Genomic DNA, 57,671 nt, shown 5'->3' with positions numbered 1-57,671 from the left:
GCTGTTCGGCGAGGAATGAATCACTATCGCCCTGGTCAATCAGGGTTGGGATCGCGTCTGATTCACTGCTGGCCTGCATTAACGCGCAGCTGTCCCAGGCCTGCCAGGTCGTTTCATCCGTTCCCAGATAAGCGGTAAACGCTTTTTTACCCCAAGGAACCTGGGTCGGATTGACGATAGGCGCGAACGCCGAAACGCTGACAAAGCGCCCCGGATTTTTCAGCGCCATGACTAACGCGCCGTGGCCGCCCATGGAATGCCCGCTGATGGCGCAGCGATCGCTGACCTTAAACTCGCGGGCGATAAGCTGCGGCAGCTCGTCGCGAAGATAATCGTACATGCGGAAATGCGTGGACCACGGCGCCTGAGTGGCGTTGAGGTAGAAGCCGGCGCCCTTGCCCAGATCGTAAGCGCTGTCGTCGGCTACGCTATCGCCGCGCGGACTGGTATCCGGCATCACCAGCGCAATGCCCAGCTCGGCGGCAACCCGCTGTGCGCCCGCCTTAGTCGTAAAGTTTTCATCGTTGCAGGTCAGGCCTGACAGCCAGTAAAGAACCGGCGGCGGTGAATCTGTGGTGGAGGGCGGTAAAAAGATACTGAACGTCATTGTGCAGTTCAGCGTCCCGGAGTCGTGCCGCCAGCGTTGCTGCCGACCTTCAAAACAGCGGTGCTCTTCGAGCAGTTCCATGCAGGGCTCCTTAAGTATTTACGGGTAATTTTCCATAATACAGATATTTCATGCGCCCGTGAGCAACTTTCACTTTCTCCTTTTTGGAACATATTGCATCATTAATGCAACTTTTAACCAACATGCTGACGTTTTCATCGCGTCAGAAATCGCGCCATGAGACGGCAATTGAGTTGGTTTTGGCAAGGTGAGCAAGGCGTTGCGTGACGTATCGTAGCGCGCTGGTCTGACGGCGTGGAACGAGAGGTGACGCCAATTTCAACAATTATCGATACGGCTACTGGATTCTGTGCGTCACCTCACGCACAATGAATACAAACTTTGCCCTCAGAAGAGCAAAGAGCGCCACACCTGCAGGAGAACAAAAATGTCATCACTGAGTAAAGAAGCCATACTCGTTCATGAAGCGCTGGTCGCTCGTGGGCTGGAGACGCCGCTGCGTCCGCCAGTACAAGAAATTGATAATGAAACTCGCAAGCGTCTGATCGCCGGACACATGACCGAGATTATGCAGCTGTTAAACCTTGATCTAAGTGATGACAGCCTGATGGAGACTCCGCATCGCATCGCTAAAATGTTCGTTGATGAGATCTTCTCCGGCCTGGACTACGCCAGATTCCCGAAAATCACCGTCATCGAAAACAAGATGCAGGTCGATGAAATGGTAACCGTGCGTGATATCACCCTGACCAGCACCTGCGAACACCATTTCGTCACAATTGATGGGAAAGCGACGGTCGCCTATATCCCGAAAGATTCGGTGATTGGCCTGTCGAAAATCAATCGTATCGTGCAGTTCTTCTCCCAGCGCCCGCAGGTGCAGGAGCGACTGACTCAGCAGATCCTCACCGCTCTGCAAACGCTGCTGGGGACCAACAACGTCGCGGTCTCCATTGATGCGGTGCACTACTGCGTAAAAGCGCGCGGCATTCGCGATGCAACCAGCGCCACCACCACCACATCGCTGGGTGGCCTGTTCAAATCCAGCCAGAATACTCGCCAGGAGTTCCTGCGCGCCGTACGTCATCACAACTAAAACGGAGCGGGGTACATGGAGAGAAATGTCACGCTGGACTTTGTTCGCGGCGTCGCCATCCTCGGTATCCTGCTACTGAATATCAGCGCCTTCGGTTTACCGAAGGCCGCCTACCTCAATCCGGCGTGGTCCGGGAGTATCTCCGCAAGCGACGCCTGGACCTGGGCGCTTCTCGATCTGCTGGCGCAGGTCAAATTTCTGACCCTGTTCGCCCTGTTATTTGGCGCCGGACTTCAGCTTCTGCTGCCGCGCGGTAAGCGCTGGATCCAGTCACGCCTGACGCTGCTGGCGCTGCTTGGCTTTATTCACGGGCTGTTTTTCTGGGACGGCGATATTTTGCTGGCCTACGCGCTGGTAGGGCTGGTGGGTTGGCGAATGGTGCGCGACGCGCACAATGTCAAATCGCTGTTTAACACCGGCGCGGTACTTTACGCCATTGGCGTGGCGGTACTGCTATTGCTGGGATTGATTTCCGGTAATACGCCCAATCGTTCATGGGTGCCGGACGCGGCAAATTTGCAGTACGAGCAGTACTGGAAACTGAAGGGCGGCCTGGAGGCGGTGAGCAATCGTGCGGATCTGCTCTCGGATAACCTGCTGGCGCTCGGCGCGCAGTACGGCTGGCAGCTGGCCGGGATGATGCTGATGGGCGCGGCGCTGATGCGCTGCGGCTGGCTCAAAGGACAGTTCAGTCTTCGTCATTACCGGCGTACCGGGGCGCTGCTAATCGCGGCAGGCATGGCGGTCAATTTACCCTCTATAGCTGCTCAATGGCATGTTGGCTGGGACCCGCGCTGGTGCGCCTTTTTGTTGCAGGCGCCGCGCGAGCTGAGCGCGCCGCTGCAGACCATCGGCTACGCGGCCCTGGCCTGGGGGTTCTGGCCGCAGCTGGCCAGGTTTCGCCTGGTGGGAGCTATTGCCTGCGTGGGGCGCATGGCGCTGACCAACTATTTATTGCAGACGCTGATTTGCACCACTCTGTTTTACCGATTGGGGCTGTTTATGAAGTATGACCGCTTACAGCTGCTAGCCTTTGTACCGCCCGTCTGGATAGTCAATCTCCTCTTCTCGTGGCTTTGGCTACGTCATTTCCGTCAGGGGCCCGTTGAGTGGATCTGGCGGCAACTAACCCTGCGTGCGTCAGGGACATCATTAAAAGATACATCCAGATAACGATCTGGATCACAATCGTTAACAAAATGGATGTAACCGTTTCCATCCCTGTGACATGACTCACGTAGCGTGCGGCGCGTCGCTGCCAGAATAGCCTCCTTGCTGAACACAGGAGGTGGGTGTGACGTACTGTAATTCTCTTAAGGTCGGTGAGTATGATCACCATTCGTGATGTTGCCCGCCAGGCGGGGGTTTCCGTCGCGACGGTTTCGCGCGTGCTGAATAACAGCGCGCTGGTGAGTCCGGATACGCGTGAAGCGGTAATGAAGGCGGTAACGCTGCTGGGCTATCGGCCTAATGCTAATGCTCAGGCGCTGGCGACGCAGGTCAGCGATACCATCGGCGTGGTGGTGATGGACGTGTCGGACGCCTTTTTTGGCGCGTTGGTTAAAGCGGTTGATACCGTCGCCCAGCAGCATCAGAAATATGTGCTGATCGGTAATAGCTATCATGAAGCGGAAAAAGAGCGCAATGCCATTGAAGTGCTGATTCGCCAGCGCTGTTCGGCGCTGATCGTCCACTCCAAGGCCCTGAGCGACGCCGAGCTGGGGGACTTTATGGAGCATATGCCGGGAATGGTACTTATCAACCGCATTGTGCCGGGATATGCCCACCGCTGCGTAGGGCTGGATAACGTTAGCGGCGCGCTGATGGCGACCCGCATGCTGCTTAATCATGGTCACCAGCGTATCGGCTATCTCTCTTCCAATCATGGCATCGAAGATGATGATCTACGGCGGGAAGGGTGGAGCAGAGCGTTACATGAACAAGGCATCAACGCTCCCGACAGTTGGGTCGGCTCCGGATCGCCGGATATGCAGGGCGGCGAGGCGGCGATGGTAGAACTCCTGGGACGTAATCTCGGTCTGACCGCGGTCTTCGCCTATAACGACAGCATGGCGGCCGGGGCGTTAACAACCCTCAAAGATAACGGCATTGCCGTGCCGCAGCATCTCTCGCTGATCGGTTTCGATGATATCCCTATTTCCCGTTACACCGATCCGCAATTGACGACGGTGCGCTACCCGATTATGTCGATGGCGAAACTGGCGACAGAGCTGGCGCTACAAGGGGCTGCCGGAAGACTGGATCGTGAGGCCAGCCACTGCTTTATGCCGACGCTGGTGCGTCGACATTCGGTGGCGCAAAGGCAAATTGTGGGGCCGATCACTAACTAATTATCTGTCTGATGTAACCGCTTTCAATATGTGAGTGATTTCACAGTTTGTTAACATTAAGCTGACTATGATTGCTGCGTTTACGCGTCTGAACATACTATGTCACGGTGATTAATCACTTTTACAGCAGTAATCGGCGGTTAAACGATAAAAAAACGTTTTTCAGGAGCGTTACCCTCAACGGAAGACAGAATTACAGTCGTGAATATCGCTGTGCAGTAACATTAATGTAACGAGCGTCAGCGGTTTTCACACCAAAGACCCTGCATAATAAAACCGGAGATTCCATGAATAAGAAGGTGTTAACCCTGTCTGCTGTAATGGCTGGTATGTTATTTGGCGCCGCGGCTCATGCGGCGGATACGCGTATCGGCGTGACAATTTATAAATATGACGACAACTTTATGTCGGTGGTGCGTAAGGCAATTGAAAAAGATGGCAAATCAGCGCCGGATGTTCAGCTGCTGATGAATGACTCGCAGAACGACCAGTCCAAACAGAACGATCAGATTGACGTTCTGCTGGCAAAAGGCGTGAAGGCGCTGGCGATCAACCTCGTTGACCCGGCAGCGGCGGGGACGGTAATTGATAAAGCGCGTGGTCAGAACGTGCCGGTGGTATTTTTTAACAAAGAACCTTCTCGCAAAGCGCTGGATAGCTACGATAAAGCCTTTTACGTGGGCACCGATTCGAAAGAGTCCGGGGTTATTCAGGGCGACCTGATTGCTAAACACTGGAAAGCGAACCCGAACTGGGACCTGAACAAAGACGGCCAGATTCAGTTTGTACTGCTGAAAGGCGAGCCGGGCCATCCGGATGCCGAAGCACGTACCACTTACGTGATTAAAGAGCTGAACGATAAAGGTTTCAAAACCCAGCAGCTGGCGTTAGATACCGCTATGTGGGATACCGCTCAGGCGAAAGATAAAATGGATGCCTGGCTGTCGGGTCCGAATGCTAACAAAATTGAAGTTGTTATCGCTAACAACGATGCAATGGCGATGGGCGCGGTGGAAGCGCTGAAGGCCCACAATAAGAGCAGTATTCCTGTATTTGGCGTCGATGCGCTGCCTGAAGCCTTAGCGTTGGTTAAATCAGGCGCGATGGCCGGAACCGTGTTGAACGATGCCAACAACCAGGCCAAGGCGACATTCGATCTGGCGAAAAATCTCGCCGATGGTAAAGAACCGGCTGCCGGCACTAACTGGAAAATTGACAATAAGATTGTCCGCGTACCGTACGTTGGCGTTGATAAAGACAATCTTAGCGAATTTATCGGTAAGTAATAGCTTAACAAGCTGCGGGCGTACGCGCTGTACGCCCGATTATTCCTGATACAGAACCCGTCCCGTTCGTCGTTAATTCGTCGACTGGGATATGCACGCACGCAGCCAGGTATAACTATGGTCAGCAATAATAGCGAACGGTCAGGCGAATATTTGTTGGAAATGAGCAATATCAACAAATCATTTCCTGGCGTCAAGGCTCTCGATAATGTGAACCTCAAGGTTCGTCCCCACTCTATTCATGCATTAATGGGGGAGAACGGCGCGGGCAAATCAACATTATTAAAATGCCTTTTTGGGATCTATCAAAAAGATTCCGGCAGTATTCTTTTTCAGGGACAAGAGATCGATTTCCATTCGGCTAAAGAAGCTCTGGAAAACGGTATTTCAATGGTTCATCAGGAATTAAACCTGGTATTACAACGTTCGGTGATGGACAACATGTGGCTGGGGCGTTATCCCACCAAAGGCGTGTTTGTCGATCAGGACAAAATGTATCGTGATACCAAAGCTATTTTCGATGAGCTGGATATTGATATCGACCCGCGCGCTCGCGTCGGCACGCTGTCGGTATCGCAAATGCAGATGATTGAAATTGCAAAGGCGTTTTCCTATAACGCCAAAATTGTGATTATGGATGAGCCGACTTCTTCGTTGACCGAAAAAGAGGTAAATCATCTGTTTAAAATTATCCGTAAGCTTAAAGAACGCGGCTGCGGTATTGTTTATATTTCCCACAAAATGGAAGAGATTTTCCAGCTGTGCGATGAAATTACCATTCTGCGCGACGGCCAGTGGATCGCCACCCAGCCGCTGGAAGGGCTGGATATGGATAAGATTATCGCCATGATGGTGGGCCGCTCCCTCAACCAGCGCTTCCCGAGCCGGGAAAATCAACCGGGTGAGGTGATTCTGGAAGTACGTAACTTAACCTCGCTGCGTCAGCCGTCAATCCGTGATGTTTCTTTCGACCTGCACAAAGGCGAAATTTTGGGTATTGCCGGGCTGGTAGGCGCGAAACGTACCGATATCGTTGAGACGCTATTCGGTATTCGCGAGAAGTCCGCCGGCACTATCAAGCTGCATGGTAAAAAGATTAATAACCACAATGCCAATGAAGCCATCAACCATGGCTTTGCGCTGGTGACCGAAGAGCGCCGTTCAACGGGGATCTATGCGTATCTGGATATCGGTTTTAACTCACTGATCTCGAACATTAAGAAATACAAAAATAAGGTCGGCTTGCTGGATAATTCGCGCATGAAAAGCGATACCCAATGGGTCATTGATTCGATGCGCGTGAAAACTCCAGGGCAGCATACGCAAATTGGTTCGTTGTCCGGCGGTAACCAACAAAAAGTGATTATCGGGCGCTGGCTATTAACCCAGCCGGAAATACTGATGCTCGATGAACCCACGCGCGGAATTGACGTTGGGGCGAAGTTCGAAATTTACCAGCTGATCGCCGAACTGGCAAAAAAAGACAAAGGGATCATTATTATTTCCTCCGAAATGCCGGAGCTGCTGGGTATTACTGACCGTATTCTGGTAATGAGCAATGGTCTGGTTGCCGGAATTGTTGAGACTAAAACCACCACGCAAAACGAAATTCTCCGTCTTGCGTCGTTGCACCTTTAAGATCAGGGGCTCCTCATGAGTGCGCTAAATAAAAAGAGTTTTCTCACCTATTTGAAAGAGGGTGGGATTTACGTGGTTCTTTTAGTATTACTGGCAATTATTATTTTCCAGGATCCGACTTTCTTAAGTTTGTTGAACTTAAGTAACATTCTGACCCAGTCTTCGGTGCGTATTATTATCGCTCTCGGCGTGGCCGGGCTTATTGTCACTCAGGGGACCGACCTTTCCGCCGGACGTCAGGTGGGCCTGGCGGCGGTTATCGCCGCGACGATGCTGCAGGCGGTGGACAACGCCAACAAGGTGTTCCCGGAAATGGCCACGATGCCGATTCCGCTGGTTATTCTGCTGGTTTGTGCGATCGGCGCGGTGATTGGTCTTATCAACGGTATTATCATCGCCTACCTGAACGTGACGCCGTTTATCACTACCCTCGGCACGATGATTATCGTTTATGGTATCAACTCGCTGTATTACGACTTTGTTGGCGCGTCGCCGATTTCCGGCTTCGATAGCCACTTCTCGCAGTTTGCGCAGGGGTTTGTAGCGCTGGGCTCATTCCGCCTGTCGTATATCACTTTTTATGCGCTGATTGCCGTTTTCTTCGTGTGGATCCTGTGGAACAAGACCCGCTTTGGTAAAAACATTTTTGCGATCGGCGGTAACCCGGAAGCGGCGAAGGTCTCCGGCGTCAACGTCGCCCTGAACCTGCTGATGATTTATGCGCTCTCCGGCGTGTTCTACGCCTTCGGTGGGCTGCTGGAAGCGGGGCGTATCGGTTCAGCGACCAACAACCTCGGGTTTATGTATGAGCTGGATGCAATTGCCGCGTGCGTGGTTGGCGGGGTATCGTTCAGCGGCGGCGTCGGCACCGTGTTCGGCGTGGTGACCGGGGTGATTATCTTTACCGTCATCAACTACGGTCTGACCTATATCGGCGTAAACCCGTACTGGCAGTACATTATCAAAGGGGCGATTATCATCTTCGCCGTGGCGCTGGATTCGCTGAAGTACGCGCGTAAGAAGTAGTTTTGTGAAAAAAAGCCCGGCGCCACGCGATGTGCGCCGGGCTTTGGTTTATCTGTCTGACCTCAAAAGATAAACGTCATACACCGCTCCGCCAGCGAATTATCGCTATCAGATTGTACCCAATGCCGTTTTCTTAATTTCCTGATTTATTCTGCAGCTCCAGCAGCTGCTGCGGCGTGACCGCCGGATAGGACTGCGCGCCGTCCGGGACTTCCTGCTGCGCAGGGATAGGGATCAGCGGGCCTAAAAAGCGCGGTTCACGTTTAAAAATATAGAGATCCGCCAGCGCGCCGAAGCGAGCGCCGAACTCGCGCAGGCGTACGCTCCACATATCCTTCGGTGACGGTACCGCGTAACACTGCGCCTGAATGCCCATATGCAGGGCGATAAACAGCGCCCGCTCGCAGTGGAAGCGCTGGGTAATAATAATAAAGTCGTTAGTATCAAATACCTTACGGGTCCGTACAATCGAATCAAGCGTACGGAAACCCGCATAGTCCAGCACGATATCCGCCGGATCGACGCCAGCCTTAATTAAATCACGACGCATGGTCATCGGTTCGTTATAGCTTTGCTGAGCATTGTCGCCGCTGAGCAGCAGGTAGTTCACCTTGCCGCTGTTATAGGCGTTCAGCGCGCCCTGAATCCGATAACGATAATATTGATTGATAACGCCGGTCCGATAGTACTTCGCGGTACCAAGCACTACGCCGACCTGACGGTAGGGCAGGTCCTGCAGCTCGTCGTAGATATAAGGAGAGGTTTTCCAGCTCATCCAGCGGTCGAGGCCCAGCACGGTTAACAGCAGTAAGCCGAACAGGACTAACAGGCTGTATAACAAACGCTTTAACATTAACCAGGCTCAACAGTGGGTGAGGAAGGCTTCAGGCTACTTTACCCGTCGGGCAAGCGCAAGAAACCGTCGTTTAATTGCGGGGATTTTCAACAGCGCGGGCCGTTTGGCCCGCAAAATGTGACTAACCTAGCAGTACGCGGTCGATATTATGGCAGCCCAGCGCCTTGAGCGTCGCCGCGGTGGCGTCCCACTGAATAAGCGTCGCATCGGCCTTCTCGGCAAGAATAGCGCGCTGAATATCCGGATAATCGTAGCCGTTGAGGCTTAGCAGATTCAGCGCGCCCTGCAGCGGTGGTAGCGTTGGATTAAAGGCGGCGTTTTCAGCATAGCTACCGGTGAAAATGGTACCGTCTTTCAGCTCCAGCGCAACGCCTGACGGTGAGTTGCTGTAAGGCATATGGCAACGGTTAGCAGCCTGAATCGCCGCCTGAGACAGGGCGTCGCCGCTGAGCGGAAAACCGTGATCCTGCTCGTCCATCAGCAGCGTTTTAATTTCCAGATCTTTCGGGCCGAAAGCGTCCGGCAGATAGTGCTGCAGGGAATGCGCCTCGCGACCGGGGAGGTGGATGCGCAGCGCCAGCCCGCTGTTGAGTTCGTTCATAAACTGACGGCAGTGGCCGCAGGGGGTGTAGTTAACCGTAATCGCTCGCAGGGATTTTTCACCGCGCAGCCAGGCGTGGCTGATGGCGCTTTGTTCGGCATGCACGGTTTGCTGCATGGTCGCGCCGAGGAATTCCATATTGCCGCCGAAGTACCAGGTACCGCTGATGCCGCGAGCAATCGCGCCGACGTTGAAGTGGGAAAGATCGGCCCGCGCGCAGGCCGCTGCCAGCGGCAGCAAAGCAAAAGCCAGTGCGTCTTCATCCAGCCCCGTCACGCTTTGCAGCACCGCGACCCGATCTGCATTGAGCAGGGCCGGGAAGTGCGGGTCGGCCAGCATCGGAGCGATGGCTGTTTGCAGGTCAGCCGCCAGTTGGGGGAGAACAGCTTCAAAACGTGGGTGCATGGCGTTGCCTCATAACAATGTAATGGAAATCTAGTGTACGGGTAGAGATAACCCTTATATGTGATAAATATCTCACTGTTGATGCAACTTATTATTGTTGCATTAAAAAATGTGATTTAAATCACTTTATCCAACCATTGCCAGAATCAGCGGAAATAAAAACGGCGCGACCAGCGAGGTAATAATCCCGCAAAGAACTAACGCCAGCGAGCTGAAGGCGCCTTCCTGATAGTCGAGCTCAGCGCAGCGGGCGGTTCCCAGAGCGTGCGATGCGGTACCCATCGATAGTCCGCGCGAGGCTTTAGTATGTATACGCATCAGATTCAGCAAAGTATGGCCGAAGACCGCCCCGAGAATACCGACGAAAATAACGCAGACCGCGCTGATTGCCGGAATACCGCCAATACTGCTGCTTACCGCCATCGCTATCGGCGTAGTGACCGATTTTGGCAATATGGAGGCGGCGATCTGCGGGGTCGCTCCCATCAGTAAGGCTACGGTAGTGCCGGTCACCATGGCTACCACGCTGCCAATAAAGCAGATGGTGATAATTGATTTCCAGCGGGCGCGGATCTGGTGCAGCTGCTCATACAAAGGAAACGCTAACGCCACTACCGCAGGCTGCAGCAGATCGTTGAGAATTTTACTGCCGAGGAAATAGCGCTCGTAGGAGATACCGGTCATCAGCAGAAAAGGAATGAGCACCACCATCGCCACCAGCAGCGGGTTGAGCAGGGGAAATTTAAACCGTGCCGCAAGCCGGCGGGCAAGGAAAAAGACGGCAAGGGTTAACGGCAGCGACCACCAGATTTCATGGATCATTTTTCACTTCCTTTTTGCCCAACCACTTTGCGCTCACCGTGAACCAGATGTGAGCTCCAGCTGACCACTAAAAAGACTACCAGCGTGCTTATCGCGCAGGACACCACTACCGGGCCAAACTGCGCGCGCAGTAAATCCCAATACTGCATGACGCCCACGCCGATAGGGACAAACAGCAGCGCCATATAGCGAATCAGGATGCTGCATCCGGGGTTAACCCACTGTGGAGGCATGATCTGCAGCGCCAGCAGAAAGAACAAAATCAGCATGCCGATAATGCTGCCGGGAATAGCAATGGGCAGAAGCGAAGAGATAAAAATGCCCGCATATAAGCAGGCGTAGATCAGCACGAAAGCGCGCAGATACTGCCAGACAATAATCAGTGATTTATTCATGGTAATAACCCTTGATGAACCACATTCATCATACAATTAAAGCCAAAAATGTGCTACCGATCACATCATGAATTCTGCGCATACCTGCGATAGAGACCGGGAACGGCAAATCGTCCGGCAATCAGACCGACGATTGCAGGGACAGGCAGTGGAGAAACCGGCTCAGCGCCAGCGACGGCACTTCGCTTTTTCGCCAGAACACCCCAACGCTACCTTTTTGTTCTATACGCGGCAAATTAAGTATCGCCAGCTGGCGCTGGGCCGCGTAGCGCTGCGCCAGGCGCAATGAGAGAATCGAAACCATATCGCTGCTCTGCAGCAGGTTACTGGTTACGTTCATCGATGCCGACTCGATGGTGTTCTCCGGCAGCATCACGCCGTTATCGACCAGCGCGTTGTCGATGCTCAAACGAATCGGCGTGCCGGTGGGCCAGACAATCCAGCGCCAGGGGGCGAGATCGGCCCAGCTTAATTGCGATCTTTGCGCCAGCGGGTGATCGGTGCGGGCGACAAAGCACACCGGTTCGGTGTAAAGAACCCGATAGCTCAGCGGCAGCTCCAGCGCCCGGCCGCCGACTCGGCCAACAACGACATCAACCACTCCGGCAAGGAGGTCGTTGAGCAGCGGCGTCATCACTTTCTCTTCGATATTAAGGTGCAGGGTGGGCATCTCATTGAGCAGATCGAGGATCGCCTGCGAGACGCAGTCGGTCGCTACCGGCGAACAGCCGATCATCAGGCTTCCCACCTGTCCACCCTGTTTGAAGCGCTCAATTTCATACTGCGAACGCGACATATCGTTGATTAGCCGCTGGGCGTGCTGAAGCAGCAGTTTGCCACCTTCAGTGGGGCGCAGGCCTTTGCTGTGGCGTTCGAACAAAATCATGCCGACTTCGTCTTCGAACTGGCTTAGCCATTTGGAAAGCGCGGGCTGAGTGATATTCATCATTTTAGCAACCTGCGTGAGATTGCCTTGCTCCCCCAGCGCGACCAGCATTTGTAAATGATGCAGCTTCAGTTTCTGCGTCCAGTCTGCCATTAGGTATAACCTCCAGGTTATGTCAGCGCCCGAAATACCATTGTACATTTCATTGCCAGAGTTACAAAATCGCAACATAAAAGAAATAAATACAACATCTACCCCTACCTGCTCTGAGGCATAACTATGACTCAACGACTTGAACTACAAAAGCTACTCAATGCCGCACCAGTTGGTGCCCGTCAATGGCGCGTGATTATCTGCTGTTTCCTGGTGGTCATGCTCGATGGTTTCGATACAGCGGCAATCGGTTTTATCGCCCCGGATATTCGTAACCACTGGCAGTTAACCGCCGGTGACCTCGCACCGCTATTTGGCGCAGGATTGCTGGGCTTAACCGCCGGGGCGCTGCTCTGCGGGCCGCTCTCCGACCGCTTTGGCCGTAAACGGGTGATTGAGTTCTGCGTCGCCCTGTTTGGCCTGTTCAGCCTGCTTTCGGCGTTTGCGCCCGATCTGCAAATGTTGGTGTTCCTGCGCTTTCTGACCGGCCTCGGCCTCGGAGGCGCGATGCCTAACACCATTACGATGACTTCGGAATATCTGCCTGCCCGGCGGCGCGGAGCTCTGGTGACCCTGATGTTCTGTGGATTCACCCTCGGCTCGGCGTTAGGCGGCGTGGTCAGCGCACAGCTGGTGCCGCTGATTGGCTGGCCCGGTATTCTGGTGCTGGGCGGCGTGTTACCGCTGATGCTGGCGGTGGCGCTGATACCGCTGCTTCCCGAATCTCCGCGCTGGCAGATCCGTCGTCAGCTCCCGCAAGAGGTGATTGCCAAAAACGTTGGCGCGATAACCGGCGAAACCTATACCGATACCCATTTCTGGCTTGATGAGCCAGCCGCAACCGGGAAAGGCAGCATCCGTCAGCTGTTTGTCGGGCGTCAGCTGCCCATCACCTTGATGTTATGGGTCGTGTTCTTTATGAGCCTGCTGATTATCTATCTCCTCTCCAGCTGGATGCCGACGCTGCTTAACCACCGTGGGATTGATTTACAGCATGCTTCGTGGGTGACCGCAGCCTTCCAGATTGGCGGTACCTTTGGCGCGCTGCTGCTCGGCGTATTGATGGACCGTTTCAACCCTTTCCGGGTGCTGGCGCTGAGCTACGCCCTGGGTTCGGTCTGTATCGTCATGATTGGCCTGAGTGAGAACGGTCTGTGGCTGATGGCGCTGGCGATTTTCGGCACCGGGATTGGCATCAGCGGTTCGCAGGTTGGGCTTAATGCCTTAACCGCCACCCTGTATCCCACGCAAAGCCGTGCGACCGGTGTGAGCTGGTCAAATGCGGTCGGCCGCTGCGGAGCCATCGTCGGCTCGCTCTCCGGCGGCGTGATGATGGCGATGAATTTCTCTTTTGACACCCTGTTTTTTGTTATCGCAGTACCGGCCGTCGTTAGCGCCGTGATGCTTGTCCTGCTGACGCTTGCCGTCCGCAACCCAACATCTGTACCTGCCGCTTTGCCTTCTGCGGGCATCGTGAATAAATAAGGAGAACGCTCATGTCCCAATCTTCCAAGGAAATCAACAAAGATCGTCAGAATTACTATCAGCATATTTCCGGGCAGAACCTGACGCCGCTTTGGGAATCGCTGCACCATCTGGTACCGAAAACGCCGAACCCTACCTGCGCTCCGGCCTACTGGAATTATCAGGAGATTCGTCCGCTGCTGCTGAAAAGCGGTGAGCTGATTGGCGCGAAAGAGGCTATACGCCGCGTGCTGGTGCTGGAGAACCCAGCGCTGCGCGGACAGTCATCGATTACTTCCTCGCTGTATGCCGGATTACAGCTGATCATGCCAGGCGAAGTGGCGCCAAGCCACCGCCATAACCAGTCTGCGCTGCGCTTTGTGGTTGAAGGTGAAGGGGCGTTTACCGCCGTTGACGGCGAACGCACGCAAATGCGGGCCGGTGACTTTATTCTGACGCCGCAGTGGCGCTGGCACGACCACGGCAACCAGGGCAATGAGCCGGTTGTCTGGGTGGATGGCCTCGATCTGCCGCTGGTGAACTATCTGGGCTGCGGCTTCGCTGAAGATTATCCGGAAGATCAGCAGCCGGTAACCCGCAAAGAGGGGGATTATCTGCCGCGCTACGCCGCCAATATGCTGCCGCTGCGTCATCAGGTCGGTAACTCTTCGCCCATCTTTAACTATCGCTATGACCGTAGCCGCGAAGCGTTACACGAGTTGACGCGTCTGGGCGATGCCGACGAGTGGGATGGCTACAAAATGCGCTATGTCAACCCGGTTACCGGCGGCTATCCGATGCCGTCGATGGGCGCCTTCCTGCAGCTGTTGCCGAAAGGGTTTACCTCACGCGCGGCGAAAACCACCGACAGCACTATCTATCACGTGGTTGAAGGTAGCGGCCAGGTGACTATCGGCGAACAAACCTTCTCCTTCCAGGCAAAAGATATCTTCGTCGTGCCGACCTGGCACGCCGTCTCTTTTAACTCTGCCGAAGATACCGTGTTATTCAGCTTTTCGGACCGTCCGGTGCAGGAAGCACTCGGTCTGTTCCGCGAAGCGCGTTATTAAAAGTTAAGAATAAGGAATTGAATCATGACTCAGTATGTTTTTGCGCCCCAGGCCCCGATTAGCGTTCCGGTTGTTGGCAGCGATGAGCAGTTCCCGGTGCGTCGCGTTTACTGCGTCGGTCGCAACTACGCCGCCCACGCTCGTGAAATGGGCTTTGACCCGGATCGTGAACCGCCGTTCTTCTTCTGCAAGCCTGCCGATGCGGTGGTACCCGTCTCCGCGGGAGAGACGCTGGATCTACCGTATCCGACGCAAACCGATAACTATCACTATGAAATTGAGCTGGTGGTAGCGATTGGTAAACGGGGAAGCGATATTCCTCTGGAGCAGGCCCATGAATATATCTGGGGCTATGCCACCGGTCTGGATATGACCCGCCGCGATCGCCAGATGGAGATGCGCCAGATGGGCCGTCCGTGGGAAATCGGTAAAGCTTTTGACCTCTCTGCGCCGATTGCGCCGCTGCACAAAGCGGATACCGCGGACGTGAACCAGGCTGGAATCTGGCTGCAGGTGAATGGAGAAGATCATCAGCGCAGCGATATCCGCCATCTGATCTGGTCGGTTAACGAAACTATCAGCTATCTTTCCGGCTTCTTTGAGCTGCAGCCCGGTGACCTGATTTTTACCGGTACTCCAGAAGGCGTCGGCGCGGTGGTAAAAGGCGATGTCATCACCGGCAACGTAGATGGACTGACGCCAATCGCCGTACGCGTGGTGTGAGGTGAATGATGAAGCTGTACAGTTTTTTCAATAGCTCAGCGTCCTACCGCGTGCGGATTGCGCTGGCGCTGAAGGGCATCGACTACCAGAGCGTGGGCGTCAATATCCGCATCGGTCAACAGAACGAGCTGGAATACCGGAGGCTGAATCCGGTTGGCCTGGTCCCGACGTTGATTACCGATGACGGTGAATCTCTCGGTCAGTCGTTGGCGATTGCCGACTGGCTGGACCGGCATTATCCACAGCCGCTGCTGCTTCCCCACGAAGACAGCGCGCGGATGCGGGTACTGGAGATCGTTTACGCCATCGCCTGCGATATTCATCCAATAAATAACATGCGCGTTTTACGCTTCCTTGGCGACGAGCTGAAGGTAAGCGAAGAGGATAAAAAGCGCTGGTATGCGCACTGGATCCAGCAGGGTTTTAGCGCCGTTGAGCAGCTACTGCGACACGCTAAATCCGGCGACTTTTGCGTAGGCGACGCGCCGACCCTGGCGGACTGCTGTCTGGTACCGCAGTGGGCCAACGCTTTAAGGATGGGCTGCGATCTCAGCCACTATCCACGCTGTCAGGCGGTCTATGACGCCTGCACCCGGCTCCCGGCGTTTATCGCCGCTGCGCCGGAAAACCAACAAGATAAGATACCGGCTTAGGAGGCAACATGGCAAAAGTGATGCGAGCAATAATTGTCGGCGGTGGTATTGGCGGGGCAGCAACGGCGCTTTCTCTGGCGCGCCAGGGCATTAAAGTAATGCTGTTGGAAAAGGCGCACGAAATCGGCGAAATTGGCGCCGGGATCCAGCTTGGCCCTAACGCGTTCTCGGCGCTGGACAGCCTCGGCGTCGGCGAAGTCGCCCGCCAGCGCGCGGTCTTTACCGATCATATCACCATGATGGATGCGGTGAATGGCGAAGAGGTGGTCAGTATTGAAACCGGCCAGGCCTTCCGCGACCATTTTGGCGGCCCCTATGCCGTTATCCACCGAGTGGACATTCATGGCACCGTCTGGGAAGCGGCGCTGACCCACCCGGCCGTGGAGTATCGCACTTCGACGCAGGTGGTGGATATCCGCCAGACTGCCGATGACGTGACGGTTTTTGATGATAAAGGCAACAGCTGGACGGCGGATATTCTGATCGGCTGCGACGGCGGTAAGTCTGTGGTGCGCCAGAGCCTGCTGGGCGATTCGCCGCGGGTAACCGGTCATGTGGTCTATCGCGCGGTAGTCGATGCCGCCGATATGCCGGAAGATTTACGCATTAATGCGCCGGTGCTGTGGGCCGGGCCGCACTGCCACCTGGTGCATTATCCGCTGCGCGGCGGTAAGCAGTACAACCTGGTGGTGACCTTCCATAGCCGGGAGAAAGAAGAGTGGGGCGTGCGCGACGGTAGTAAAGAAGAGGTGCTCTCCTACTTTAAAGGCATCCACCCGCGTCCACGGCAGATGCTGGATAAACCTACCTCCTGGCGTCGCTGGTCTACCGCCGATCGCGAGCCGGTAGAAAAATGGGGCAACGATCGCATCACGCTGGTCGGCGACGCTGCCCATCCGGTGGCGCAGTATATGGCTCAGGGAGCCTGTATGGCGCTGGAAGATGCGGTGACGCTGGGTAAAGCGCTGGCGCAGTGCGACGGCGATGCGGCTCGCGCCTTTGCGCTGTATGAATCGGTACGTATTCCGCGAACCGCGCGTATCGTCTGGTCAACGCGTGAAATGGGCCGGGTTTATCACGCAGCCGGGGTTGAGCGTCAGGTGCGTAACCTGTTGTGGAAGGGCAAAAGCCAGAGTGAATTTTATCGCGCCATGGAGTGGCTGTACGGCTGGAAAGAGGATAACTGCCTGGAACCACGTTAAGCGGTTGTGCATTTCCCGGGGGCTACTGGCCCGCAGACAGAGCTGACCTTGTAGCCCGGCTAAGCGTAGCGTAAACCGGGAAGCAGAAGCGCCGCCGGGGAAACCGATATTGACCCCTTTCAACCCGTATCCAGAGGCGCTACCATAGCGCCTCTTTTTTTCGGGCAATGATAAACAATATGCGTGTACTACTGGCGCCGATGGAAGGCGTGCTCGATTCGCTGGTGCGCGAGCTGCTCACCGAAGTGAATGATTACGATCTCTGCATCACCGAATTTTTGCGCGTGGTGGATCAGCTTCTGCCGGTAAAATCGTTCTACAGACTGTGCCCGGAACTGCATAACCATAGCCTGACGCCGTCCGGTACCCGCGTGCGCGTGCAGCTGCTGGGGCAGTATCCGCAGTGGCTGGCGGAAAATGCCGCCCGCGCGGTTGAGCTGGGCTCCTGGGGAGTCGATCTTAACTGCGGCTGCCCGTCAAAGCTGGTGAACGGCAGCGGCGGCGGGGCAACGCTGCTCAAAGATCCGGAGCTTATCTATCGCGGCGCGAAAGCGATGCGCGAGGCGGTACCGGATCATCTGCCGGTGACGGTAAAAGTACGTCTTGGTTGGGACAGCGGCGAGCGGCGGTTTGAAATTGCCGACGCGGTCCAGCAGGCGGGGGCCAGCGAACTGGTGGTTCACGGCCGGACGAAAGAGGACGGCTACAAAGCTGAACGTATCGACTGGCAGGCGATAGGGGAAATCCGTCGGCGCCTGACCATTCCGGTGGTGGCCAACGGTGAAATCTGGGATTGGCAAAGCGCCCAGGCCTGCATGGCGGCGACCGGCTGCGACTCGGTGATGATTGGCCGCGGCGCGCTGAACGTGCCTAACTTAAGCCGGGTGATAAAATATAACGAACCGCGTATGCCCTGGCCACAGGTTGTCGAACTGCTGCAAAAATATACCCGTCTGGAAAAGCAGGGCGATACCGGCCTTTATCACGTCGCGCGTATAAAGCAGTGGCTGAGCTACTTGCGTAAAGAATACCTTGAAGCCTCAGACCTCTTCAGCGCGGTACGCACTTTGCAGGACTCGGCGAGCATTGCGCGCACGATTAACGACTGGCGCAGCTAAACTATCTGACCTGCATCACATTTTTCTGTTTGTCCCATTGAGTTCATCCGGCAGACAGTGGAATACTCGCTATCGATTGTTACTGCTCCGGCAGGCAAAACCTGATTTCCTGGCATCCGTCGGGGTCAGGTTTTTTTGTTTTTGGGGTTCATATGCAAATCGCCAAAGTCCTTAATAATAATGTAGTGGTGGTTTTAGATGAGCAGCAGCGCGAACAGGTGGTCATGGGCCGAGGACTTGCCTTTCAAAAGCGCGTTGGTGACTCTCTTGATGAAAGTAAAATTGAAAAGGTCTTCGCCCTGCAGAGCGATGAGCTGGTTGGCCGTTTAGGTGAATTACTCAGTCAGATACCATTAGAAGTGATGACCACCTGCGATCGGATTATCGAGCTGGCCCGCGGTCGTCTCGGAAAGTTACAGGACAGTTTGTACATTACCCTGACCGATCACTGCCACTTTGCTATTGAACGGCAAAAGAAGGGGGTCGCGATTCGTAATGTGCTGCTGTGGGAAATCAAGCGGCTGTATCCGAAGGAATTTGAATTAGGACAGGAAGCGCGGGCTATTATCGCTAAACGGCTCGGGGTTGAACTGGCTGAAGATGAAGCGGGTTTTATTGCCCTCCATCTGGTGACGGCGCAGCTCAACAGCGAAATGCCGGAAGTGATGCACGTTACCCGGGTGATGCAGGAAATTCTGCAGCTGGTGAAGTATCAGCTGACGCTTAATTACGACGAAGAGTCGTTGAGCTATCAGCGCTTTGTCACTCATCTTAAGTTTTTCGCCCAGCGTATGCTGACGCGCACGGTTGTTGAAGATGATGATGTGACGCTGCACAGCGCGGTAAAGGATAACTATCCCAAAGCGTGGAAATGTGCAGAAACCGTTGCCCGGCACCTGCAAAAGAGTTACCAGCGGCCGCTGACGACGGAAGAAATTATGTTTCTTGCCATTCATATTGAACGGGTGAGAAAAGAGGGGCGCTAAACGCTTATTGGGCCTGGCTTTTAGCAACTTCATAAAAACTGGATTGTTACTGCATGATGCAGGCAAAACCTGAGCGCAACGCCAACCCGGCGTTGTTCTCGGGTTTTTTTATTTTTAATACTCAGTTAACGATGCCTGCGGGCAGCGGAAGTAAGGAAAACAGCATGGAATATAAAGCACTCGCGCAGGATATTCTCAGCCGGGTAGGCGGCAAAGAGAATATTGTGAGTCTGGTTCACTGCGCAACCCGGCTGCGTTTTAAACTCAAAGACGGCAAGAAAGCTGATGCCGAAGGTCTGAAAGCCAACCCCGGCGTCATTATGGTGGTGGAAAGCGGCGGCCAGTTTCAGGTCGTTATCGGTAACCACGTCCATGACGTCTGGCAGGCCGTGTGCAGCGAGGCTGGCCTGACCGATGAGAGTGAACCGGTTGCGGTCAAAGGTGAAAAAGTCTCGATCATCGGCCAGCTTATCGACATCGTTTCCGGTATTTTCACGCCGTTTATCGGCGTACTGGCGGCATCGGGGATCCTCAAAGGGGTGCTGGCGCTGGCGGTAGTTTGCGGCTGGCTAACCACGCAGCAGGCGACCTATAAAATATGGTTTGCCGCCAGCGATGCGCTGTTTTTCTTTTTCCCGCTGTTTCTCGGCTATACCGCCGGGAAGAAATTTGGCGGTAACGCCTTTATTACGATGGTTATCGGCGGCGCGTTAACTCATCCGCTGATGATTCAATCTTTTGAAGCCGGCATGGCTCCTGACGCCGCCACCGAGTATTTCCTCGGTATTCCAGTGACCTTTATCAACTACAGCTCGTCGGTTATCCCGATTATCCTCGCCTCGTGGGTGAGCTGCTGGATTGAGCGACGCAGCAACGCGATCCTGCCATCGTCGATGAAGAACTTCTTTACCCCGGCGATTTGCCTGGCCGTCGTCGTACCGCTAACGTTCCTGATTATCGGACCCGTTGCGACCTGGCTCAGCCAGCAGCTGGCTAATGGTTACCAGCTTATCTATCAGGTTGCGCCGTGGCTTGCCGGAGCGGCAATGGGGGCGCTGTGGCAGGTTTGCGTTATCTTCGGCCTGCATTGGGGATTGATACCACTGATGATCAACAATCTCGCGATGCTGGGTCATGATTCGATGCTGCCGATGCTGCTGCCCGCGGTGATGGGCCAGGTTGGCGCCGCGCTGGGGATTTTCCTGCGCACTCGCGATGCGCGGCAAAAAGTACTGGCGGGATCTGCGGTATCCGCAGGGATCTTTGGGGTGACGGAACCCGCTATTTATGGTCTGAACCTGCCTTTACGCCGTCCCTTTATCTTCGGCTGCGTCGCCGGCGCGATTGGCGGTGCGATTGTCGGCTTTAGCGACAGCCACGTTTATTCTTTTGGTTTCGGTAACATTTTTACCCTGGCGCAGATGATCCCGCCGGCGGGTATTGATGCGACGGTGTGGGGCGGTGCGGCAGGCATGTTTGCTTCATTAATCATCGCCTGCGTACTGACTTTAGTCGTCGGGATGCCGCAGAGCGCCGCAGAGCAAGCTGCCGTAGTGGTCGCTCCGGCATCGGAAAATGACATCCTTGCGCCGATGACCGGCAGCGTTCTGGCTCTGGATCAGGTTCCTGACAGCACTTTCGCCAGCGGCTTGCTTGGCCAGGGCGTGGCGATAATTCCCTCCGTGGGCAAGGTTATCGCGCCATTCTCAGGCGAAGTCTCCTCTATTTTTCAGACTAAACATGCCATTGGTCTGCTGAGCGATAGCGGTATTGAGCTGCTCATTCACGTGGGCATCGACACCGTTAAGCTCGATGGCGTGCCGTTCACCGCCTACGTCAAAGAGGGCGACAAAATCAAAGCGGGCGACCTGCTGCTGGAGTTTGATCGCCAGGCTATTCTGGACGCCGGCTACGACCTGGCGACGCCTATTATTATCAGCAACAGCGACGATTATCGTGCTCTGGATATTGTCTCCGCCAGCGCGGTAGAGGCCGGTCAGCCGCTGTTGTCCGTAAGTCATTAATCACAGGAGAGAGATGAATGAAGACATTCCCGCAGGCATTTTTATGGGGCGGCGCGACCGCGGCAAATCAGGTTGAAGGCGCTTATCTGGAAGAGGGGAAAGGATTAACCACTTCTGACGTCCAGCCGCGCGGTGTATTTGGCGATGTGGTAGAGCGTGTGCCTGGCGATAGCGGCATCAAAGATGTCGCCATCGATTTTTATCACCGTTATCCGGAGGATATCAGCCTCTTTGCTGAAATGGGCTTTAATTGCCTGCGCGTCTCCATTGCCTGGGCGCGTATTTACCCTAACGGCGATGAGGCTCAGCCAAACGAAGCCGGACTGGCCTTTTACGATAAGCTGTTTGATGAAATGGCGAAGCACAATATCACTCCGCTGGTGACCCTGTCGCACTATGAGATGCCGTGGGCGCTGGTGAAAAACTACGGCGGCTGGGGTAACCGTAAAGTTATCGGATTCTTCGAACGCTACGCTCGTACGGTATTTCAGCGTTATCAGGCGAAGGTTAAATTGTGGCTGACCTTTAACGAAATCAATATGTCCCTGCACGCGCCGTTGACCGGCGTCGGTCTGCCGGCTGACAGCAGCAAAGAGGAAGTTTACCAGGCAATTCACCATCAGCTGGTGGCGAGCGCGCTGGCGACTAAGGCCTGTCATGACATCGTACCGGAAGGCAAAATTGGCAACATGCTGCTCGGCGGCCTGATGTATCCGCTTAGCTGCAAACCGGCCGATATTTTTGAAACCCTGCAGCAGAATCGCAGCTGGCAGTTCTTCGGTGACGTTCAGTGCCGCGGCGCTTATCCGGGCTATATGCTGCGCTATTTCCGCGACAACGGTATCACCGTTGAGATCACCGATGCCGATCGCGAAGCCCTGAAAGAGACCGTCGACTTTATCTCCTTTAGCTACTATATGACCGGCTGCGTAACCGCCGACGAAGAGTTGAACAAGAAAATGCGCGGCAACATTCTTAGCATGGTGCCAAACCCGCACCTGGAAAGCTCGGAGTGGGGCTGGCAGATCGACCCGCTGGGCCTGCGCACGCTGCTGAACGTGCTCTGGGATCGCTACCAGAAGCCGCTGTTTATCGTTGAAAACGGGCTGGGAGCGAAGGATAAAGTCGAAGCCGACGGCAGCATCAATGATGATTACCGTATCAGCTACATCAACGACCATCTGGTGCAGGCGCGTGAGGCGATTGAGGATGGCGTTGAGCTGATGGGCTACACCAGCTGGGGGCCAATCGATCTGGTGAGCGCTTCAAAAGCGGAGATGGCCAAGCGCTATGGCTTTATCTATGTCGATCGCGATGATGAAGGTAATGGCACTCTGGCGCGCAGCCGTAAGAAAAGCTTCTGGTGGTATAAAGAGGTGATTGCCACTAACGGCGGCAGCTTAAAAGATTAATGGCCGACGGCTTTCCCGGGGCAGGTAAAGCGCCTGCCGCCCCCTGACCACGGTAGCTGGCCCGGAAAACCACCGGGCCATTTTGCCTGTTACGCCGGTTTGCGCGCGCGCAGCAGAAAAATCATTGGCCGTTCTTTTTCTTCATCCAGCGCCGGTTGGGCGCTAATCTGCTCCGCCGTCGGCCCCCATTCATCCAGATGTTCAATGACGAACCCGGCGGCGATAAGCTGGTTAATCCAGCTGGAAAGCTTACGATGCTGTTTTTTTACCCCGTCGGCAAACCAGTTGCTGATGCGCTCGCCCTCCTGCTGGTAATGACTTACCGGCCAGCTCTTCTGCCCGCTCTCATCTTCCTGCCAGCCCTGACGCGGCGGGGCGGTGTAGATGGGGTGCTCGGCGGAAAACAGCAGCGTACCGCCGGGCGTCAGCGCCTGATAAACGGTGGCTAGCAGCGGTGCGATATCGGGCAGATAGTGCAGCGCCAGCGAGCTATAAACCAGCTCGTAGCTATTCGCGGGCAGGGTAAGGGTCTGCAGATCCGCGCAGCGATAGCGGATGCCTTCGCCCTCCGTCATTTCGCGGGCGCGCTCAAGCATTCGGCTGGAAATATCCAGCCCATCCACCTGCGCGGCGCCCTGGTCGCGAGCCCAGCGGCAAAACCAGCCGTAGCCGCAGCCGAGATCGACGACGCGTAGACCGGATAATGGCGGAAGCATTTGCTGTATGGTTGGCCACTCAGGGGCGCCGTCCAGCCCTTTTACCGAACGATCGAGAGTAGCGTATCCGGCAAAAAAAGCGGGATCGTCATAGATGTTCTGACTCATTTTCACTCCGTGAATATACCCTTCATACAACTCGAATTATTTGGGGTATGGTTTATTTGTAGTCTGCTAATAGTTTCGGCACACGCTTTACTAAAAAGCACTTATTCAATTAATTTATTATACCTGCCCTTACTTAGTTACCTGACTGATTTCATGAACCTGAATTTGAGCAAATGCGTGCTGGCTGGATTACCGTTGGCTATAGCACTGTCTGGCTGTGCGCCATCGCATGATATTGGCAACTCGCCTCAGCAGCAGACTCCGGCATCCCATGTCGCCATGGAACTGCCTGCCGCCGTGAAAAACGGCTGGCCGCAGAGCAGCTGGTGGCAGGACTACCACGATCCCCAGCTCAATCGCCTGGTTCAGCGTGCATTAGCCAATGCGCCGGATATGCAGATCGCCGAACAGCGCATCAAGCTGGCGGAAGCGCAGGCGCGGATGTCGCAATCCAGCCTGGGGCCTAATCTTGATTTTTCTGCCGATATTGAACGGCAAAAAATGTCTTCCGAAGGGGTTATGGGGCCTTTTGCCACGGATACCGACGGCAATACCGGACCGTGGTACACCAACGGCACCTTCGGGCTGACCGCCGGTTGGGATCTGGATCTGTGGGGCAAAAACCGTGCGCTGTTGAAAGCGCGTATCGGTGAGGTTAAGGCTCATGTCGCCGAGAAGGCCCAGACCAGGGAACTGCTGGCCAGCAGCGTTGCCCGCCTTTACTGGCAGTGGCAAACCGAAGCGGCCATAAAAAATGTGCTGACTCAGGTGAAGAATGAGCAGAATAATATCGTGACCGTGGATACTGCGCTGTATCAACGCGGGATCACCAACTCGGCCGAAGGGGCGGAGAACGATATTAACGTCAGTAAAACCGATCAGCAGCTCGCTGACGTTGCCGGCAATATGAAAGAGATTGAAGCGCGGCTGATGGCGCTGACCAACAGTCAGAGTCAGACGCTTAATTTACGTCCGGCTGATTTACCCGCCGTCAGCGCACAAATGCCCTGCGAGCTCGGCTATGAACTGCTCGCGCGACGCCCGGATTTGCAGGTAGCGCACTGGTATATTGAGGCTTCTTTAAGCGAAATCGATGCCGCAAAAGCCGCATTTTATCCTGATATCAACCTGATGGCTTTCCTGCAACAGGATGCCCTGCATCTGAGCGATCTTTTCCGCCATTCTGCTCAGCAGATGGGCGTTACCGCGGGTCTGACGCTGCCCATATTCGATAGCGGTCGCCTGAATGCGAACCTGGATATCGCCAGCGCGCAAAACGGCCTGTCGGTGGCGAAATACAACAAAGCAGTGGTCGATGCGGTGAATCAGGTGGCAAAAACCGCCAGTCAGGTTGAGACGCTGATGGCCAAAAATCAGCAGCAGCAGACGGTGGAAAAAGATGCCGAGCGGATGGTCGCTCTGGCGCAGGCGCGAAGAAACGCCGGGCTCATCTCCGGTGCTCGCGTCAGCCTGGCGAAGCTGCCGGCGTTGCAGGAGCGGATCGCCGCGCTGCGCCTGCACGGCCAGTGGCTTGATGCCAGCATCCAGTTAACTTCCGCGCTGGGCGGCGGGTATCATCAGGCGGCGAAGTAGCTCTGTTTCTCCGGCTCGCGCTACGCTTAGCCGGGCTACAGATTACGTGGTCTGTAGAGTTTGTAGCCCGGATAAGGCGTTTACGCCGCCATCCGGGAACTCTCGTCACTCTTTCTTCTTCGCCTCGCGGCGCTTAAGCCACCAGTGCGCCGCAACCACCAGCGCTACCGCCAGAATCAGCCAGATCCAATGTTTCAGATGCGCATCCAGATTGTGCAGCCACGGGCCGATCGCTTCGCCGCCGAGATAACCGAGAGTGGTAAAGATCAACGCCCAGACCAGCGCACCGAGGATATTCAGCGGCAGGAAAACCTTCGGTGGAAGACGGCTGGCGCCAATCAGCAATGGCCCAATCACCCGAAAGCCGTACATAAAACGGGTGCCGATAACAAACAGATAGGGTCGGCGCTGAATCATGCGCTGCGCCTTCTCAATTCGCTTTTTATGGCGCGAAAACCGCCGCAGAATGCGCCCGCCAAAGCGTCTGCCGAGTAAATAAAGCAGCTGATCGCCGATCATTCCCCCGAGAGCGACCGAAATAACCACCAGCCAGAACTTCAATAATCCCTGATGCGCCGCCACGCCGCCAAGCAGAGTGATGGTTTCACCTTCCGCCATGCTGCCGATGACCAGCGCCGCGTAGCCGTACTGGGAAATCAGGTTATTGATATCCATATAAAGATAAACTCCTTACCACGTCATTCCTTTAATCATACACCCTGTTGATGAAAATGCGGGGAAGGGCATTTTTATCGTTGCGCACAAAATAATCGATAAGGTGAATTATACTTGGATTAGTGCTGTACCACGCCGTGACAAGGGGGACGCTATGAACCATGTCTGGGGACTCTTCTCTCATCCAAATCAAGAGATGAGCGTTATTAAAAACGAAAACGAGACCGTTTCGCATCACTATACGCATCATGTGCTGGTGATGGCGGCGGTGCCGGTAATTTGCGCTTTTATTGGCACCACGCAGCTGGGCTGGAACTTCGGCGATGGCACGGTGATAAAACTGTCGCTGATGACCGGTCTGGCGCTGGCGGTACTGTTTTATGCCGTGATGCTTGCCGGGGTAGCGGTGATGGGGCGGGTTATCTGGTGGATGGCACGCAGCTATCCGCAGCGGCCTTCGCTTAAACGCTGTATGGTTTTTGCCGGTTATGTCGCTACGCCGATTTTCCTGAGCGGGATTGTGGCGCTTTATCCGCTGGTGTGGCTGTGCGCGCTGGTGGGAACCATCGCGCTGCTTTATACCGGCTATCTGTTGTATCTTGGTATTCCAACCTTTCTTGGGATCAATAAGGAAGAGGGGCTGAGCTTTGCCAGTTCGACCCTGGCGATAGGCGTTCTGGTGCTGGAAGTGCTGCTCGCTATCACCGTGATCCTCTGGGGCTACGGATATCGGCTCTTCTGATTAACTCATTGCCGGCATAAATAGGTTTTTATGTCGGCAATGCAGCATTTGTTCACGATTCTTATTAGCCAGCTCGCGTTCTGACAGGTTATGATGATTTTTGCCAGCGGCGTTACCACCCCAACGCCGCGGCGTACGTTCATAACGTGCAAAAATACTTTTCAGAATGCTCATGATGACCAAATTTCGAGTTTCTTTGCTCAGCCTGACTTTGCTGCTGGCTGTGCCTTTTGCGCCCCAGGCGATGGCTAAAACCTCCGCGGCGGTGGCCGCATCTCAGCCGGATATTGCTTCCGGCAGCGCGATGATCGTCGATCTTGCCAGCAAAAAAATTATTTATGCCAGCCAGCCGGATCTGGTTCGTCCGATGGCGTCGATCACCAAGGTGATGACCGCGATGGTGGTGCTCGATGCCCATCTACCGCTTGACGAAATGCTGACCGTGGATATCAGCCAGACGCCTGAAATGAAAGGGATTTATTCACGCGTCCGCCTGAACAGCCAAATCAGCCGCCGCAATATGCTGCTGCTGGCGCTGATGTCGTCAGAAAACCGCGCCGCCGCCAGCCTGGCGCACCATTATCCGGGAGGCTACAACGCCTTTATTCGCGCGATGAACGCCAAAGCGCAGGCGCTGGGCATGACCCGTACCCGCTACGTTGAACCAACGGGCCTGTCGATTCACAACGTCTCCACCGCGCGCGATCTGACTAAACTGCTGATCGCCAGCGAGCAGTATCCGCTGATCGGTCAGTTGAGCACCACCAAAGAGGATATGGCGACCTTTGCCCATCCGGCCTATACGCTGCCGTTCCGTAATACCAACCATCTGGTGTATCGCGATAACTGGAATATTCAGCTGACTAAAACCGGTTTTACTAACGCGGCGGGCCACTGTCTGATCATGCGCACGGTGATTAATCAGCGCCCGGTGGCGCTGGTGGTGATGGATGCGTTTGGCAAATATACCCATTTTGCCGACGCCAGTCGTCTGAGAACGTGGATTGAAACCGGGAAGGTGATGCCGGTTCCGGCTTCCGCGCTTAGCTATAAGAAGCAGCGTGAAGCGCAGATGGCCGATGCGATGCTGAAAGGCGGCGCGCAGACCGCGCAGAATGATTAACCTGACTTCCCCCGGATTGCGGCGCGAGCGCCTTATCCGGGCTACAGAACGGCGCTGAACCGTAGCCCGGCTGAGCGCAGCGTGAGCCGGGGTTTTCCGGAGGCGGAGCCAGTGCACCTGTCCGGGCTACCGTTTACCCGCGGCGCTGAACGGTTCCCACTCCCTTTGAAAGAGAATTACTCCGGCAGCGTCCAGTCGCCGAGCTTCCCCCGGATTGCGGCGCGTGCGCCTTTCCGGGCTACAGAACTACAGAACTGCGCTGAACCGTAGCCCGGCTGAGCGCAGCGTGAGCCGGGAATTTCCCGGAGGCGGAGCCAGCGCACCTGTCCGGGCTACCGTTTAACCGCGGCGTCGAACGGCTCCCGCGCCCTTTGGAAGAGGGTTGCTTCGCTAACCGTAGCCCGGCTGAGCGCAGCGTGAGCCGGGAATTTCCCGGAAGTGGAGCCAGCGCGCCTGTCCGGGCTACCGTTTACCCGCGATGCTGAACGGTTCCCGTCCCTTCGGTAGAGAATTACTCCGGCAGCGTCCAGTCGCCGTCGCCGAGCTGACGCTGCATAATCAAAGTGTCCCGCCAGTCACCCATCTTGTAGCCGACGCTGCGCAGCTGGCCCACTTCGCTAAAACCAAACTTCTTATGAATGGCAATCGACCCGGCATTACTGTGCCCGTCGCCGATAATCGCCAGCATTTGTCGCCACGGCCCCTGCTCGCATTTCTCAATTAAGCGGGAGAGCAGGGCGCTGCCGATACCGCGTCCACCCATTCCCGCTTCCACGTAAATCGACTCTTCGAGGGTGTAGCGATAGGCCGGACGCGGGCGGTAAAAGGTAGCGTAGCAATAGCCGACGATGGTTCCGCGCCACAGAGCAACCAGCCATGGCAGCCCGCTATCGCGCACGGTTTTTATACGTTTGCGCATCTCATCAACGGTTGGAGGGATCTCTTCAAAAGAGGCGCGTCCATTGAGTACGTGCCAGACGTACAGCGCGGCGATGGCGTGGGCGTCATCGGGAAGCGCTTCGCGGATCTCTAAGTCAGCGTCGTGTAATTTATCCACTGCGGGCATGTTCGGGGTTCCTTACGCGGGTTTGCCGGAGAAGGAGTTTCTCCGGCGTGCAGCGTAATACAGAAGCCCGGCGACTGAATAGCCCTTACATGCAGATTATTGCGGGTCGGTGGCGCCAGCCGCTTTATCCTGAGCTTCACCCCAGTATTTTTGCTTACTGGTTTTGCCGATCCCCGGGTTCATGCTGTTGGTTGGATCGTTTTCGCGATAGAAGCGTTTTAAACTGTCCGGCGCTTCATACAGATGGCCGACGTTGTGCTCGGCCGGATACTGAGCGCCTCGCTCCTTCAGCAAAGCCAGCATTTTCTCTTTCAGCGCGTGGGCGTCGACGCCTTTTTTCACGATGTAATCCTGATGGAAAACGTGGCACATAAAGTGTCCGTAATAGAGCTTATGCACCAGCTGGCTATCGATATCGGCGGGAAGCTGCTCAAACCATTCAGTATCGTTACGGCGCAGGGCGATATCCAGCGCCAGAATATCTTCCACTTCATCCGCGTGCACCGCCTGATAGCGAATCGCCGCGCCTGCGGCGGCAAAACGATGCAGAAAGGCTTTGCTGCCCTCTTCGGCGGTACAGACGAAGAAGTCACCTTCGGCGTTCTGGAAATATTCTCCAAGCCAGGCCTGGGCCTCTTCGATGCCATCGCCCGCCATCTTCAGCAACAGATGGTGTTCGTATTTATCACGCCATGCCTTCATTCGCTCCGGCAGATGCGCCGGGAAGACGTGCCCCAGCTTTTGCATAAAGCGGTCGGTGAAGTGCGGCTTAAACAGCGACACTTTTTCCAGCATCGCATCGGTGCGACCCTTCATGGTGAAGAAGAAGGGCATTTTATCGGTGCCGAGCTTGTCGATCATCAGAAAGGTATCTTTACCGTACTGCTCGGCGATGTCGTAAATATCGCGGTGCATATACTCGCCCGCCACCGGTAAATTGTTGAACCCGGCGAGAATATGGCGGCGAATTTCGGTCAGTACTTCCGGCCGGTTGGTGCCGATATAAAACACCTGCTGGCGTTTTTCCGCCGGGAAAGTATCGAGGCGCACGGCGAACACCGCCAGCTTGCCGGCGCAGCCGGAAGATTCAAACAGGCGATCCGGGTCGGCATTGTAGCGCGCCGGGGTGTCGGCATTCACGTCGCGCACGCGGGTGACGTAATCATGATCGTGCGCGTGACGGCCATCGTGGCGCACATCCTCATCTTTGATCCGTTCATCGTCAAGGCGGCTGAGGATCTGTTCCGGCGTAGTGCCGAGGTCGATGCCGAGGTGGTTCACCAGCGTCAGCTTACCGGCTTCATCGATTTGCGCGTAGAGCGACATTTCGGTGTACGCCGGGCCGCGCTGAACCAGCGAGCCGCCGGAATTGTTGCAGATGCCGCCGACCACCGATGCCCCGATGCAGGATGAGCCAATAACCGAGTGCGGTTCGCGTCCCAGCGGCTTCAGCGCTTTTTCCAGCGAATAGAGCGTCGTGCCGGGGTAGGCCAGCACCTGCTCGCCTTTATCCAGCAGATGCAGTTTATCCAGACGGAGGGTGCTGATAATAACGATATCGCGGTCATAATCATTGCCGTTCGGCGTAGAGCCTTCGGTCAGGCCGGTATTTGCCGCCTGCATCAGAATGATTTTATCGGCGTTCACACAGGCATTCAGTACCCGCCACAGCTCCAGCAGCGTACCGGGAAAAACCACCGCCAGCGCTTCGCCCTGGCCTGAGCGGAAGCCTTTACGGTAGCGCTGGGTTTTAGCCGGGTCGGTGAGCAGATGGGAAGAGCCGACCAGCCGGGTCAGTTCAGACAGAAAAGCGTTGTTATTGGTTATTGCAGATGACATGTTCCACTCCTTGTGGTGGTACAAATTATTAAAAATAAGAATAGCGCTTTGTATGACAATTTGATGCATCAATGTTTCGAAAAATCAGAGTAGAACGCGCGCTTTCTGCAGGCGTCTCGTTTATGTTTATGGCAGACTTCGATTTTTGCTATCTTTTCGCCGAACTGGCCGACTGGAACAATGAGGGATAAAAATGAAATGGCTTTGTACTGTAGGCGTCGCGGTGAGTCTGGCGCTGCAACCCGCGCTGGCGGATGAATTGTTCGGCAATCATCCCTTAACGCCGCAGGCGCGGGATGCGTTTGTGACGGAACTGCTGACTAAAATGACGGTGGATGAAAAAATCGGTCAGCTGCGCTTGATTAGCGTCGGCCCGGATAACCCGAAAGAAGCCATCCGCGAAATGATTAAGGATGGTCAGGTAGGGGCGATTTTTAACACCGTCACCCGCCATGACATCCGCGCTATGCAGGATCAGGTGATGGAACTCAGCCGCCTGAAAATCCCGCTGTTTTTCGCTTTTGACGTGCTGCACGGCCAGCGTACGGTGTTCCCGATAACCCTTGGCCTGGCCTCTTCTTTTAATCTCGACGCGGTAAATACCGTCGGGCGGATTTCGGCTTATGAAGCGGCCGACGACGGCCTGAATATGACCTGGGCGCCGATGGTCGATGTTTCCCGCGACCCGCGCTGGGGACGCGCCTCGGAAGGCTTCGGTGAAGACACTTATCTCACCACCGTGATGGGTGAAGAGATGGTGAAATCGATGCAGGGCAAAAGCCCGGCGGACAGGTACTCGGTGATGACCAGCGTTAAGCACTTTGCCGCCTACGGCGCGGTGGAAGGCGGCAAAGAGTACAACTCCGTCGATATGAGTCCGCAGCGTCTGTTCAACGACTATATGCCGCCGTACAAAGCCGGACTGGACGCGGGAAGCGGGGCGGTAATGGTGGCGCTTAACTCGCTCAACGGCACCCCGGCGACCTCCGATTCCTGGCTACTGAAGGACGTGCTGCGCGAGCAGTGGGGCTTCAAAGGCATCACCGTCTCCGACCACGGAGCGATTAAAGAGCTGATCAAGCACGGCGTGGCGTCTGATCCGCAAGATGCGGTGCGGGTGGCGCTGAAGTCCGGCATTAATATGAGTATGAGCGACGAGTACTACAGCAAATATCTGCCCGATCTGGTGAAGTCCGGTAAGGTGACAATGGCTGAGTTGGATGATGCCACGCGCCACGTACTCAACGTCAAGTACGATATGGGCCTGTTTAACGACCCGTACAGCCACCTGGGGCCGAAAGAGTCCGACCCGCAGGACAACAACGCCGAAAGCCGACTGCACCGCAAAGAAGCGCGTGAAGTGGCGCGGGAAAGCCTGGTATTACTGAAAAATCGTCTTGATACGCTACCGCTGAAAAAATCGGGCACTATCGCGGTGATTGGTCCCCTTGCCGACAGCAAACGCGACATGATGGGCAGCTGGTCGGCGGCAGGTTCTACCGAACAGTCGGTGACCTTGTTGACGGGGATGCAGAACGCGCTGGGCGACAAAGGCAAGATAATCTATGCCAAAGGCGCCAACGTCACGGATGATAAAGGCATTGTCGACTTTCTCAATCTGTATGAGAAAGCGGTACAGGTAGACCCGCGCCCGGCGCAGGAAATGATTGATGAAGCGGTGGCGGCGGCGCAGCAGTCTGACGTGGTGGTTGCCGTCGTTGGCGAAGCGCAGGGCATGGCCCATGAAGCCTCCAGCCGTACCGACATCACTCTGCCGCAAAGCCAGCGTGACCTGATTAGCGCCCTGAAGGCCACCGGCAAGCCGCTGGTGCTGGTGCTGATGAACGGTCGCCCGCTGGCGCTGGTGAAAGAAGACCAGCAGGCTGATGCCATACTGGAAACCTGGTTCGCTGGTACCGAAGGCGGCAACGCTATTGCCGATGTGCTGTTCGGCGACTATAACCCGTCGGGCAAGCTGCCGATGTCCTTCCCGCGTTCGGTCGGACAGATCCCAACCTACTACAGCCACCTCAATACCGGCCGTCCGTACAATGCGGATAAGCCGAATAAGTACACTTCGCGCTACTTCGACGAGGCCAACGGTCCGCTTTATCCATTTGGCTACGGGCTGAGCTACACCACTTTTAGCGTTTCCGACGTGAAAATGTCGGCGCCGACCATGCAGCGTGACGGCAGCGTTACCGCCAGCGTGCAGGTGACCAACACCGGTAAACGCGAAGGCGCGACGGTGATTCAGCTTTATCTGCAGGACGTCACCGCCTCCATGAGCCGCCCGGTTAAAATGCTGCGCGGCTTTAAGAAGGTGACGCTTAAAGCCGGTGAAACGCAAACCATCAGCTTCCCGATTGACGTTGAGGCGTTGAAGTTCTGGAACCAGCAGATGAAGTACGATGCCGAGCCGGGTAAATTCAACGTCTTTATTGGCGTCGATTCCGCTCGCGTGAAGCAGAGCGAATTTGAGCTGCTGTAACAGAGGAAACTGCCGGGTAAGGCGCCAGCCGCCGCCCGGCAGAAATACGCGCATAATATCTAATGCGAATTTGTTATAAATCCTTAAGGCCGATTATCGGCCTTTTCTTTTTCTGCTCCGCCCTGAATGAACTACGCTTCTCTCTTAAGCTCCTGTTAATGGGGCGCAAATTAAAAGAGGGATGTGGGGATGATAAAGGCAACTATTTGCACAGGTGCGCTGGCGGCCCTGATTAGCCTGCCGCTGCAGGCGGCGGAGCCGGTGAAGGTCGGTTCAAAAATCGATACCGAAGGGGCGCTGCTGGGCAATATTATTTTGCAGGTGCTGGAAAACCACGGCGTGAAAACCGTCAATAAAATCCAGCTCGGCACTACTCCGGTGGTTCGCGGGGCGATAACCGCCGGCGAGCTGGACATTTACCCGGAATATACCGGCAACGGCGCTTTCTTCTTTAAGGAGGAGAACGATCCGGCGTGGAAAAACGCGCAGCAGGGCTATGAAAAAGTCAAAAAGCTGGATGCAGAAAAGAACAAACTCGTCTGGCTGACTCCGGCTCCGGCCAACAACACCTGGACTATCGCCGTCCGTCAGGACCTGGCGGAGAAAAATAACCTCTCTTCATTAAGCGACCTTGCCGGCTATCTGCAAAAGGGCGGTGACTTTAAGCTGGCCGCCTCGGCGGAGTTTATTGAACGCCCGGACGCGCTTCCGGCTTTTGAAAAAGCCTACGACTTTAAGCTTAAGCAAAACCAGCTGCTGTCGCTCGCGGGCGGCGATACCGCGGTGACCATTAAAGCGGCGGCGCAGCAAACCTCCGGCGTTAACGCGGCGATGGCCTACGGTACCGATGGCCCGGTTGCTGCGCTGGGTCTGCAAACTCTGAGCGACCCAAAGAACGTGCAGCCGATTTATGCGCCGGCGCCCGTCATACGTGAAGCGGTATTAAAAGAATACCCGCAGGTAGCCGAATGGCTTCAGCCGGTATTTGCCAGCCTTGATGAAAAGACGCTGCAAAAGCTGAACGCCAGCATTGCGGTAGAGGGTCTGGATGCGAAGAAAGTTGCCGCCGACTATCTGCAACAAAAAGGGCTACTGAAGTAGAAGCCGCGTGAGGATTCATTGCCATAACCGGGTTGCGCTGCTGCTGGCGTTGTTGCTGCTGCTGGTGATGGCGCTACCGTTTATCAATTATGCGCCAAACCGGCTGTTATCCGGCGAGGGGCGCTGGCTATGGCAGGTCTGGCCGTGGCTGGCGGGCATTCAGGCGGCGACAGCGCTGCTGGTAGCCATGCTGTGCTGGCGTCCGGGGCGTCTTCCGCTTCTGCAGATCTTCCTGCTGGCAGATCTGCTGCTGCCTGTGTTGCTTTGGGGCAGCGGCAGCGCAGCGCTGGAGCTGGCCGGGAAGGGGTCGTCCCTGGCCCGTACCTCGCCAGGCAGCGGTCTCTGGCTGGCGTTGGCGCTGTGTCTGCTTATCGCCAGCGATGCCGTACGCCGTCTGACCTCGCGTGCCCTGTGGCGCTGGCTGCTGAATGCGCAGGTCTGGCTGCTGCCCGCGCTGCTGCTCGGATTGGGTCATCTCGACAATCTCTCTGTGCTGAAAGAGTATGTTAATCGCCGCGACGTTTTTGACGACGCGCTGTATCAACATGCGATCCTGCTGTTTGGCACTTTGCTGCCGGTGCTGCTGATTGGGCTACCCGTTGGCGTTTGGGTCTGGCGCTATCCTCGCTGGCAATCGCCGGTTTTTGCCGCTCTCAACGTCATTCAGACCGTTCCTTCCGTGGCGCTGTTTGGCCTGCTTATCGCACCGCTGGCCGGGCTGGCGCGCCAGTTCCCTTCGCTGGCGCAGCTCGGTGTTTCCGGGACCGGTTTAACGCCCGCGCTGATCGCGCTGGTGCTGTATGCGCTACTGCCGCTGGTGCGCGGGGTAACGATCGGCCTGCAGCAGGTACCGCGCGAGGCGCTGGAGAGCGCGGTAGCGATGGGAATGAGCGGCGGACAGCGCTTTCTTCAGGTGCAGTTACCACTGGCGTTGCCCGTTTTGTTGCGCAGCCTGCGGGTGGTCAGCGTGCAAACCGTCGGCATGGCGGTGGTCGCGGCGCTGATTGGCGCGGGGGGCTTCGGGGCGCTGGTTTTTCAGGGGCTGCTCAGCAGCGCGCTTGATCTGGTGCTACTGGGCGTGATTCCGACTATTGCGCTGGCGGTAGCGGTGGATGCGTTATTCGCGCTGTGGGGCGCATTATTGAAAGGAGAGGCCGGTGATTGAGTTTGACGGCGTCAATAAAGCCTTTGCCGGACAGCCTGCGGTGAAAAACCTCAATCTGCATCTGCGCGAAGGGGCGTTTTCGGTGCTGATTGGGACTTCAGGTTCGGGTAAGTCAACCACGCTGAAGATGATCAATCGGCTGGTAGAACACGATAGCGGGACGATCCGTTTCGCCGGGCAGGATATCCGCCGGCAGCCGGTTCTCGAACTACGCCGCAGGATGGGCTACGCCATCCAGTCTATCGGCCTGTTCCCCCACTGGACGGTGGCGCAGAATATTGCCACCGTGCCGCAGCTGCAAAAGTGGCCGCGGCAGAAAATTCAGGCGCGGGTGGATGAGCTGATGGCATTGTTGGGGCTGGAGCCGCTGCTTCGCGAGCGCTATCCGCATCAGCTGTCCGGCGGTCAGCAGCAGCGCGTCGGGGTTGCGCGCGCGCTGGCGGCCAACCCGGAAGTCTTGCTGATGGATGAACCCTTTGGCGCACTGGACCCGGTGACGCGTGAGGTCCTGCAGCAGGAGATGATCCGCATTCATCGCCTGCTGGGGCGAACGATTGTACTGGTGACTCACGATATCGATGAGGCGCTGCGTCTGGCGGACCATCTGGTGTTGATGGACGGCGGCGAAGTGGTACAGCAGGGGGAGCCGCTGCAGATGCTGCTTGCACCGAAAAATGCGTTCGTGCAGACCTTTTTTGGCCGCAGTGAACTGGGCGTGCGCCTGCTGTCGCTGCGCGGCGTCGGTGATTATCTGCGCCGCGATGAGCGTCTGGCCGGGGATACGTTAAATGTGGCAATGACCCTGCGCGAGGCGCTGTCGCAGTTCGTGGCCCATCGCCGCGAGGTTCTGCCGGTAGTCGATGAGCATGGGCGGGCCTGCGGAACGTTGCATTTTGCCGACCTGCTGCGCGAGGAGGCCCGGCGTGAAGGTGCTGCGTGATCCGCTGCTGTGGCTTATCGCTATGTTTGTCGCTCTGCTGCTGGTGTTGCCCTGGAGCGCGCCGCTGTTCAGCTCGCTTTTTCCTGAACTACCGCGCCCGGTTTATCAGCAGGAGAGTTTTGTCTCCTTGACCGTGGCGCACTTTTGGCTGGTGGCGCTCTCCAGTCTCGCGGCTACGCTTGTGGGCGTTAGCGCCGGGATAGCGGTCACCCGTCCGGCAGGGCAGGAGTTTCGCCCTTTGGTGGAAACGATTGCCGCGATGGGGCAGACATTTCCGCCGGTCGCGGTGCTGGCGATTGCGGTTCCGGTGATGGGGTTCGGCTGGCAGCCCGCGCTGATCGCGCTGGCGCTATACGGCATTTTGCCGGTTTTGCAGGGGACGCTGGCGGGGTTGGGAGCAGTTCCGTCCGGCGTATTATCTATCGCTCAGGGGATGGGAATGAGCGGCTGGCAGCGGCTGATAAAGGTAGAACTGCCGCTGGCGGCGCCGGTGATGCTGGCCGGAATTCGTACCTCGACCATCGTCAATATAGGTACGGCAACTATTGCTTCAACCGTTGGCGCCAACACGCTCGGTACGCCGATTGTTATCGGCCTCAGCGGGTTTAATACCGCTTATGTGATTCAGGGGGCGCTGCTGGTGGCGCTGGCGGCGATTATCGTCGATCGCGGATTTGAACGGCTGAACCGGCGGATCAGCCGACACCGCCGCGAACAATAAACGAATAGCCGGCCAGCATTACGCCGCCGATACCGCTGATGGCCATAAATAAGAAGAGGGTGATAACCGCAATTTTCGCTGGCTTCATAATAGGCTCCTGATGTTAACGCGGGGATTATACGGTGAAGCGCAGGTGTTAATGAAACATTAATTGCGGTTTAGCTACGACAACCCCCGGCTTGCGCTGCGCTTAGTCGGGCTACGGATCTCCAGCAATCTGCGATCCGCTAGCCCGTCCAGGCGCCTCAGGGAGACGTCGCGGTAGCGTGATTCAGCCAGATAACCTGGTCCTGCCGTTGCCAATGATGGAGTTGCTGGATCTGGGCGCGACAGGGAGCCTCTCCGCACCAGACCATTAACGTACTTTCGGGAAAAAGATCGGGCCGGATATGGCTCACTGAAGAGGCAAGTACATCCACCCGCCAGCCCTGCTCGCTGGCTATCCAGCCCTCCAGCCAGAGTCGGGTGATATCGGTGACATTCCAGCCAATTATCAACGCATGGCTAGCGGAGTGTTTGGCGGCGGAAGAGAGGCTATGGGCAATATGACCGATCAGAATGCCGTCAAGAATCCCCCTCAGCGCCATCAGCGTTGCCTGTGGCGGAGACAAACGCTGGCGTAACGGGTTAATCAGGTGTCTGACCAGGGTTTGTGCAGAGTAGCTGCGGTTGCGCTCTTTGAGCCACATGCGCAGGCGATGGTAGCTTCCGCTTTGCAGGTAGCCGAGCAGTACCTCCTGCCGTTGCTGCCAGCCGTCGGCAAACTCCTGTTCATTATCCAGAAGCAGCGTTTTCACTTTCCCGACCTGGACGCCGGAATCAATCCAGCGCTTAATTTCGCGAATGCGGTCTATCTCAAACTCGTTGAACAGACGGTGCCCGCCGTCGGTACGCTGCGGTTTCAGTAATCCATAGCGCCGCTGCCAGGCGCGTAACGTGACGGGATTGATATCGCAAAGCTGGGCAACTTCGCCAATAGTATAAAGCGTCATTTTCTCCTCCCGCTGGGTTCTCCTCTCTTAACTGTAGAAGCTGTTAAGCGAACGGGAAAATTTTGCTTGTTTTTTGTACAAAAAAGGGCAGGCGAGACGCTAAGAAATGTGATCCGGAACATGAATTATCATTTTCATGTATTGCTTCAAAGAAAGTTATAAGCAAGCAGTGTATGTTACGCGCTTTCAAATGAAGTGTGGTCTGCGGGTATGTACGAGTTCGATCTGGTGTTGCTGCTGCTTCAGCAGATGTGCGTGTTTTTGGTCATTGCGTGGCTGATGAGCAAAACGCGGCTGTTTATCCCGTTAATGCAGGTCACCGTCCGACTACCGCACAAGCTGCTGTGCTACGTTACCTTCTCCATTTTTTGTATTCTGGGTACCTACTTCGGCCTGCATATCGAAGACTCAATCGCCAACACGCGAGCCATTGGCGCGGTGATGGGCGGCCTGCTGGGCGGGCCGGTGGTCGGCGGTCTGGTGGGGCTGACCGGCGGGCTTCATCGCTACTCGATGGGCGGCATGACGGCGCTGAGCTGCATGGTATCCACCATCGTCGAAGGGCTGCTCGGCGGCCTGGTGCACAGTATTCTGGTTAAACGCGGACGGCCGGATAAAGTATTCAGCCCGCTGACCGCTGGCGCTATCACCTTCGTGGCGGAAATGGTGCAGATGCTTATTATTTTGCTGATCGCTCGTCCGTTTGAAGACGCCCTGCACCTGGTTCAGAGTATCGCCGCGCCTATGATGGTCACTAATACCGTCGGCGCGGCGCTGTTTATGCGCATCCTGCTGGATAAGCGCGCAATGTTTGAAAAATATACCTCGGCTTTCTCGGCTACGGCGCTGAAGGTTGCCGCCTCGACCGAAGGGATCCTGCGCCAGGGGTTTAATGAAGAGAACAGCATGAAGGTGGCGCAGGTGCTGATTCAGGAGCTGGATATCGGTGCGGTGGCGATAACCGACCGCGACAAGCTGCTGGCGTTTACCGGAATTGGCGACGATCACCATCTTCCCGGCAAACCTATCTCTTCGCTATATACCCAAAAGGCGATAGATACCGGCGAGGTTGTCTACGCCGACGGTAATGAAGTGCCTTATCGCTGCTCGATTCATCCCAACTGCAAACTGGGCTCCACGCTGGTTATCCCGCTGCGCGGCGAAAACCAGCGGGTGATCGGCACGATTAAGCTCTATGAAGCCAAGAATCGCCTGTTTAGCTCCATTAACCGCACGCTGGGGGAGGGGATTGCGCAGCTGCTGTCGGCGCAGATCCTGGCCGGCCAGTATGAACGGCAAAAAGCGTTGTTAACGCAATCGGAAATCAAGCTGCTGCACGCCCAGGTGAATCCGCACTTCCTGTTCAACGCGCTCAACACGCTAAAAGCGGTGATTCGCCGCGATAGCGATCAGGCCGGGCAGCTGGTGCAGTATCTGTCGACCTTTTTCCGCAAAAACCTGAAGCGGCCTGCGGAAATCGTTACCCTGGCGGATGAAATTGAGCATGTGAACGCCTATTTGCAAATTGAGAAAGCGCGTTTTCAGGCCAATCTGCAGATTCAGATGCTGGTACCTGAAGCGCTGGGGCAGCACCAGCTGCCGGCTTTTACCCTGCAGCCGATAGTTGAAAACGCCATTAAACACGGAACGTCGCAGCACCTTGGGGTGGGCGAAATCACCATTCGCGCCAGCCAGCACGAACGCTGGCTGCAGCTGGATATCGAAGATAACGCCGGGTTGTATCAGGACAAACCCAGCGCCAGCGGGTTGGGCATGAATCTGGTTGACCGACGGCTGCGGGCGCGCTTCGGCGCCGACTGCGGGATTACCGTCACCTGTGAGCCGGAATGCTTTACCCGCGTCACGCTGAGACTGCCTCTGGAGGAAAGCGCATGTTAAAAGTATTAATTGTCGATGACGAGCCGCTGGCCCGTGAAAACCTGCGTATTTTGCTGGAGACCCAGCCTGATATTGAGATCGTCGGCGAATGCGGAAATGCCGTAGAGGCGATCGGCGCGGTACATAAGCTGCGTCCGGACGTGCTGTTTCTGGATATTCAGATGCCGCGGATCAGCGGTCTGGAAATGGTCGGTATGCTCGATCCGGAGCATCGCCCGTATATTGTTTTTCTCACCGCCTTCGACGAGTACGCGGTAAAAGCCTTTGAAGAGCACGCCTTCGACTATTTACTTAAGCCGATAGAGTCCACCAGGCTGGAAAAAACGCTGGCTCGCCTGCGCCAGGAGCGCAGCCTGCAGGATATGACCGTGCTTGATGATACCCAGCAGGCGCTGAAATATATTCCCTGTACCGGACACAGCCGGATCTGGTTGCTGCAGATGGAAGACGTGGCCTTCGTCAGCAGCCGGATGAGCGGGATTTACGTGACCGACTGCGAAGGGAAGGAGGGTTTCACCGAGCTCACCCTGCGCACCCTTGAGAGCCGCACGCCGCTGCTGCGCTGCCATCGCCAGTACCTGGTCAACATGTCCCATCTCAAGGAGATCCGTTTTGAGGAGAACGGCCAGGCGGAGCTGCTGATGCGCGCCGGGCAAACGGTGCCGGTCAGCCGCCGCTACCTGAAAAGCCTGAAAGAGGCGATTGGGCTGTAAAAAGGCGGAATCGTGATAGACTGAGCGGCAGATTTTTTCATCATGAAGGCAATATGATCAGTAACGATATCTTACGTAGCCTGCGCTACACCCTGAAAACCAATAACAGCGGCCTGGTACGTATTTTTGCGCTGGCGGATGCGCCGGTCAGCGCGGAACAGCTGGTACCCTGGCTGAAAAAAGAAGACGAAGAGGGGTTTGTGCGCTGCCCGGATATCGTGTTGTCGAATTTCCTTAACGGCCTGATTTACGACAAACGCGGTAAAGATGAATCCGCGCCGCCGCTGTCGGTGGAGCGGCGGGTAAATAACAATGTGGTGCTGAAAAAGCTGCGCATCGCCTTCTCCCTGAAGACGGATGATATCCTCGCTATTCTTACCCAGCAGAAATTCCGCGTCTCAATGCCGGAAATTACCGCCATGATGCGCGCCCCTGAGCATAAAAACTTCCGCGAATGCGGGGATCAGTTTCTGCGCTACTTCCTGCGTGGGCTGACCGAGCGCGAACACGCGAAATCCTGATGAGTTTTCCCGGCTGGCGGCGTAAACGCCTTAGCCGGGATTGAGCGGCGTCTGGCCATTATTTCACCTCTTTAAATCCCTGAGACTTCAGCATTTTCTCCGATTCGCTCAGCGAAATAGATTTCTGTGAGCAGTCGGTAAAGCTTGCCCCCGGCAGTTTACACAGCTCGCTGATTTTAACCTGATTGAAGTCGATGGAGAGATGCTCCTGCGCGTAGGTCTCTTTATAGTCCACGCTGTGCGTCACGCCCTTAATGTTGCTGTAAGCCGCGCCGATGGGATCGATTATCTTGCGCGCCTGCTCCTCGTTGCTCACTCCAAGGGATTTATAGGGGATCTTATTTTCCGCGTCCTGGCGGGTGACGAGATCGCCTTTGTAGTGGTAGGTGAAGGTGAGATCAACGCCGTTCATGGTGTTGCTAAACGCCTTGACATCATCTTTTTTGTTATCACAGCCCATAAGCGCGGCCATCACCAGGGTTGCGCCCAGCACTGCGGTAATCCTGCGGTTAAATTTCATTATCATTCCTTGTTAATCAAGCATCACATCTAATTGTATACAGAGTTGCGCGATGGCGCTGAGCGTATCCGTAGTTGTCTCTGTTTCGCTTTCTCCCAGCTGGCGCAGCAGGTGCGCAAGATGGGGAAAACCATTGTTCGTTAAATCGTCGCTCAACGCTTTAGCCTCGCGAAACAGCCCCTTTTGCTGATAGCGCAGGCCGTTATGCAGGATCTGGATCAGCAGCGACCGGGCGCGCTGCAACAGACTTTGAGCCATTGCACGCGGCAGCATGGCATCGCCAGCAGGCAATGGTCCGACGGAGGACGGTTCGGCATTCAGCGCCCAGGCGCGAGAACGGGTCATCATCACCAGCGGCTCCAGGCAAAGCCGTCCGTGATTAAAGCTAACCAACCCGGAAACCATAACCAGCGGATCGTCTTCTTGTCTGAGCAGCGCCGCCATTCGCTCAACGGCATACGGTGCGCTGGCGGAGGCAGGAAGGGATAAGTGTAAAACGTTATCTTCTCCCTCGCCGCTGAGAACCTGCGCATCCAGCGTTTGCCGCGCGGCGTCCCACCCGACGGCGATGCAGGAATCTACCGGCAAAATAAACAGGTTATCAACCTGATTAAGCGGACGTACCCAGGCCGGAGCGCGCTGGCGCAGATACTTACGCAGCGCCGCAACTCCCGCCTGCCGCAGCGGAGCATTGAGTAAAAGCCAGGCGTTTTCCATCAGCGGAACGTTGCTGCTCAGGCGGTGGCGTGCGCCCAGCAGCAGCTCGCCGCTGGCATTACGACGCGCTGACTGAGTAATAATTTGCCCGCCAGCCAGCGTGCCGGCCTGAAAGGAAAACAGGCGGCGCTGCCATAGCGGATTCTGCGCCCGCTCGCCCAGCGGCCAGCTGCGCGACAGATGCAGAATGCTGCCGGTATCCGGATCGCTAAACCAGATACGCAAGCCGTACCGTTGGTTATCCTGCCAGACGCGCATGCCAAGAGAAATGAGCCGCACATGGTCGAGCTGCGCTTCACCGACAATACCCAGCCCGACGACGGTACGCCACGGCAGAGGGGGAGTCTGATTAGCCTCGGCAAGCTGCGCCATCCGATCGGCGCTCTCCAGACGGGCGTTAAGGCCTGCCAGCTGGGCGAGCAGCTGTTCTGGTGAGTAGTGGCTGCCACGCTGCTGGAAAGCATCCACGGATTCACGAAGCTCGGCAAGCGCGCCAACGACCCAGCGCCAGTTGGCCCGGTGCGCGGTTCTCTGCGCGCGGGTAAACGCGGCTTCGAAGCCGAGCGGCGGCTGGCTGACGCCGCTTTGCCATAGCAGCCGGCTGAGCTGGAGCAGGCTTTGTCGGCAGGCCTCGCCTTCGTCGGTATCAAATGGCCCGCCGCGGGCGGCTAGCTTGCGGCTACGGGTTTGCCATACCAGATGCGTAAAGCCGGGCTGCTGGGCTTCGGCATCGCTGAAGGCCTGCACCGCCAGCGCGATGTGCTCGCACAGCGAGCCGTCCACGCAGTCGCAGCGGGCAAAGCGGATGCTGCTGCGGGAATAAAAACGTACATCGCTCATCGGCAGCCTGGCCGAGGGCGTTTCATTGGGACGGCAGAATAATTCCACCGTCAGTCCTTTATCCGCCAGCTGCTGCGCCCGCTTGAGAATGGACTCGGGGAGGGTGGACAGCTCTTCCTGCCACAGGCCGGGATGCCAGCGCTCGCCAGCGTTTGGCTCTCCTCCAGGAGCCGCGTGACCGGCGTTGGCGCGCTGATAGCTCAGGATCAGCATCACGCGATGACGGCACATATCGCTGGCGCCGCAGGTGCAGCTGGACTCTTTTAGCGCCCGATCTTTTTCCAGCCGGGTACGAGTGCCGTCGCTAAAAACGGCGGTAAGCGTACCGTTGTCATCCTGGCTCAGCTCGGGGATGTTGCCGTTATCCAGCTCTTTTTGGCTGCGTTTTACGAATCCGGCGTTGCTCAAGGCGATAAGCGCCTGCGGCGTGAGCTCCAGTAATTCAGGACGTAGAGGGATCATGATTGTAGATTCTCCGCCAGCCAGGAGGCCAGTTCGCCGGGCGTCATGGCGGCGATTTGCGCCCCGACGTTGACCAGCGCCTGGGCCATTTCATGGTCGTAACTCGGTGACGCTGAGCTGTCTAACGCCGCCAGCCCGAGGACTTTGACGCCGCTTTGTACGCTCTGCTTTACCTGGTTAATCAACAGCGAATTCGCTCCACCTTCAAAAAAATCACTCACCAGCACAATGACGCTCTTTTGCGGCTGTTCAATAAGCTGTCGCGCGTATTCTACGGCCTGGGCGATATTGGTGCCGCCTCCCAGCTGCACTTTCATCAGCAGCTCAACCGGGTCGGCAACGTCCTGTGTGAGATCCACCACGCTGGTATCAAACGCCACGAGGTGCGTGCGAATGCCTGGCAGCTGCCATAAGCAGGCAGCCATTACCGCCGAATGGATAACGGAGTCGACCATTGAGCCGCTCTGATCGACCAGTAAAATCAGCTGCCATTTTTCGCTATGGCGTTTCACGCGGCTGATAAACTTTGGCGACTCAATATATAGCTTGCCGCGCTGCGGGTCCCAGTGTTTGAGGTTGGCACGCAGGGTTTTCCTGAAGTCGAAATTGCGCGCCAGAGGGACGCGCGACGGCCGCTGTCGGTCGCGAGCGCCGGAAAATGCCTGACGAATCTCTTTTGCCAGCCGGGCCATAATTTGCTCCACCACCTGCTGCACCAGCTTACGGGCGGCGTTCAGCACTTCCGGATTCATCAGGTGTTTGGTGTGCAGTACCGCGCGCAGCAGGCTTTCGGAAGGTTCGATGCGCTCCAGCACGTCCAGGTTAGTCACCACCTCGTCAATACCGTAGCGCAGCACCGCATCGCTCTCCAGGCGCTCAATAACCGGCTGAGGGAAGAGCGTATGAATGGCGTTGATCCATTCCGGCGTCGTCAGATTGGAATCCTCCAGTCCACCCTGGCGCTCGCCCCGCTGCAAACGCTGCGGGTCGCGGCCATACAGCCACTCAAGGGCGTGATCCACCCGGCGACCATGGTCATCAAGACCGCCGAGGCTGTTTTCAGCGGCCTGGCCCAGAATCAGCCGCCAGCGCTGGAGTTCGCGGGTTGTCAGAAGATCGGATAGCGTATGCATTAGCGTACTCCCCAGTGCCGTAGTGCCGCCAGCGCCTGCTGTTCCAGCTGCTGGTGATGAATTAGCTGCTCCGCAGAGCAGGAAACCGACGCCTGTAGCGCATGCGCCGGCAGCATGGTCATGTGATAGTGGTCGAGCACCTGGCGGGCTAGCATGCCGCGTTCGCGAGGCGGCAGCCAGGCCATCGCCGCGCGTAAATCCGGCAGCGCGAGAATAAACTCATCCTCCGTCAGTCCGGCGAGAAGCCCGCTGAATCCGGCGATAAAGGCGGGCTGACAGGCAAGCTGATGGCGCGCCAGCGCCAGCATGCCGTGCGCCGCCTCTCCCAGGCGCTGCGGCGGCAGCTGCATCAGCAGAGCCAGCGCCGTTTCGGCGGTAGCGGCGGGATGTTCAAGACGGAGTAGCGCGCCAAGCGCCGCGCCGCGGTCAAGCGGGGCGGCATCGGCGGCGTGAATGCGCCGTTCAAGCAGCGCCAGGGCGGGGCTGAGCGATACGTCCGCTAAAACGATGCCGTTGTGTAAATCGCGCAGGATGTGACACAGGATCTGCCAACTATGCAGATGGGCGTGAAACTGTTTCTCGTCGGCGACTCCGCTGGATTCGCAGAGCCACAGCGTCCGGTCAAACGCCGCGCTGAGCGTGATTTCCAGCACGGCGGCGTTCTGCATGCCGCTAATATCATCCCGCTGCCAGAGGGCGTAAAGCACTTCCAGCGCCGGCCCCATTTCGGCAAACTGACTCTCTTGCGAAATCAGCTGCGCCAGCTGTTCCAGTATCTGCTGGCTGAAGCTGGACAGTCCCGCCAGAGCAGCCTGATTCAGACTGGCGGCCAGAGTTTTGATGCCGACGGACGCCAGAATATTCGCCTCCAGACGCTGACGGGCGGCATCCGCCAGGGACGCGCCGTAGCGGGCGGCTTCAATCAGAACGGCGTGCTGTTCCATGGTTCGAAACAGCCCCCAGCTCTCTTCGCCATCGCCGGAAAGCGTCACCGCGCTGCCTTTACGCAGCTGGAACCCCGGTATCTCGAGGATTGCCAGCCGGTGTAAGACATGGCTTTTCGCTAATCCATCAGGATCGAAGCGGTTGAGGATCGGGTCGGCGGGGAGGGTAATTCCGACGCGCGCCAGTTCGCGCTCGACGTCCTGCGGCAGCGGCGGTAGCGGCGTTCCCTGAGCGAGCTTGCCGAAATCCTCCCCTGCCAGCACATCGACGATGGCCAACAGAATAGGATCGGTTTGCGGATGGATCGCGCCGCGATAGCTCCAGGGGAGAGGCGCATTCAGCGCCTCTTTGATTAACGATCCCGCGAGCGCATCAAGCCAGTCGCAGCGCAGCGGCTGGGTATGACCGCGCAGCTGCGCCAGCGCCATGCCGCGCAGGTGGGCGGCGGCCAAATCGGCGGTCGAGGCCGGCAGGCGACGCTGACGCAGGCGCGTGACCAGGGTTTTCAGTAACCGTTCCCCGGCCAGGCGCTGGCCGAACTGCCAGCACCAGCGCTGCCAGACCGGCGCCGGCATTCCGGAAAGATAGCCCGTCAATACGTCGAGACGTTTTTCGCTATAGGGGGTGAGATAGCAGCCGGTGACGGCATCGGTGGTCGGCGGGGACGGGTATTCAGGCTCCTGCGCTTGTCCACGGAAACTCTGCCACCGGGTAGCTAACGCCGGAGCGTGCCAGCCGCCGCAGATCGCTATTACCGGGCCGTCGTTTTGCTGCATTGCCCATGCCAGCCAGCGGGCCATATAAGCTTCCCGCCGACGGCTGTTTTCACCGCCGATGCTGGTGCCGCGCAGCTGGATAAACCAGGCCTCCAGCGCCCGCTCCAGCCCGGCGCGCTGGTTTTCATCTTCGAACAGATGGTCCCAAAGCGTGTCGGTATTCTCCATTCCACAGGCCTCGAACAGGCGCTGCTGGTCATCGGCGCGGCGAGCATCAGAAGGATCGTCGTCATCGTCGTCCTGTGCCCAGAGAGGTAAATCAATAAAGCGGATGTGGGCTCCTGCCGCCCGCGCGGCCATCAGCGCCTGCCACTCCGGCGAGAATTCGGCGAACGGCGTCCAGCCGCTACGTCCGGCCGCGCCGCCATTCTGCTGCTGGCAGTAGCTGTAAATGGCGACAGGCAGCTGATGAGGTAAAAAAAGCTCATCCAGGCGATGATTAAAATCCACCGGACCTTCAATCAGAACGTAGCGCGGACGCGTTTGCTCTATTCGTTGTTTCACCAGCCTGGCGCAGGCCGGGCTGTGGTGTCGAACGCCGATAATTAACGGCTGCTCTGGCATGCGTGTTCCCTCACGGCAGGCGGTGGCGGGCCTGATAATAGGCCTGCCAGTGGGCTTCTTTATGCGTACCGACGCGCTGCTCAAAATAGCGGCGCAGGCGGGCCCGGTCGTCTTCGTTATCTTTGACAATCGTACCGGCGATGCAGTCTACAAGGTCGGCGGGCTCTCCGGCGCGACCGGCGAGAAACCAGGCGCGTACGCCGACGGCGTGGGCGACGTTGACCGCTTCGGCGGTAGACATAATGGCATTGAGGGTATCCATTGTGGTTTTCTTACCGCCGTCGGCGCGCAGGTCGCGGAAGGTCTGAACCAGTAGTTCCAGGATGGCGTCGGGCACTTTATGCGGGATACCGCTGTGCTCCAGCAGTCGTGCAGACGCGTTAGCCACCAGCTCCAGCTCCTGCTGAAAATCCATAATCGGAAAGACGGTCTCGAAGTCGAAACGGCGTTTGAGCGCCGCGCTCATTTCGTTTACACCGCGATCGCGGGTATTGGCGGTGGCAATGATGTTGAACCCGGCGCGGGCATAGAGCAGGCTATCGTCGCCGGTCAGCTCCGGGATCGCCATTACGCGATCGGAGAGCATCCCCAGCAGGCAGTCCTGAACCTCCAGCGGCGTACGGGTGATCTCTTCAAAGCGGACGATTTTGCCGTCGCGCATGCCCTGATAGAGAGGGGCGGGGACGAGAGCCTGCGCCGACGGTCCCTGATTGATCAACAGCGCATAGTTCCAGGCGTATTTAATCTGATCTTCAGTAATCGCCGCACCGCCCTGGATGGTGAGTCCGGCGTCACCGCAGATGGCGGTAGCCAGCAGCTCTGAGAGCAGCGATTTTGCCGTTCCCGGCTCGCCGACCAGCATCAGGCCGCGCCCGGTAGCCAGCGTGACCAGCATTCGCTCGACGGCGGCGGGGCTGATAACCACTTTACGGCTGATGTCGCGAGCGCTATCGCCGAGGATAAACGCGCGCGCCGCAGGCAGGCTTAACTGCCAGCCTGGCGGGCAAGGATGAGGATCATCCTGTCGCAGCCGCGCGAGTTCATCGGCGTACAGTACGGCGGCCGGGGGGCGCTGAAGATGTTTTTCCTGTTGTGTCATCGTTTCTTCCTTAAAAAGACAGCGTTATGAGATAAAAGATTATTCTATGCGTATCTGATTGTGCGGTGGCGGGTTAATTACCGTTGTGAAATGAGAGGCGCAGGATACAGGTTGCTCCACGTACTAAATGCTGCAACTTCGGCAGTTTATTTTATTCACCGGTATTTAAATAAACTGCCGAACGATTTATCCCTCTTATTGGCTCTGGCGGAAGATGAGCTCCACCGAGCTTAGCGCTTCGCTCAGATCCCGGGGGGAGAGCGTTGAAAGTGGAGTGTGTGGTTCACCTTTATTAAGCGTGATAGCGATGAATTGCTGGCTCGCCCTGGCATCCATGTTGTAGTGAACAAACCCCGGAGCCACCTCCAGTATCAGACGGTGGGGAGGCAGATCGTAACAGAAGCTATGTTCATTAGCCTGCCACCAGCCGCCGTTGCGGATCCCCAATAGCTGGCCGCTTCCGCTGGCGTTAAGAGCACCGTACCGCGCATCAGCTGCTGGAGTGGCGGCAACAGCTGGTCATCGGCAAAGATGCGTTCAAACGCCGCTCGCATCTCATCACTCAGTTCCGACGGATGGACAATACCAAGCAGGGCGGGGCTATCGTGCCAGGCATATACGTTCCTTGTTCTACTCAAACAGTCCGTCAATATCGTTGATAAGTTCGCTGATGGTGACGCTATCCAGCACTGAGAACGTCGCCTGCTGTGGAGCATTACCCCCCCAGCCGTACTGATGCGCTTTTCCGGCATAGAGCCAGACCTTGCTTAAGAGCTGTTCCGCGCTGAGTTCATCCGGCAGCAAACCTACGGCGAAGCCTTCGTCGATCTCCATCACCAGCGCCCACTCTCCCAGAGGTTTGAGCATCCAGCCAATCCAGCCTCCGTCCTGCGGCTCGCCGCGCAGCCAGCCTTTGTTCGCCAGACCTATCACGCGGCCGCTCGGGCATTTACGCCCCGCCCAGCGGGTGAGTTCGGTTGCGGAAAGCTCTGCGGGCGTCAGGGTGTAGCAGTTGCGGTCAAGCTGACGGAACGGCGGCAGCAGCTCATAATCAGCGAACAGCTGGCCGAAGGCAGCGGCGTCTTGCGCAGGCATCTCCAGCAGGTGCGGCAGGCCGATGCGGATATCGCCTTGCGGCAGGGTGAACAGGTCGTCATCGGCGGTGCTGTAGCTATTGTCTTCCGCCACGCGGAAGCAGGCCAGCAGCGTGTTGTCGGCTCCGTAGACCCCCCAAACCAGGCGACGGGTCAAGTGGCGCACCAGTGGATGAGCGACCAGAAACTGATGGAAGTTCTTTGCCGTCCAGCGGCGGCGCTGGCACATGGCTGACTCCATACGCGCAATTTGCTGGGCGGCAATCGTACGTGCGTCTTTCTTCAGGGCTTTATAACGATTAACGGCATCGGTAGCCAGCGCGTTATCATCACTTTTATTCGGCTTCGGTAAGTCTTTAAGACGGCTGCCGTTTTCATCGCGCACGTATGGCTTCAGCGCTTCATCAAAGCTAACGACGAAGTGCCGTGGGCCGAAATCGAGGGTTAGCGTACCATCATCGTTCAGACCCAGATCGGGCGCGAGGCGATCTTCCAGTTCTTCTACCGTCAGCTCACGGCTTTCGGCAATATCGCCGATCTTTTCTCTGGCGCGCTCCTGCAGGGCTTTAAATTTGAGCTTCTGGGCGATGCCGTTCAGCTGCATCAGGGCGATATCCGTGCCGATGGCGGTAAGTATATCCAGCCCGACGGTGGCGCGTTTATGCTGGGATTCGCCCGGCCAGGCGCGGATCAGCGGGGTGAGCGCGCGGGCGGTATCGTCGTTGCCAAAGAGCCCCAGTGCGGTAAAAGCCCAGCTCTCTTTCGACGGCGCGCCGGCGGTTTGCCAGGCACTGAACAGATCCCAGGCGAAGGCAGCAAGCGATTCTGCAGTGCAGAGCTCTTTGACCAGCTGCAGGCCGGGGTAAATGCTTTCATCCGTCGGGAAACGCAGCATTTCGCCAAGGGTTTTTAAGGCTTCATTCGGCAAGGCAAGACCCTGTTCCCGCAGCAGAGGACGGGTCCATAGCGCGGGCTGGTAAAACGCGGGCAACGGCGGAATTTTAGTCGGATGGTTATCCAGCGGATCGAGTGCCAGTAGCGCGCTGACCGCCTCCATCACCTCCGGCTGATTGTAGCGCCGGGAAACCTGCTCAAGCAGAGGCTGATGGCCGTTATCGATCAGCAAGCGTATAGCCAGACGCGCGCTGTCCTGCGCTTCGCCCGCTTTGCCAAGGGCGGCAGGCAGCAGCCCGGTAATCGCGTGTTCAGGGTAGGTCAGCAGCCACTCGCGGGCCACTTCACGCAGCGATTTAAGCTTGTTAAAAGCGCGGGCGACGACAGGAGCCAGCTCGCTGGCGGCAAACCAGATAGCGACCGACAAATTTTCCTGCGGATAGCGCGAGAGAGCGTTAACAAAACCCGGTAGCCCGGCAAGACGCAGATACGACATCACATATTCCGCGCCGGTGTGGGGTTCTTTACTCAGCGTATTCCAGGCCTGAGCTGCTCGCTCTGCGGGAAGAGAGGCGAGCATATAAAGCTTCCATTCCCCCGGGGAGGGGGAGTGGTATGCTTTGAATTCGGCGATAAGCGCAGGGTAATCCTGCCGCTGCCAGGCATCGACCACCAGATCGGACGCCTTTTCATAACGATCGTTTTTGTGGCTCCAGCTTCTGAACCCCAGCCGCGTAAGGTACTCTTTTTCATCCTCCTGTTTGCCCATCTCCACCTGGCTGGCATACCAGCTACGCTGTGCAAGAAGCGCTTTGGCTGCCTCTTCCGTCAGCATACACACGGGTTCTAACGCCAGCGGCGTTAAGCTGAGCTGGGGGACCGACGGTTTTTTCTTTTTTGCTGCCCACGGCGGGGAGAGCAGCAGCAGCGGCAGGATATCGGCTCCGGCGCAGTCGGTCTGCTGATTTAATTGCTGTTGGCAGGCGTTGAGCAGAGATGCGGCCTGGGCAGAGAGCCAGGGCGAAATTTGCGCGGCTAGCTCCGGCTGTGCGCTCAGCAGGGTCATCAGCATAATGCGCCAGCGTTTTTCTTCTTTCTGAACCAGCAGTTCTGCCAGCGCCGCCAGGGCCGCGTGCGGGAAGCGGGCGCTGGCCCTGGACATTCGCTCATGGCAGCGTTTCCCTTGTTCACTCACGCGAATCAGCTGCATCAGCGCCTGCGGATGGTTAACATTACTGACAAGGTCTCCGCACAGGTCATCCTGAACGTAGGGCGCAAAGCGGGCGATGCCGGCAACGCCCTGCTCGCGCATCACCGTGACGTTCCAGACGCTGCCGTGATAATAATCGTTGAACAGATTTTCCGCCCGGTAGGGCTCCAGCGCGTTGACGACCTGCGGGTCACGGGCCACCAGCTTCAGCCACTCCGCCGTTTTCACATTTTTGTGCGCCAGTACCCGCTGAGCGATGTCGTTCACGATATCCTGGCGTTCCGGCAGTAAAAGCGCGACCAGCGGCTGCTGCCCGATGGGCATATCCGGTAATGCAGAGATTAGTTTATCAACGCAGCGCTGCCAAAGCGCTTCATCGGCAAGAGCCAGATGCGCGCGCAGGCGTATGTCGAGCATCGATGGCCCGCGAGCATCGGTGGGTTGAGAACGGAACGTGACCTGAACGGTTTGATAATTGTAATCAAATTCAATGTGCTGCAGGGCAATAAATACCTCGGTGGCGTATTCCAGTCCGTAGACGTAAACAATCTCGTCCATCAGACCGGAATTATCATCTCTGTACCAGCCGCGGCGGGTGGTCACCGCGACCTGAACCGCCAGCGCCGCAGGCGAGAGCTGGCCATCCGTAAGGGCTTCGTTGATGATTTGCTGCCAGTACGCGGAGCAGTCGGCATAGCTGAAAGTGACGACTTTCCCTGATTGTTGATGAATCTCTTTGCCGAGATCCATCAGCTTACTCTCCTCCGGGGCGGCAATGGCTTCGCCGGGATAGAGCCGCGAGGGGAGGGCTTCCTGAAGCAGCTCGTCTGATAAAGCCAGCTCGGCATCGTCCGCCAGCCATGGGCGAATAATGCCAGCAGGCGCAGGGGAGGAATTCGGCTGCGGGGCGGCTGCCGGCGAGGCTATTTCCGCAGGCGGGCTGGCGGCTGCAGGCTGCGCTGCTGCGGTATCCTCAACGTAGCCTTTGCGGGTTTTTTCATTAATTAACTTCTGTTCGGCTTTACTGGCCGCCGCCGCGTCGGCAAAGGTTTTAATCTGGCTCTGACCGTGGGTGCCAACCTTGCCCCAGCTTAAATGCAGCTCGCTACTCTGCTGCTCAACTGCCCAGAATTTATGTGATTTTTCATCATGATAAATAAAGGTTTTCATCTACGTCCCTGTGTTTTTATCCAGTCTGGCGTTGATGCTAACAGCTATTGGCAGGAACGCCGAGGGTGGGAGATAACAAGAATCCAATTTTCAGAATTTATTAAATAAAAAAAGCGCTGCCGAAGCAGCGCCTTATGCGGAATTACTTGACCTGCTGGCCTGGCTGAGCGCCGCTGTCCGGGCTGAGCAGGAAGATATCTTTCCCGCCAGGGCCTGCCGCCATCACCATGCCTTCAGATATACCGAAGCGCATTTTCCGCGGCGCGAGGTTGGCGACCATTACCGTCAGTCGGCCGATCAGCGCCTGCGGATCCGGGTAGGCGGAACGGATGCCGGAGAAAACGTTGCGCTTCTCGCCGCCGAGATCCAGCGTCAGGCGCAGCAGCTTGTCGGAACCGTCAACGAACTCGGCGTTTTCAATCAGCGCGATACGCATATCCACTTTGGCGAAATCGTCAAAGGTGATGGTTTCCTGAATCGGATCGTCAGCCAGCGGGCCGGTAACCGGCGCAGAGAGCGCTTTCACCTCTTCTTTCGACGCTTCGACCAGCGCTTCCACCTGTTTCATTTCAAGGCGGTTGTACAGCGCTTTAAAGGTATTAACCCTGTGTCCGAGCAGCGGCTGCTGAATAGCATCCCAGCTCAGTTCACCGTTGAGAAACGCTTCGGCGCGGGCGGCCAGCTGCGGTAGCACCGGCTTCAGCCAGGTCATCAGTACGCGGAACATATTCAGGCCCATGGTACAAATGGCCTGCAGGTCGGCATCGCGGCCTTCCTGTTTTGCGACCACCCAGGGAGCCTGTTCGTCAACGTAGCGGTTAGCCACGTCGGCCAGCGCCATGATTTCGCGGATAGCCTTACCGAACTCGCGGCTGTCCCATGCTTCGCCAATGCTTGCTGCCGCATCGGTGAAGGTTTTATAGAGCGCCGGATCGGCCAGCTCGGCGGAGAGCACGCCGTCAAAACGCTTATTGATAAATCCGGCGTTACGCGAGGCGAGGTTCACCACTTTGTTAACGATGTCGGCATTGACGCGCTGCACGAAGTCTTCCAGGTTCAGGTCGATATCATCGATACGCGACGAGAGCTTGGCGGTGTAGTAATAACGCAGGCTGTCGGCGTCAAAATGCTTCAGCCAGGTGCTGGCTTTAATGAAGGTTCCGCGCGATTTGGACATCTTCGCGCCGTTGACCGTCACGTAGCCGTGTACGAACAGGTTGGTCGGCTTGCGGAAGCTGCTGCCTTCCAGCATGGCTGGCCAGAACAGGCTGTGGAAATAAACGATATCTTTACCGATAAAGTGATAGAGCTCGGCGGTAGAGTCTTTCTTCCAGTATTCGTCGAAGCTGACGGTATCGCCGCGTTTGTCGCACAGGTTCTTGAAGGAGCCCATGTAACCGATCGGCGCGTCCAGCCAGACGTAGAAGTATTTGCCCGGCGCGTCTGGAATTTCAAAGCCAAAGTACGGCGCATCGCGGGAGATATCCCACTGCTGCAGGCCAGACTCGAACCACTCCTGCATTTTGTTCGCCACCTGTTCCTGCAGCGCGCCGCTGCGGGTCCACGCCTGCAGCATTTCACTGAATGACGGCAGATCGAAGAAGAAGTGCTCGGAATCACGCATTACTGGCGTCGCGCCGGAAACCACCGATTTCGGCTCGATAAGCTCGGTCGGGCTGTAGGTCGCACCGCACACTTCGCAGTTATCACCGTACTGATCCGGCGATTTACACTTCGGACAGGTGCCTTTCACAAAGCGATCCGGCAGGAACATGCCTTTTTCCGGGTCGTAGAGCTGAGAAATGGTGCGGTTTTTGATAAAACCGTTCTCTTTCAGGCGCGTATAGATAAGCTCCGACAGCTCGCGGTTTTCATCGCTGTGCGTGGAGTGATAGTTGTCATAGCTGATGTCGAAGCCAGCAAAATCGGTCTGATGCTCCTGACTCATTTCGCCAATCATCTGTTCCGGCGTGATCCCGAGCTGCTGTGCTTTCAGCATGATCGGGGTGCCGTGAGCGTCGTCGGCGCAGATGAAGTTGACCTCGTGGCCGCGCATTCGCTGGTAACGGACCCAGACATCAGCCTGGATGTGCTCCAGCATGTGGCCGAGGTGGATTGAGCCGTTTGCGTACGGCAGCGCGCACGTTACCAGAATTTTTTTCGCGACTTGAGTCATAGTGGGCATTACATCTTCTATTGAAAAAAGGGTTTTTGATGTTACCGCAAAGGCAATAATTTGGTAAGCCTAAAGCTTATTGTGGGGGAATTATTCCCTTTAAGGTAAACTTAACGCACAAGATTCAACTCACAATAACAAAGGAGTCGGGATGAGTTCGCAATCCCAGGCCAAATCCCCCGAGCGTCTGCGTGCTATGGTCGCCGGGACCCTGGCTAATTTCCAGCACCCAACCCTGAAACATAACCTCACGACGCTGAAGGCGCTGCATCATGTTGCCTGGCTGGACGAGACCGTGCACATTGAAATTCAGATGCCGTTCGTCTGGAATAGCGCGTTTGAGGTGCTCAAAGAGCAGTGCAGCGCCGAGCTGCTGCGCATTACCGGCGCCAAAGCCATTGACTGGAAGCTGACGCACAGCATCGCTACGCTTCAGCGGGTAAAAAACCAGCCCGGTATCAACGGCGTGAAAAACATTATCGCCATCAGCTCCGGTAAGGGTGGAGTGGGTAAATCCTCTACTGCGGTCAACCTGGCGCTGGCGCTGGCGGCGGAAGGCGCAAAAGTCGGTATCCTGGATGCCGATATCTACGGCCCGTCAATTCCCACCATGCTCGGCGCGGAGGACCAGCGTCCGACCTCGCCGGACGGCACCCATATGGCGCCGATTATGAAATTCGGCCTCGCCACCAACTCCATCGGCTATCTGGTGACCGATGATAACGCGATGGTGTGGCGCGGCCCGATGGCCAGTAAGGCGCTGATGCAGATGCTGCAGGAAACGCTGTGGCCGGATCTCGATTATCTGGTACTGGATATGCCGCCGGGCACCGGTGACATTCAGCTGACGCTGGCGCAGAACATTCCGGTCACCGGCGCGGTAGTGGTGACCACACCGCAGGATATCGCGCTGATCGACGCTAAAAAAGGCATCGTGATGTTTGAAAAAGTCGAAGTACCGGTGCTGGGTATCGTGGAAAACATGAGCATGCATATCTGCAGCAACTGTGGGCACCATGAGCCTATCTTTGGTACCGGCGGCGCGCAAAAGCTGGCCGAGAAGTATCGTACTCAGCTGTTAGGCCAGCTGCCGCTGCATATCACCTTGCGTGAAGACCTTGATAAGGGGACTCCGACGGTGGTTGCGCGCCCAGAAAGCGAGTTTACCGAGACCTATCGTCTGCTGGCAGACCGCGTTGCGGCGCAGCTGTACTGGCAGGGAGAAGTCATCCCCGGTGAGATAGCCTTCCGCGCGGTTTAATTACCTCAGCCTTCAGAGCCGTACGGCGCTTTGCGTCGTGCGGTTTTTTTTCTCCTTCGACGCTCTTTTTCTCCGGATGAGATAATCATCTTGCAAATAGAATGAGTATTAAATATTAATTATTTATATTCATATTTAATGATGTTGCGATTAATCAATAAAACATATTTTTAACATTGTTTTTCAAAGGTAGTTATGCGAGCTTTACTCATATAGCAGTGAAGTATCTTAATTCGCCGCGCTGGCATTTTATTTTGGTTTTTTCATTTGGCGAAAAATGGCAGTCATCAGTCATACGTAAATAAAAACGATGGAAGGAATATGTAGCCGTTCTGAATTTCCGGGGTGAATGATGAATAATATTGCTCTAATCGCTAAGTTACGAGAACTACTGGTTATTTTTATGCATGCGCGCACTCTGCCGGAAAAAGCCGCTGACGCAATGCGTTATTGCCAGGAAAATATCTCGTTAACTGAGATCCCGATTGGCGCGTGTGGTGAGTATCGCGAGATTTTTGAACAGATCGTGTTTTTATCGCAACAAAATAACCGTGCTGCCCCGGATGATTTGCTGCGCAGCGGCGGAGATTTGATATTAAGTATTTTAATGCTGTATGAACAAGTGGCTTCATATATTGCTGTTGAGGAATTTATGCAAAAACAAAACCGCTTTAACGAATAACGCTTTAGTCCTGTAAAAGGAAACGCCAGCGGCAACAACAGCGCGCTGGCGTTTTATTTTTAGCGATGATAGAAAATCTCGCCGTCATAGATTTTGAGGATTTTCCCCTCGGTTTCGGTAATCAGCACATAGCTGCCGCCCATATAGGTCCAGCGGGTACCGGCATCCGGCGCAGGCAGATTACGCTGCTGCCACTGTTTGATATTGTATTCTGGCGTCAGATACATCGGCGGTACGGTATCGCCGATGCGGAATTGTTTGAAGTCTGCGGTAACCCCATCCAGCTCATATTTCTGGATACCGTCGCCGGTCGCAGCCCATGCTCCACTGGTGCAGGCCAACAGTACGCCCAGAAGCATCATTTTTGTTTTACGCATAATTTCCCCATTATTATCCTGGACACGAAATCGCAGCCTCGTATGATTCCTGATACATCAAGGTAATGGCAAGCTTTGGTTTAGTGAAAAGTGTAAGCAAACGGCGATGGCGCGCTGCTTTCAGGCGCCAGGCATTGGTTTTGAGAATAATCCGGGTTCGGGAGACATTATGTTCAGGCTGGAAGATCTGGCATTGTTTGTTCGCGCGGCGGCGTTAAGCAGCTTCAGCGAGGCTGCGCGCGAGGCCGGGCAGCAGCCCGCGCAGGTTAGCGCGGCAATCAAGCGCCTGGAGACGACGCTGAATATTCGTCTTTTTGCCCGTTCGACGCGGAGTCTACGCCTGACGCAGGAAGGGGAGACCTGGCTGCCCTACGCCACTCAAATGCTCGATACCCTTCACGCCGGGCTGCAAAAAATACACACTCCTGATGATGAAGTTCGCGGTACGTTACAAATTGCCGTGCCTTCCGATCTTGGCCGCAATCTGCTTCTGCGCGTGTTTCGCGATTTTCGCCAGCGCTATCCCGGACTGCGTTTACGGATTCTGTTTT

Annotated in this window: 50 protein-coding genes and 1 pseudogene (2 of these 51 cut by a window edge); 29 read left to right on the top strand and 22 right to left on the bottom strand. The window is 56.4% G+C overall.

Annotation, left to right across the window (positions count from 1 at the left end):
* Positions 1–688 carry the 5' portion of an S-formylglutathione hydrolase gene (fghA, locus tag GJ746_RS17085; protein ID WP_154681269.1) on the bottom strand. It extends 149 nt beyond the left edge of the window, so only the first 688 of its 837 coding nucleotides appear in the window; it begins with the start codon at positions 686–688; its stop codon lies off the left edge, out of view.
* A 367-nt stretch (positions 689–1,055) separates the two neighbouring features.
* Between fghA and folE the strand changes: the two genes are divergently transcribed.
* From folE to mglC, 6 genes are all read left to right on the top strand, one after another.
* Complete coding sequence (gene folE / locus GJ746_RS17080) at positions 1,056–1,724, top strand: GTP cyclohydrolase I FolE (RefSeq protein ID WP_154681268.1); 669 nt, start codon at positions 1,056–1,058, stop codon at positions 1,722–1,724.
* A 15-nt stretch (positions 1,725–1,739) separates the two neighbouring features.
* Positions 1,740–2,897 carry a DUF418 domain-containing protein YeiB gene (yeiB, locus tag GJ746_RS17075; protein WP_154681267.1) on the top strand — a complete coding sequence of 386 codons (1,158 nt, stop codon included), beginning with the start codon at positions 1,740–1,742 and terminating at the stop codon, positions 2,895–2,897.
* Positions 2,898–3,052: 155 nt separating this feature from the next.
* Positions 3,053–4,075 carry an HTH-type transcriptional regulator GalS gene (galS, locus tag GJ746_RS17070; RefSeq protein ID WP_154681266.1) on the top strand — a complete coding sequence of 341 codons (1,023 nt, stop codon included), beginning with the start codon at positions 3,053–3,055 and terminating at the stop codon, positions 4,073–4,075.
* Positions 4,076–4,362: 287 nt separating this feature from the next.
* Complete coding sequence (gene mglB / locus GJ746_RS17065) at positions 4,363–5,361, top strand: galactose/glucose ABC transporter substrate-binding protein MglB (protein ID WP_154681265.1); 999 nt, start codon at positions 4,363–4,365, stop codon at positions 5,359–5,361.
* A gap of 117 nt (positions 5,362–5,478) precedes the next feature.
* A complete protein-coding gene (gene mglA, locus GJ746_RS17060; RefSeq protein ID WP_154681264.1) occupies positions 5,479–6,999 on the top strand; it encodes a galactose/methyl galactoside ABC transporter ATP-binding protein MglA in 1,521 nt (506 codons plus the stop codon).
* 15 nt (positions 7,000–7,014) lie between these two features.
* Positions 7,015–8,025, top strand: a complete 1,011-nt coding sequence (gene mglC / locus GJ746_RS17055) for a galactose/methyl galactoside ABC transporter permease MglC (RefSeq protein ID WP_004122861.1) — start codon at positions 7,015–7,017, stop codon at positions 8,023–8,025.
* A gap of 133 nt (positions 8,026–8,158) precedes the next feature.
* Here the strand turns inward: mglC and sanA are convergent, their stop codons facing one another.
* The 5 genes from sanA to GJ746_RS17030 form a co-directional block, all read right to left on the bottom strand.
* Positions 8,159–8,878 (bottom strand): outer membrane permeability protein SanA, encoded by a 720-nt coding sequence (gene sanA, locus GJ746_RS17050; protein ID WP_154681263.1) that lies wholly within the window; start codon positions 8,876–8,878, stop codon positions 8,159–8,161.
* Between the two features lie 124 nt (positions 8,879–9,002).
* Positions 9,003–9,887 carry a cytidine deaminase gene (cdd, locus tag GJ746_RS17045; protein ID WP_154681262.1) on the bottom strand — a complete coding sequence of 295 codons (885 nt, stop codon included), beginning with the start codon at positions 9,885–9,887 and terminating at the stop codon, positions 9,003–9,005.
* 126 nt (positions 9,888–10,013) lie between these two features.
* Positions 10,014–10,709 (bottom strand): CidB/LrgB family autolysis modulator, encoded by a 696-nt coding sequence (locus tag GJ746_RS17040; protein ID WP_154681261.1) that lies wholly within the window; start codon positions 10,707–10,709, stop codon positions 10,014–10,016.
* The gene (locus tag GJ746_RS17035) at positions 10,706–11,104 is read right to left on the bottom strand and encodes a CidA/LrgA family protein (RefSeq protein WP_154681260.1); all 399 of its coding nucleotides are present in this window, start codon (positions 11,102–11,104) and stop codon (positions 10,706–10,708) included. The genes GJ746_RS17040 and GJ746_RS17035 overlap by 4 nt, the downstream gene beginning before the upstream one ends.
* A gap of 121 nt (positions 11,105–11,225) precedes the next feature.
* Positions 11,226–12,143 carry a LysR substrate-binding domain-containing protein gene (locus GJ746_RS17030; protein WP_154681259.1) on the bottom strand — a complete coding sequence of 306 codons (918 nt, stop codon included), beginning with the start codon at positions 12,141–12,143 and terminating at the stop codon, positions 11,226–11,228.
* 126 nt (positions 12,144–12,269) lie between these two features.
* Here GJ746_RS17030 and GJ746_RS17025 point away from each other — a divergent pair, with 126 nt between their 5' ends.
* The 9 genes and pseudogenes from GJ746_RS17025 to ascB all read left to right on the top strand — a co-directional run bounded on the left by GJ746_RS17025 (position 12,270) and on the right by ascB (position 22,795).
* On the top strand, positions 12,270–13,628 hold the full coding sequence (locus GJ746_RS17025) for an MFS transporter (protein ID WP_154681258.1): 1,359 nt from the start codon (positions 12,270–12,272) through the stop codon (positions 13,626–13,628).
* A gap of 11 nt (positions 13,629–13,639) precedes the next feature.
* Entirely contained in the window at positions 13,640–14,677 is a 1,038-nt protein-coding gene (gtdA, locus tag GJ746_RS17020) for a gentisate 1,2-dioxygenase (RefSeq protein WP_154681257.1), read from the top strand.
* A 24-nt stretch (positions 14,678–14,701) separates the two neighbouring features.
* Positions 14,702–15,400: a fumarylacetoacetate hydrolase family protein gene (locus tag GJ746_RS17015; RefSeq protein ID WP_154681256.1), complete on the top strand. Its 699-nt coding sequence runs from the start codon at positions 14,702–14,704 to the stop codon at positions 15,398–15,400.
* 8 nt (positions 15,401–15,408) lie between these two features.
* Entirely contained in the window at positions 15,409–16,053 is a 645-nt protein-coding gene (gene maiA, locus GJ746_RS17010) for a maleylacetoacetate isomerase (protein ID WP_154682762.1), read from the top strand.
* Positions 16,054–16,061: 8 nt separating this feature from the next.
* Entirely contained in the window at positions 16,062–17,255 is a 1,194-nt protein-coding gene (locus tag GJ746_RS17005; protein WP_154681255.1) for a 3-hydroxybenzoate 6-monooxygenase, read from the top strand.
* Positions 17,256–17,434: 179 nt separating this feature from the next.
* Positions 17,435–18,373, top strand: coding sequence for a tRNA dihydrouridine(16) synthase DusC (dusC, locus tag GJ746_RS17000; protein ID WP_154681254.1), 939 nt, complete (start codon positions 17,435–17,437; stop codon positions 18,371–18,373).
* Positions 18,374–18,525: 152 nt separating this feature from the next.
* Complete coding sequence (gene bglG, locus GJ746_RS16995) at positions 18,526–19,359, top strand: transcriptional antiterminator BglG (protein WP_154681253.1); 834 nt, start codon at positions 18,526–18,528, stop codon at positions 19,357–19,359.
* A 53-nt stretch (positions 19,360–19,412) separates the two neighbouring features.
* Positions 19,413–21,383 (top strand): annotated as a pseudogene (gene bglF, locus GJ746_RS16990) (PTS beta-glucoside transporter subunit IIABC).
* A gap of 17 nt (positions 21,384–21,400) precedes the next feature.
* Complete coding sequence (gene ascB / locus GJ746_RS16985) at positions 21,401–22,795, top strand: 6-phospho-beta-glucosidase (protein ID WP_154681251.1); 1,395 nt, start codon at positions 21,401–21,403, stop codon at positions 22,793–22,795.
* 89 nt (positions 22,796–22,884) lie between these two features.
* On the opposite strand, the gene GJ746_RS16980 is transcribed toward ascB, so the two are convergent.
* Entirely contained in the window at positions 22,885–23,619 is a 735-nt protein-coding gene (locus tag GJ746_RS16980) for a class I SAM-dependent methyltransferase (RefSeq protein WP_154681250.1), read from the bottom strand.
* Positions 23,620–23,772: 153 nt separating this feature from the next.
* On the opposite strand from GJ746_RS16980, the gene mdtQ reads away from it, so the two are divergent.
* On the top strand, positions 23,773–25,212 hold the full coding sequence (gene mdtQ / locus GJ746_RS16975) for a multidrug resistance outer membrane protein MdtQ (protein ID WP_154681249.1): 1,440 nt from the start codon (positions 23,773–23,775) through the stop codon (positions 25,210–25,212).
* Between the two features lie 105 nt (positions 25,213–25,317).
* On the opposite strand, the gene GJ746_RS16970 is transcribed toward mdtQ, so the two are convergent.
* Complete coding sequence (locus GJ746_RS16970) at positions 25,318–25,887, bottom strand: DedA family protein (protein ID WP_154681248.1); 570 nt, start codon at positions 25,885–25,887, stop codon at positions 25,318–25,320.
* 154 nt (positions 25,888–26,041) lie between these two features.
* Here GJ746_RS16970 and GJ746_RS16965 point away from each other — a divergent pair, with 154 nt between their 5' ends.
* On the top strand, positions 26,042–26,629 hold the full coding sequence (locus tag GJ746_RS16965; protein WP_154681247.1) for a Yip1 family protein: 588 nt from the start codon (positions 26,042–26,044) through the stop codon (positions 26,627–26,629).
* 172 nt (positions 26,630–26,801) lie between these two features.
* Entirely contained in the window at positions 26,802–27,752 is a 951-nt protein-coding gene (pbpG, locus tag GJ746_RS16960) for a D-alanyl-D-alanine endopeptidase (protein WP_195908749.1), read from the top strand.
* 511 nt (positions 27,753–28,263) lie between these two features.
* Here pbpG and GJ746_RS16955 read toward each other — a convergent pair.
* Both GJ746_RS16955 and dld read right to left on the bottom strand, forming a co-directional pair.
* Positions 28,264–28,818, bottom strand: coding sequence for a GNAT family N-acetyltransferase (locus tag GJ746_RS16955; protein WP_154681246.1), 555 nt, complete (start codon positions 28,816–28,818; stop codon positions 28,264–28,266).
* 96 nt (positions 28,819–28,914) lie between these two features.
* The gene (gene dld, locus GJ746_RS16950) at positions 28,915–30,657 is read right to left on the bottom strand and encodes a D-lactate dehydrogenase (RefSeq protein ID WP_154681245.1); all 1,743 of its coding nucleotides are present in this window, start codon (positions 30,655–30,657) and stop codon (positions 28,915–28,917) included.
* Positions 30,658–30,850: 193 nt separating this feature from the next.
* Between dld and bglX the strand changes: the two genes are divergently transcribed.
* The 5 genes from bglX to GJ746_RS16925 all read left to right on the top strand — a co-directional run bounded on the left by bglX (position 30,851) and on the right by GJ746_RS16925 (position 37,075).
* Positions 30,851–33,148 carry a beta-glucosidase BglX gene (bglX, locus tag GJ746_RS16945; RefSeq protein ID WP_154681244.1) on the top strand — a complete coding sequence of 766 codons (2,298 nt, stop codon included), beginning with the start codon at positions 30,851–30,853 and terminating at the stop codon, positions 33,146–33,148.
* Between the two features lie 189 nt (positions 33,149–33,337).
* Positions 33,338–34,249, top strand: a complete 912-nt coding sequence (locus GJ746_RS16940) for an ABC transporter substrate-binding protein (protein ID WP_154681243.1) — start codon at positions 33,338–33,340, stop codon at positions 34,247–34,249.
* Positions 34,250–34,316: 67 nt separating this feature from the next.
* On the top strand, positions 34,317–35,414 hold the full coding sequence (locus GJ746_RS16935; RefSeq protein ID WP_413773435.1) for an ABC transporter permease: 1,098 nt from the start codon (positions 34,317–34,319) through the stop codon (positions 35,412–35,414).
* A complete protein-coding gene (locus GJ746_RS16930; RefSeq protein ID WP_154681241.1) occupies positions 35,407–36,354 on the top strand; it encodes an ABC transporter ATP-binding protein in 948 nt (315 codons plus the stop codon). The genes GJ746_RS16935 and GJ746_RS16930 overlap by 8 nt, the downstream gene beginning before the upstream one ends.
* Positions 36,338–37,075: an ABC transporter permease gene (locus GJ746_RS16925; protein ID WP_154681240.1), complete on the top strand. Its 738-nt coding sequence runs from the start codon at positions 36,338–36,340 to the stop codon at positions 37,073–37,075. Before GJ746_RS16930 ends, GJ746_RS16925 begins: the two co-directional genes overlap by 17 nt.
* Here GJ746_RS16925 and GJ746_RS16920 read toward each other — a convergent pair.
* The gene (locus tag GJ746_RS16920) at positions 37,050–37,163 is read right to left on the bottom strand and encodes a protein YohO (RefSeq protein WP_004103838.1); all 114 of its coding nucleotides are present in this window, start codon (positions 37,161–37,163) and stop codon (positions 37,050–37,052) included. The two genes, GJ746_RS16925 and GJ746_RS16920, sit on opposite strands and share 26 nt — an antisense overlap.
* Positions 37,164–37,320: 157 nt before the next feature.
* Positions 37,321–38,067: a MerR family transcriptional regulator gene (locus GJ746_RS16915; RefSeq protein ID WP_154681239.1), complete on the bottom strand. Its 747-nt coding sequence runs from the start codon at positions 38,065–38,067 to the stop codon at positions 37,321–37,323.
* 210 nt (positions 38,068–38,277) lie between these two features.
* Between GJ746_RS16915 and GJ746_RS16910 the strand changes: the two genes are divergently transcribed.
* The 3 genes from GJ746_RS16910 to GJ746_RS16900 are packed head-to-tail and all read left to right on the top strand — an operon-like array spanning position 38,278 to position 41,200.
* On the top strand, positions 38,278–39,966 hold the full coding sequence (locus GJ746_RS16910; RefSeq protein WP_154681238.1) for a sensor histidine kinase: 1,689 nt from the start codon (positions 38,278–38,280) through the stop codon (positions 39,964–39,966).
* Entirely contained in the window at positions 39,960–40,679 is a 720-nt protein-coding gene (btsR, locus tag GJ746_RS16905; RefSeq protein WP_154681237.1) for a two-component system response regulator BtsR, read from the top strand. Before GJ746_RS16910 ends, btsR begins: the two co-directional genes overlap by 7 nt.
* A gap of 53 nt (positions 40,680–40,732) precedes the next feature.
* A complete protein-coding gene (locus GJ746_RS16900) occupies positions 40,733–41,200 on the top strand; it encodes a DUF1456 family protein (protein ID WP_154681236.1) in 468 nt (155 codons plus the stop codon).
* A gap of 58 nt (positions 41,201–41,258) precedes the next feature.
* On the opposite strand, the gene GJ746_RS16895 is transcribed toward GJ746_RS16900, so the two are convergent.
* The 9 genes from GJ746_RS16895 to metG form a co-directional block, all read right to left on the bottom strand.
* Positions 41,259–41,720 (bottom strand): YehR family lipoprotein, encoded by a 462-nt coding sequence (locus GJ746_RS16895; protein ID WP_154681235.1) that lies wholly within the window; start codon positions 41,718–41,720, stop codon positions 41,259–41,261.
* A gap of 12 nt (positions 41,721–41,732) precedes the next feature.
* Positions 41,733–43,739, bottom strand: a complete 2,007-nt coding sequence (locus GJ746_RS16890) for an SWIM zinc finger family protein (RefSeq protein WP_154681234.1) — start codon at positions 43,737–43,739, stop codon at positions 41,733–41,735.
* The gene (locus GJ746_RS16885; RefSeq protein WP_154681233.1) at positions 43,736–44,872 is read right to left on the bottom strand and encodes a vWA domain-containing protein; all 1,137 of its coding nucleotides are present in this window, start codon (positions 44,870–44,872) and stop codon (positions 43,736–43,738) included. The genes GJ746_RS16890 and GJ746_RS16885 overlap by 4 nt, the downstream gene beginning before the upstream one ends.
* Positions 44,872–47,157 carry a DUF5682 family protein gene (locus GJ746_RS16880; protein WP_154681232.1) on the bottom strand — a complete coding sequence of 762 codons (2,286 nt, stop codon included), beginning with the start codon at positions 47,155–47,157 and terminating at the stop codon, positions 44,872–44,874. Before GJ746_RS16880 ends, GJ746_RS16885 begins: the two co-directional genes overlap by 1 nt.
* A gap of 10 nt (positions 47,158–47,167) precedes the next feature.
* On the bottom strand, positions 47,168–48,256 hold the full coding sequence (locus GJ746_RS16875; protein ID WP_154681231.1) for an ATP-binding protein: 1,089 nt from the start codon (positions 48,254–48,256) through the stop codon (positions 47,168–47,170).
* 195 nt (positions 48,257–48,451) lie between these two features.
* Positions 48,452–48,703, bottom strand: coding sequence for a hypothetical protein (locus GJ746_RS25255; RefSeq protein ID WP_195908889.1), 252 nt, complete (start codon positions 48,701–48,703; stop codon positions 48,452–48,454).
* Positions 48,628–48,810, bottom strand: a complete 183-nt coding sequence (locus GJ746_RS25515; RefSeq protein WP_264766568.1) for a DUF4132 domain-containing protein — start codon at positions 48,808–48,810, stop codon at positions 48,628–48,630. Before GJ746_RS25515 ends, GJ746_RS25255 begins: the two co-directional genes overlap by 76 nt.
* A gap of 76 nt (positions 48,811–48,886) precedes the next feature.
* Complete coding sequence (locus GJ746_RS16865; protein WP_154681230.1) at positions 48,887–52,624, bottom strand: DUF4132 domain-containing protein; 3,738 nt, start codon at positions 52,622–52,624, stop codon at positions 48,887–48,889.
* 142 nt (positions 52,625–52,766) lie between these two features.
* Positions 52,767–54,800: a methionine--tRNA ligase gene (gene metG, locus GJ746_RS16860; protein WP_154681229.1), complete on the bottom strand. Its 2,034-nt coding sequence runs from the start codon at positions 54,798–54,800 to the stop codon at positions 52,767–52,769.
* Between the two features lie 151 nt (positions 54,801–54,951).
* Between metG and apbC the strand changes: the two genes are divergently transcribed.
* Together apbC and GJ746_RS16850 are read left to right on the top strand one after the other, a co-directional pair.
* On the top strand, positions 54,952–56,061 hold the full coding sequence (gene apbC, locus GJ746_RS16855) for an iron-sulfur cluster carrier protein ApbC (protein WP_154681228.1): 1,110 nt from the start codon (positions 54,952–54,954) through the stop codon (positions 56,059–56,061).
* Positions 56,062–56,413: 352 nt separating this feature from the next.
* On the top strand, positions 56,414–56,743 hold the full coding sequence (locus tag GJ746_RS16850; protein WP_154682760.1) for a hypothetical protein: 330 nt from the start codon (positions 56,414–56,416) through the stop codon (positions 56,741–56,743).
* 59 nt (positions 56,744–56,802) lie between these two features.
* Here GJ746_RS16850 and GJ746_RS16845 read toward each other — a convergent pair whose 3' ends face one another.
* Positions 56,803–57,120: an RcnB family protein gene (locus GJ746_RS16845; protein ID WP_154681227.1), complete on the bottom strand. Its 318-nt coding sequence runs from the start codon at positions 57,118–57,120 to the stop codon at positions 56,803–56,805.
* Positions 57,121–57,289: 169 nt separating this feature from the next.
* On the opposite strand from GJ746_RS16845, the gene GJ746_RS16840 reads away from it, so the two are divergent.
* Positions 57,290–57,671 carry the 5' end (the start) of a LysR family transcriptional regulator gene (locus GJ746_RS16840; protein WP_154682759.1) on the top strand. Its footprint extends 533 nt past the window's final position, so the window shows 382 of its 915 coding nt (coding positions 1–382); its start codon is at positions 57,290–57,292; the stop codon falls past the right edge of the window.

Source organism: Klebsiella oxytoca (assembly GCF_009707385.1).
GTDB lineage: Bacteria > Pseudomonadota > Gammaproteobacteria > Enterobacterales > Enterobacteriaceae > Klebsiella > Klebsiella oxytoca_C.
This window is presented reverse-complemented; position numbering and strand designations above follow the sequence as displayed.

Bases quoted from the DNA above. Each gene is read 5' to 3' on its own strand.
- GJ746_RS16955 (WP_154681246.1), bottom strand. From the start codon at position 28,818: ATGCCCGCAGTGGATAAATTACACGACGCTGACTTAGAGATCCGCGAA.
- GJ746_RS16915 (WP_154681239.1), bottom strand. From the start codon at position 38,067: ATGACGCTTTATACTATTGGCGAAGTTGCCCAGCTTTGCGATATCAAT.
- dusC (WP_154681254.1), top strand. From the start codon at position 17,435: ATGCGTGTACTACTGGCGCCGATGGAAGGCGTGCTCGATTCGCTGGTG.
- GJ746_RS16910 (WP_154681238.1), top strand. From the start codon at position 38,278: ATGTACGAGTTCGATCTGGTGTTGCTGCTGCTTCAGCAGATGTGCGTG.
- GJ746_RS17030 (WP_154681259.1), bottom strand. From the start codon at position 12,143: ATGGCAGACTGGACGCAGAAACTGAAGCTGCATCATTTACAAATGCTG.
- dld (WP_154681245.1), bottom strand. From the start codon at position 30,657: ATGTCATCTGCAATAACCAATAACAACGCTTTTCTGTCTGAACTGACC.
- GJ746_RS16935 (WP_413773435.1), top strand. From the start codon at position 34,317: ATGGCGCTACCGTTTATCAATTATGCGCCAAACCGGCTGTTATCCGGC.
- GJ746_RS16885 (WP_154681233.1), bottom strand. From the start codon at position 44,872: ATGCATACGCTATCCGATCTTCTGACAACCCGCGAACTCCAGCGCTGG.
- GJ746_RS16845 (WP_154681227.1), bottom strand. From the start codon at position 57,120: ATGCGTAAAACAAAAATGATGCTTCTGGGCGTACTGTTGGCCTGCACC.
- pbpG (WP_195908749.1), top strand. From the start codon at position 26,802: ATGATGACCAAATTTCGAGTTTCTTTGCTCAGCCTGACTTTGCTGCTG.
- GJ746_RS17005 (WP_154681255.1), top strand. From the start codon at position 16,062: ATGGCAAAAGTGATGCGAGCAATAATTGTCGGCGGTGGTATTGGCGGG.
- metG (WP_154681229.1), bottom strand. From the start codon at position 54,800: ATGACTCAAGTCGCGAAAAAAATTCTGGTAACGTGCGCGCTGCCGTAC.
- GJ746_RS17040 (WP_154681261.1), bottom strand. From the start codon at position 10,709: ATGATCCATGAAATCTGGTGGTCGCTGCCGTTAACCCTTGCCGTCTTT.
- GJ746_RS16920 (WP_004103838.1), bottom strand. From the start codon at position 37,163: ATGAAGCCAGCGAAAATTGCGGTTATCACCCTCTTCTTATTTATGGCC.
- GJ746_RS25515 (WP_264766568.1), bottom strand. From the start codon at position 48,810: ATGCGAGCGGCGTTTGAACGCATCTTTGCCGATGACCAGCTGTTGCCG.
- GJ746_RS16875 (WP_154681231.1), bottom strand. From the start codon at position 48,256: ATGACACAACAGGAAAAACATCTTCAGCGCCCCCCGGCCGCCGTACTG.
- GJ746_RS16890 (WP_154681234.1), bottom strand. From the start codon at position 43,739: ATGATCCCTCTACGTCCTGAATTACTGGAGCTCACGCCGCAGGCGCTT.
- GJ746_RS16850 (WP_154682760.1), top strand. From the start codon at position 56,414: ATGAATAATATTGCTCTAATCGCTAAGTTACGAGAACTACTGGTTATT.
- GJ746_RS16980 (WP_154681250.1), bottom strand. From the start codon at position 23,619: ATGAGTCAGAACATCTATGACGATCCCGCTTTTTTTGCCGGATACGCT.
- GJ746_RS17015 (WP_154681256.1), top strand. From the start codon at position 14,702: ATGACTCAGTATGTTTTTGCGCCCCAGGCCCCGATTAGCGTTCCGGTT.
- GJ746_RS16880 (WP_154681232.1), bottom strand. From the start codon at position 47,157: ATGCCAGAGCAGCCGTTAATTATCGGCGTTCGACACCACAGCCCGGCC.
- galS (WP_154681266.1), top strand. From the start codon at position 3,053: ATGATCACCATTCGTGATGTTGCCCGCCAGGCGGGGGTTTCCGTCGCG.
- apbC (WP_154681228.1), top strand. From the start codon at position 54,952: ATGAGTTCGCAATCCCAGGCCAAATCCCCCGAGCGTCTGCGTGCTATG.
- btsR (WP_154681237.1), top strand. From the start codon at position 39,960: ATGTTAAAAGTATTAATTGTCGATGACGAGCCGCTGGCCCGTGAAAAC.
- folE (WP_154681268.1), top strand. From the start codon at position 1,056: ATGTCATCACTGAGTAAAGAAGCCATACTCGTTCATGAAGCGCTGGTC.
- GJ746_RS16895 (WP_154681235.1), bottom strand. From the start codon at position 41,720: ATGAAATTTAACCGCAGGATTACCGCAGTGCTGGGCGCAACCCTGGTG.
- GJ746_RS16970 (WP_154681248.1), bottom strand. From the start codon at position 25,887: ATGGATATCAATAACCTGATTTCCCAGTACGGCTACGCGGCGCTGGTC.
- mdtQ (WP_154681249.1), top strand. From the start codon at position 23,773: ATGAACCTGAATTTGAGCAAATGCGTGCTGGCTGGATTACCGTTGGCT.
- mglB (WP_154681265.1), top strand. From the start codon at position 4,363: ATGAATAAGAAGGTGTTAACCCTGTCTGCTGTAATGGCTGGTATGTTA.
- GJ746_RS16965 (WP_154681247.1), top strand. From the start codon at position 26,042: ATGAACCATGTCTGGGGACTCTTCTCTCATCCAAATCAAGAGATGAGC.
- cdd (WP_154681262.1), bottom strand. From the start codon at position 9,887: ATGCACCCACGTTTTGAAGCTGTTCTCCCCCAACTGGCGGCTGACCTG.
- bglG (WP_154681253.1), top strand. From the start codon at position 18,526: ATGCAAATCGCCAAAGTCCTTAATAATAATGTAGTGGTGGTTTTAGAT.
- mglC (WP_004122861.1), top strand. From the start codon at position 7,015: ATGAGTGCGCTAAATAAAAAGAGTTTTCTCACCTATTTGAAAGAGGGT.
- GJ746_RS17025 (WP_154681258.1), top strand. From the start codon at position 12,270: ATGACTCAACGACTTGAACTACAAAAGCTACTCAATGCCGCACCAGTT.
- mglA (WP_154681264.1), top strand. From the start codon at position 5,479: ATGGTCAGCAATAATAGCGAACGGTCAGGCGAATATTTGTTGGAAATG.
- maiA (WP_154682762.1), top strand. From the start codon at position 15,409: ATGAAGCTGTACAGTTTTTTCAATAGCTCAGCGTCCTACCGCGTGCGG.
- gtdA (WP_154681257.1), top strand. From the start codon at position 13,640: ATGTCCCAATCTTCCAAGGAAATCAACAAAGATCGTCAGAATTACTAT.
- yeiB (WP_154681267.1), top strand. From the start codon at position 1,740: ATGGAGAGAAATGTCACGCTGGACTTTGTTCGCGGCGTCGCCATCCTC.
- sanA (WP_154681263.1), bottom strand. From the start codon at position 8,878: ATGTTAAAGCGTTTGTTATACAGCCTGTTAGTCCTGTTCGGCTTACTG.
- GJ746_RS16940 (WP_154681243.1), top strand. From the start codon at position 33,338: ATGATAAAGGCAACTATTTGCACAGGTGCGCTGGCGGCCCTGATTAGC.
- ascB (WP_154681251.1), top strand. From the start codon at position 21,401: ATGAAGACATTCCCGCAGGCATTTTTATGGGGCGGCGCGACCGCGGCA.
- bglX (WP_154681244.1), top strand. From the start codon at position 30,851: ATGAAATGGCTTTGTACTGTAGGCGTCGCGGTGAGTCTGGCGCTGCAA.
- GJ746_RS16900 (WP_154681236.1), top strand. From the start codon at position 40,733: ATGATCAGTAACGATATCTTACGTAGCCTGCGCTACACCCTGAAAACC.
- GJ746_RS16865 (WP_154681230.1), bottom strand. From the start codon at position 52,624: ATGAAAACCTTTATTTATCATGATGAAAAATCACATAAATTCTGGGCA.
- GJ746_RS17035 (WP_154681260.1), bottom strand. From the start codon at position 11,104: ATGAATAAATCACTGATTATTGTCTGGCAGTATCTGCGCGCTTTCGTG.